Annotated in this window: 54 protein-coding genes; 23 read left to right on the top strand and 31 right to left on the bottom strand. The window is 72.8% G+C overall.

What is annotated here, in order from left to right; all coding sequences use genetic code 11:
- On the top strand, positions 1 to 2,949 hold a 2,949-nt coding region (locus tag GUY59_RS17415; RefSeq protein WP_161714581.1), incomplete at its 5' end, for an MGH1-like glycoside hydrolase domain-containing protein.
- A 36-nt stretch (positions 2,950 to 2,985) separates the two neighbouring features.
- Here the strand turns inward: GUY59_RS17415 and GUY59_RS17410 are convergent.
- Together GUY59_RS17410 and GUY59_RS17405 are read right to left on the bottom strand one after the other, a co-directional pair.
- On the bottom strand, positions 2,986 to 4,119 hold the full coding sequence (locus GUY59_RS17410; RefSeq protein ID WP_138200777.1) for a sensor histidine kinase: 1,134 nt from the start codon (positions 4,117 to 4,119) through the stop codon (positions 2,986 to 2,988).
- Positions 4,116 to 4,781, bottom strand: a complete 666-nt coding sequence (locus GUY59_RS17405; RefSeq protein WP_138200778.1) for a response regulator transcription factor — start codon at positions 4,779 to 4,781, stop codon at positions 4,116 to 4,118. Before GUY59_RS17405 ends, GUY59_RS17410 begins: the two co-directional genes overlap by 4 nt.
- Positions 4,782 to 4,922: 141 nt before the next feature.
- Between GUY59_RS17405 and GUY59_RS17400 the strand changes: the two genes are divergently transcribed.
- Positions 4,923 to 6,164: a serine hydrolase domain-containing protein gene (locus tag GUY59_RS17400; protein ID WP_138200779.1), complete on the top strand. Its 1,242-nt coding sequence runs from the start codon at positions 4,923 to 4,925 to the stop codon at positions 6,162 to 6,164.
- A 41-nt stretch (positions 6,165 to 6,205) separates the two neighbouring features.
- Here the strand turns inward: GUY59_RS17400 and GUY59_RS17395 are convergent, their stop codons facing one another.
- From GUY59_RS17395 to GUY59_RS17350, 10 genes are all read right to left on the bottom strand, one after another.
- Positions 6,206 to 7,390, bottom strand: a complete 1,185-nt coding sequence (locus GUY59_RS17395) for a phospholipase D-like domain-containing protein (RefSeq protein ID WP_138200780.1) — start codon at positions 7,388 to 7,390, stop codon at positions 6,206 to 6,208.
- Positions 7,391 to 7,393: 3 nt separating this feature from the next.
- A complete protein-coding gene (locus GUY59_RS17390) occupies positions 7,394 to 8,428 on the bottom strand; it encodes an ABC transporter ATP-binding protein (RefSeq protein WP_132332651.1) in 1,035 nt (344 codons plus the stop codon).
- Positions 8,415 to 9,416: an ABC transporter ATP-binding protein gene (locus tag GUY59_RS17385; protein WP_138200781.1), complete on the bottom strand. Its 1,002-nt coding sequence runs from the start codon at positions 9,414 to 9,416 to the stop codon at positions 8,415 to 8,417. The genes GUY59_RS17390 and GUY59_RS17385 overlap by 14 nt, the downstream gene beginning before the upstream one ends.
- Before the next feature lie 2 nt (positions 9,417 to 9,418).
- A complete protein-coding gene (locus tag GUY59_RS17380; RefSeq protein WP_132332653.1) occupies positions 9,419 to 10,288 on the bottom strand; it encodes an ABC transporter permease in 870 nt (289 codons plus the stop codon).
- Complete coding sequence (locus tag GUY59_RS17375) at positions 10,288 to 11,214, bottom strand: ABC transporter permease (protein ID WP_138200782.1); 927 nt, start codon at positions 11,212 to 11,214, stop codon at positions 10,288 to 10,290. The genes GUY59_RS17380 and GUY59_RS17375 overlap by 1 nt, the downstream gene beginning before the upstream one ends.
- Complete coding sequence (locus tag GUY59_RS17370) at positions 11,211 to 12,266, bottom strand: LacI family DNA-binding transcriptional regulator (protein ID WP_138200783.1); 1,056 nt, start codon at positions 12,264 to 12,266, stop codon at positions 11,211 to 11,213. Before GUY59_RS17370 ends, GUY59_RS17375 begins: the two co-directional genes overlap by 4 nt.
- Before the next feature lie 33 nt (positions 12,267 to 12,299).
- The gene (locus GUY59_RS17365) at positions 12,300 to 13,847 is read right to left on the bottom strand and encodes an ABC transporter substrate-binding protein (protein ID WP_138200784.1); all 1,548 of its coding nucleotides are present in this window, start codon (positions 13,845 to 13,847) and stop codon (positions 12,300 to 12,302) included.
- A gap of 12 nt (positions 13,848 to 13,859) precedes the next feature.
- Positions 13,860 to 14,198 carry a hypothetical protein gene (locus GUY59_RS17360; protein WP_138200785.1) on the bottom strand — a complete coding sequence of 113 codons (339 nt, stop codon included), beginning with the start codon at positions 14,196 to 14,198 and terminating at the stop codon, positions 13,860 to 13,862.
- Between the two features lie 8 nt (positions 14,199 to 14,206).
- Positions 14,207 to 15,223: a DUF6772 family protein gene (locus GUY59_RS17355; RefSeq protein WP_201760984.1), complete on the bottom strand. Its 1,017-nt coding sequence runs from the start codon at positions 15,221 to 15,223 to the stop codon at positions 14,207 to 14,209.
- A 136-nt stretch (positions 15,224 to 15,359) separates the two neighbouring features.
- Complete coding sequence (locus tag GUY59_RS17350; RefSeq protein WP_138200786.1) at positions 15,360 to 15,830, bottom strand: PPOX class F420-dependent oxidoreductase; 471 nt, start codon at positions 15,828 to 15,830, stop codon at positions 15,360 to 15,362.
- 114 nt (positions 15,831 to 15,944) lie between these two features.
- On the opposite strand from GUY59_RS17350, the gene GUY59_RS48750 reads away from it, so the two are divergent.
- Both GUY59_RS48750 and GUY59_RS17340 read left to right on the top strand, forming a co-directional pair.
- A complete protein-coding gene (locus GUY59_RS48750) occupies positions 15,945 to 16,652 on the top strand; it encodes a ThuA domain-containing protein (protein ID WP_138200787.1) in 708 nt (235 codons plus the stop codon).
- On the top strand, positions 16,637 to 17,740 hold the full coding sequence (locus GUY59_RS17340) for a Gfo/Idh/MocA family protein (RefSeq protein WP_171055373.1): 1,104 nt from the start codon (positions 16,637 to 16,639) through the stop codon (positions 17,738 to 17,740). Before GUY59_RS48750 ends, GUY59_RS17340 begins: the two co-directional genes overlap by 16 nt.
- 12 nt (positions 17,741 to 17,752) lie before the next feature.
- Here the strand turns inward: GUY59_RS17340 and GUY59_RS17335 are convergent, their stop codons facing one another.
- Entirely contained in the window at positions 17,753 to 18,652 is a 900-nt protein-coding gene (locus tag GUY59_RS17335) for a class I SAM-dependent methyltransferase (RefSeq protein ID WP_138200789.1), read from the bottom strand.
- A gap of 237 nt (positions 18,653 to 18,889) precedes the next feature.
- Here GUY59_RS17335 and GUY59_RS17330 point away from each other — a divergent pair, with 237 nt between their 5' ends.
- The gene (locus tag GUY59_RS17330) at positions 18,890 to 19,513 is read left to right on the top strand and encodes a class I SAM-dependent methyltransferase (protein WP_138200790.1); all 624 of its coding nucleotides are present in this window, start codon (positions 18,890 to 18,892) and stop codon (positions 19,511 to 19,513) included.
- A gap of 18 nt (positions 19,514 to 19,531) precedes the next feature.
- Here the strand turns inward: GUY59_RS17330 and GUY59_RS17325 are convergent, their stop codons facing one another.
- The 4 genes from GUY59_RS17325 to GUY59_RS17310 all read right to left on the bottom strand — a co-directional run bounded on the left by GUY59_RS17325 (position 19,532) and on the right by GUY59_RS17310 (position 22,894).
- Entirely contained in the window at positions 19,532 to 20,548 is a 1,017-nt protein-coding gene (locus tag GUY59_RS17325; RefSeq protein ID WP_252374924.1) for an NAD-dependent epimerase/dehydratase family protein, read from the bottom strand.
- Entirely contained in the window at positions 20,545 to 21,183 is a 639-nt protein-coding gene (locus GUY59_RS17320; protein ID WP_201760989.1) for a TIGR04282 family arsenosugar biosynthesis glycosyltransferase, read from the bottom strand. The genes GUY59_RS17325 and GUY59_RS17320 overlap by 4 nt, the downstream gene beginning before the upstream one ends.
- Entirely contained in the window at positions 21,180 to 21,857 is a 678-nt protein-coding gene (locus tag GUY59_RS17315; RefSeq protein ID WP_138200791.1) for a glycosyltransferase family 2 protein, read from the bottom strand. The genes GUY59_RS17320 and GUY59_RS17315 overlap by 4 nt, the downstream gene beginning before the upstream one ends.
- Positions 21,858 to 22,003: 146 nt before the next feature.
- Positions 22,004 to 22,894, bottom strand: coding sequence for a sigma-70 family RNA polymerase sigma factor (locus tag GUY59_RS17310; protein ID WP_138200792.1), 891 nt, complete (start codon positions 22,892 to 22,894; stop codon positions 22,004 to 22,006).
- 116 nt (positions 22,895 to 23,010) lie between these two features.
- On the opposite strand from GUY59_RS17310, the gene GUY59_RS17305 reads away from it, so the two are divergent.
- The 13 genes from GUY59_RS17305 to GUY59_RS17250 all read left to right on the top strand — a co-directional run bounded on the left by GUY59_RS17305 (position 23,011) and on the right by GUY59_RS17250 (position 34,512).
- Positions 23,011 to 23,313, top strand: coding sequence for an antibiotic biosynthesis monooxygenase family protein (locus GUY59_RS17305; RefSeq protein ID WP_138200793.1), 303 nt, complete (start codon positions 23,011 to 23,013; stop codon positions 23,311 to 23,313).
- Positions 23,314 to 23,359: 46 nt separating this feature from the next.
- Entirely contained in the window at positions 23,360 to 23,482 is a 123-nt protein-coding gene (locus GUY59_RS50035) for a hypothetical protein (RefSeq protein WP_269128819.1), read from the top strand.
- A 98-nt stretch (positions 23,483 to 23,580) separates the two neighbouring features.
- Positions 23,581 to 23,721 (top strand): hypothetical protein, encoded by a 141-nt coding sequence (locus GUY59_RS17300; RefSeq protein WP_161714580.1) that lies wholly within the window; start codon positions 23,581 to 23,583, stop codon positions 23,719 to 23,721.
- A gap of 197 nt (positions 23,722 to 23,918) precedes the next feature.
- Complete coding sequence (locus GUY59_RS17295; RefSeq protein ID WP_138200794.1) at positions 23,919 to 24,893, top strand: substrate-binding domain-containing protein; 975 nt, start codon at positions 23,919 to 23,921, stop codon at positions 24,891 to 24,893.
- A gap of 29 nt (positions 24,894 to 24,922) precedes the next feature.
- Positions 24,923 to 25,969 (top strand): galactitol-1-phosphate 5-dehydrogenase, encoded by a 1,047-nt coding sequence (locus GUY59_RS17290; RefSeq protein WP_201760983.1) that lies wholly within the window; start codon positions 24,923 to 24,925, stop codon positions 25,967 to 25,969.
- 2 nt (positions 25,970 to 25,971) lie between these two features.
- Entirely contained in the window at positions 25,972 to 27,486 is a 1,515-nt protein-coding gene (locus GUY59_RS17285; RefSeq protein ID WP_138200795.1) for an FGGY-family carbohydrate kinase, read from the top strand.
- Entirely contained in the window at positions 27,483 to 28,448 is a 966-nt protein-coding gene (locus tag GUY59_RS17280) for a sugar-binding transcriptional regulator (RefSeq protein WP_138200796.1), read from the top strand. Before GUY59_RS17285 ends, GUY59_RS17280 begins: the two co-directional genes overlap by 4 nt.
- Positions 28,445 to 29,935: a sugar ABC transporter ATP-binding protein gene (locus GUY59_RS17275; RefSeq protein WP_138200797.1), complete on the top strand. Its 1,491-nt coding sequence runs from the start codon at positions 28,445 to 28,447 to the stop codon at positions 29,933 to 29,935. Before GUY59_RS17280 ends, GUY59_RS17275 begins: the two co-directional genes overlap by 4 nt.
- Entirely contained in the window at positions 29,932 to 30,939 is a 1,008-nt protein-coding gene (locus GUY59_RS17270; protein ID WP_138200798.1) for an ABC transporter permease, read from the top strand. Before GUY59_RS17275 ends, GUY59_RS17270 begins: the two co-directional genes overlap by 4 nt.
- Positions 30,932 to 31,855, top strand: a complete 924-nt coding sequence (gene deoC, locus GUY59_RS17265) for a deoxyribose-phosphate aldolase (RefSeq protein WP_252374925.1) — start codon at positions 30,932 to 30,934, stop codon at positions 31,853 to 31,855. The genes GUY59_RS17270 and deoC overlap by 8 nt, the downstream gene beginning before the upstream one ends.
- 14 nt (positions 31,856 to 31,869) lie before the next feature.
- On the top strand, positions 31,870 to 33,297 hold the full coding sequence (locus GUY59_RS17260; protein WP_212746178.1) for an aldehyde dehydrogenase family protein: 1,428 nt from the start codon (positions 31,870 to 31,872) through the stop codon (positions 33,295 to 33,297).
- Positions 33,290 to 34,174 carry an aldehyde dehydrogenase family protein gene (locus GUY59_RS17255; RefSeq protein ID WP_171055375.1) on the top strand — a complete coding sequence of 295 codons (885 nt, stop codon included), beginning with the start codon at positions 33,290 to 33,292 and terminating at the stop codon, positions 34,172 to 34,174. The genes GUY59_RS17260 and GUY59_RS17255 overlap by 8 nt, the downstream gene beginning before the upstream one ends.
- Positions 34,175 to 34,290: 116 nt before the next feature.
- Positions 34,291 to 34,512, top strand: a complete 222-nt coding sequence (locus GUY59_RS17250; RefSeq protein ID WP_138200801.1) for an alcohol dehydrogenase catalytic domain-containing protein — start codon at positions 34,291 to 34,293, stop codon at positions 34,510 to 34,512.
- Here the strand turns inward: GUY59_RS17250 and GUY59_RS17245 are convergent.
- Positions 34,481 to 35,350 carry an aldo/keto reductase gene (locus tag GUY59_RS17245; protein WP_236667228.1) on the bottom strand — a complete coding sequence of 290 codons (870 nt, stop codon included), beginning with the start codon at positions 35,348 to 35,350 and terminating at the stop codon, positions 34,481 to 34,483. The two genes, GUY59_RS17250 and GUY59_RS17245, sit on opposite strands and share 32 nt — an antisense overlap.
- 53 nt (positions 35,351 to 35,403) lie before the next feature.
- The gene (locus GUY59_RS17240; RefSeq protein ID WP_138200802.1) at positions 35,404 to 36,519 is read right to left on the bottom strand and encodes an acyltransferase family protein; all 1,116 of its coding nucleotides are present in this window, start codon (positions 36,517 to 36,519) and stop codon (positions 35,404 to 35,406) included.
- Positions 36,520 to 36,727: 208 nt separating this feature from the next.
- Between GUY59_RS17240 and GUY59_RS17235 the strand changes: the two genes are divergently transcribed.
- Positions 36,728 to 38,575 carry a cytochrome c oxidase assembly protein gene (locus GUY59_RS17235; protein ID WP_138200803.1) on the top strand — a complete coding sequence of 616 codons (1,848 nt, stop codon included), beginning with the start codon at positions 36,728 to 36,730 and terminating at the stop codon, positions 38,573 to 38,575.
- Positions 38,576 to 38,578: 3 nt separating this feature from the next.
- Here the strand turns inward: GUY59_RS17235 and GUY59_RS17230 are convergent, their stop codons facing one another.
- The 3 genes from GUY59_RS17230 to GUY59_RS17220 all read right to left on the bottom strand — a co-directional run bounded on the left by GUY59_RS17230 (position 38,579) and on the right by GUY59_RS17220 (position 40,779).
- Complete coding sequence (locus GUY59_RS17230) at positions 38,579 to 38,857, bottom strand: GrpB family protein (protein WP_161714579.1); 279 nt, start codon at positions 38,855 to 38,857, stop codon at positions 38,579 to 38,581.
- A 124-nt stretch (positions 38,858 to 38,981) separates the two neighbouring features.
- Positions 38,982 to 39,890, bottom strand: coding sequence for an aldo/keto reductase (locus GUY59_RS17225; RefSeq protein ID WP_201760982.1), 909 nt, complete (start codon positions 39,888 to 39,890; stop codon positions 38,982 to 38,984).
- 64 nt (positions 39,891 to 39,954) lie between these two features.
- Complete coding sequence (locus tag GUY59_RS17220) at positions 39,955 to 40,779, bottom strand: isocitrate lyase/PEP mutase family protein (RefSeq protein ID WP_138200805.1); 825 nt, start codon at positions 40,777 to 40,779, stop codon at positions 39,955 to 39,957.
- Positions 40,780 to 40,879: 100 nt separating this feature from the next.
- On the opposite strand from GUY59_RS17220, the gene GUY59_RS17215 reads away from it, so the two are divergent.
- Complete coding sequence (locus tag GUY59_RS17215) at positions 40,880 to 41,800, top strand: LysR family transcriptional regulator (protein ID WP_138200806.1); 921 nt, start codon at positions 40,880 to 40,882, stop codon at positions 41,798 to 41,800.
- 47 nt (positions 41,801 to 41,847) lie between these two features.
- On the opposite strand, the gene GUY59_RS17210 is transcribed toward GUY59_RS17215, so the two are convergent.
- On the bottom strand, positions 41,848 to 42,258 hold the full coding sequence (locus GUY59_RS17210; RefSeq protein WP_138200807.1) for a hypothetical protein: 411 nt from the start codon (positions 42,256 to 42,258) through the stop codon (positions 41,848 to 41,850).
- A gap of 72 nt (positions 42,259 to 42,330) precedes the next feature.
- Positions 42,331 to 44,463, bottom strand: coding sequence for a PP2C family protein-serine/threonine phosphatase (locus GUY59_RS48745; RefSeq protein ID WP_138200808.1), 2,133 nt, complete (start codon positions 44,461 to 44,463; stop codon positions 42,331 to 42,333).
- Positions 44,464 to 44,783: 320 nt separating this feature from the next.
- On the opposite strand from GUY59_RS48745, the gene GUY59_RS17200 reads away from it, so the two are divergent.
- A complete protein-coding gene (locus GUY59_RS17200) occupies positions 44,784 to 45,710 on the top strand; it encodes a TIGR03619 family F420-dependent LLM class oxidoreductase (protein WP_138200809.1) in 927 nt (308 codons plus the stop codon).
- 24 nt (positions 45,711 to 45,734) lie between these two features.
- On the opposite strand, the gene GUY59_RS17195 is transcribed toward GUY59_RS17200, so the two are convergent.
- From GUY59_RS17195 to GUY59_RS17185, 3 genes are all read right to left on the bottom strand, one after another.
- A complete protein-coding gene (locus GUY59_RS17195; protein WP_138200810.1) occupies positions 45,735 to 46,136 on the bottom strand; it encodes a winged helix-turn-helix transcriptional regulator in 402 nt (133 codons plus the stop codon).
- 529 nt (positions 46,137 to 46,665) lie between these two features.
- A complete protein-coding gene (locus tag GUY59_RS17190; protein WP_138200811.1) occupies positions 46,666 to 47,085 on the bottom strand; it encodes a hypothetical protein in 420 nt (139 codons plus the stop codon).
- A gap of 225 nt (positions 47,086 to 47,310) precedes the next feature.
- On the bottom strand, positions 47,311 to 47,589 hold the full coding sequence (locus GUY59_RS17185) for a muconolactone Delta-isomerase family protein (RefSeq protein WP_132332683.1): 279 nt from the start codon (positions 47,587 to 47,589) through the stop codon (positions 47,311 to 47,313).
- A gap of 261 nt (positions 47,590 to 47,850) precedes the next feature.
- Here GUY59_RS17185 and GUY59_RS17180 point away from each other — a divergent pair, with 261 nt between their 5' ends.
- Positions 47,851 to 48,570, top strand: coding sequence for a PIG-L deacetylase family protein (locus tag GUY59_RS17180; protein WP_138200812.1), 720 nt, complete (start codon positions 47,851 to 47,853; stop codon positions 48,568 to 48,570).
- Positions 48,567 to 48,917, top strand: coding sequence for a hypothetical protein (locus tag GUY59_RS50745; RefSeq protein WP_138200813.1), 351 nt, complete (start codon positions 48,567 to 48,569; stop codon positions 48,915 to 48,917). Before GUY59_RS17180 ends, GUY59_RS50745 begins: the two co-directional genes overlap by 4 nt.
- Before the next feature lie 29 nt (positions 48,918 to 48,946).
- On the opposite strand, the gene GUY59_RS17170 is transcribed toward GUY59_RS50745, so the two are convergent.
- The 4 genes from GUY59_RS17170 to GUY59_RS17155 all read right to left on the bottom strand — a co-directional run.
- Positions 48,947 to 49,993 (bottom strand): SAM-dependent methyltransferase, encoded by a 1,047-nt coding sequence (locus GUY59_RS17170; RefSeq protein WP_138200814.1) that lies wholly within the window; start codon positions 49,991 to 49,993, stop codon positions 48,947 to 48,949.
- 110 nt (positions 49,994 to 50,103) lie between these two features.
- The gene (locus tag GUY59_RS17165; RefSeq protein ID WP_138200815.1) at positions 50,104 to 51,156 is read right to left on the bottom strand and encodes an aldo/keto reductase; all 1,053 of its coding nucleotides are present in this window, start codon (positions 51,154 to 51,156) and stop codon (positions 50,104 to 50,106) included.
- A gap of 72 nt (positions 51,157 to 51,228) precedes the next feature.
- Positions 51,229 to 52,971, bottom strand: coding sequence for a DJ-1/PfpI family protein (locus tag GUY59_RS17160; protein ID WP_138200816.1), 1,743 nt, complete (start codon positions 52,969 to 52,971; stop codon positions 51,229 to 51,231).
- A 119-nt stretch (positions 52,972 to 53,090) separates the two neighbouring features.
- On the bottom strand, positions 53,091 to 55,245 hold a 2,155-nt coding region (locus tag GUY59_RS17155), incomplete at its 5' end, for a helix-turn-helix transcriptional regulator (protein WP_161714578.1).

The following is a 55,245-nucleotide window of genomic DNA, read 5'->3' as shown; positions in this document are numbered from 1 at the left end:
CCGGCGGCCGCCGCCCCCGCGCCCCCGCCCGTCTACCCGGAGGTCGGCAGTGGCACGGACTTCCTCGACCACCGAGCGCTGCTGGCCGGCCTCGCCGAACCGGCGTGGTACGAAGCCAACATCCCCTTCCTCGACGTGCCCGACCAGCAGATCCAGGACGTCTACTACTACCGCTGGAGTACCTTCAAGCGGCACATCCGCTACACCGACGCCGCGACCGGCCACATCATCACCGAGTTCCACAACGCCCCCGGATACGCCGCGCCGCTCGGCGGCATCGTCGCCGCCGCGGGTCACCACGTGTACGAGGGCCGCTGGCTGCGCGACCGCCGCCCCGTCGACGACTACCTCACGTACTGGCTGCAGGGCCCCGGCGCCGGGCCCAAGCCGAAGGAGGACTTCGTCAACGAGGACACCGACGACTGGGCCCACCAGTACGCGTGGTGGGCGGCCGACGCCGTCTACCAGCGCTACCTCGTCACCGGCGACGCGGCCTTCGTCGAGAACCTGCTGCCCGACCTGGTCCGCCAGTACGACAAGTGGGGCGGCCAGTACGACGAGCGGCTCGGGCTCTACTGGTCGGTTCCGGTGTGGGACGCGATGGAGTACACCGCCTCCGCCTACGAGACCGACCCCGACGACCCCTACCACGGCGGCGCGGGCTACCGGCCGACGCTCAACGCCTACCAGTACGGCGACGCCAGGGCCATCGCGGCGATCGCCGAGATGCGCGGCGACAGGGCGCTGGCCAGGACGTTCGGGCGGCGGGCCGACGCGCTGCGCGAAGCCCTGCACCGCCACCTGTGGGACGGCGAGCGGGGCTTCTTCTACCACAGGGCCCGCGGCGACCTGGACCCGGAGCAGAAGCTCGTCTCCACCAGGGAGCAGATCGGTTTCGTGCCGTGGGCGTTCGGCATGGCCCGGCCCGGCACCGAGCGGGCGTGGGAGCAACTGCTCGACCCGCAGGGGTTCGCCGCGCCGTACGGGCCGGCCACCGCCGAGCGGCGCAGCCCGCTGTTCATGAAGGACGCGCTGAGCGGCTGCTGCCGGTGGAACGGGCCGAGCTGGCCGTACTCGACCTCGACCACGCTGACCGCGCTGGCCAACCTGCTCAACGAACGCGACCAGGACGTGGTGAGCGCCGCCGACTACTACCGGCTGCTGCGCGGCTACGCGCTCACCCAGTACAAGGACGGCCGCCCGTACGTCGCCGAGGCTCACCACCCCGACGAGCCGCGCTGGATCTACGACGGCAAGGGCCACAGCGAGCACTACAACCACTCCACCTTCAACGACCTGGTGATCAGCGGCCTGATCGGGCTGCGTCCCCAGCCCGGTGGCAAGGTCGTGGTCAACCCGCTGGTCCCCGCCGCGTGGAGCCACTTCGCGCTGGAGAACGTGCCCTACCACGGGCACAACGTGACGGTCCTGTGGGACCGCGACGGCACCAGGTACGGCCAGGGCAAGGGCCTGCGCCTCTACGTGGACGGCAGGATCGCGGCCGCGCGGCCCGGGCTCGGCGAGCTGGCCGCCCGCGTGCCGGGCCGCGCTCCGGACCGCGCCGCGCGCCCGAGCAACGACGCCGCGAACCCGCACGGCACCGGCCACCCCAAGCCGTTCGCCTCGTACACGGGCGGCATCGACAGCGTGTGGGACGCCGTGGACGGGCGGATCTTCTACGACGACATCCCGCACAGCCGGTGGACGAACTACCGCTCGCCGAACGCCGAGGACCATCTCGGCGTCGACTTCGGCGTGCCGACCCGGGTGAGCGACGTGCGGTTCCACACCTACGACGACGGCGGCGCGGTGCGGGCGCCGGCGTCGTACCGGCTGGAGTTCCTGGACGGTGAGGTGTGGCGCGAGGTGCCCGGCCAGACGCGCACGCCGGAGCGGCCCGCCGGCGCGGCGCTGAACCGGGTCACGTTCCCCGAGCTGACGACGACCGCGATCCGGCTGGTGTTCGTGCCGAGGCCGGGCGCGTACGTCGGCGTCACCGAGCTGCAGGCGTGGTCGCCCGCCGCCGGCGACACCGGCCTCGACGTGTCCGTCACCGAGCAGGGCGCACCCGCCGCCGTCACCACGACGTTCGCCAACCACGGCCGCAGGCCGGCCACGAGGGTGAAGGTCGAGCTGGCCGTGCCGCCCGGCTGGTCCGCCGAGCCGCGCGGCAGGACCGGGACGCCCGTGGTGCGGCCGGGCGGCGAGTTCACGGTGCGCTGGCGCGTGTCGCCGCCGGACGGCGACGGGCCGCGCCCCGACGTGCACCCGGTGCGCGCCTTCGCCGCCTACGACGGGCGGGCGCGGGCGGTGAGCGCGTACGCGCACGTGGAGCGGGAGCTCGACCCGGCCGCGTACGCGCGGGTCGAGGTGGAGGACACGTTCGCCACCGACACCTCCGCGGGCTACACCGTGCACCGGCCGGAGGGCGGCGAGGCCGAGCCGGAGATCACGGTCGGCGGCGGCAGGTTCGCGGGCAGCGGCGCGCGGCCGTTCTTCGGCGTGGTCGCGGGTCCGGCGGGGCCGTCGTCGGCCGACGCGATCAGCATGGTGACGGCCGGGAGCTTCGCCGGCACCGGCAGCGCCGAGGACAGCGTGTTCGTCGGCTGGGTCAAGGACCAGGACAACTACGTGACCGCCTGGTACAACCACACCCGCGAGCGGTCGGGCATCAACGTGCGGGTCGGCGGCCGGTTCCTCGACACGCCCGGCGACGCCGCGCTGACCCTGGAGCCCGGCGACCGGTTCGCGCTGGTGTTGGCCGGCGACACCATCACCTCCTTCGCCCGGACGGCCGGGACGGGTGGCGAGTGGCGGCGGCTGCGCACGGTCTCGATCGGCGACACGCTGGCCACCCCGCAGGCCCGCGAGGGCTTCCGCCACGGATTCGGCCTGCGCGGCACGTCCGGCACGATCGCGATCGCGGGACTGGAGGGCCGCAGCGGCTGAGAGCTGTCTCTTGGGATGCGCCTGCCTGATCCCTCGTCAATGGTCGCCCGGGAAGCCGGCCCGCACCTCGAGGCCGCCGCCGGGAAGCGCGCGGGCGGTGAGCTCGGCGTGGTGGGCGGCGGCGACGGCGGCCACGATGGACAGCCCGAGTCCCAGGCCGTGCCCGTCCCCGGTCCGGTCGCCCGCGAGCCTCCTGAAGGGCTGGAACAGGGCGTCGACCTGGTCGGCGGGGATGACCGGCCCGCTGTTGCGCACGCGCAGCGTCGGCCGTCCCGCCTCGATCCCGGTCCAGACGTGTGCCCAGCCGCCGGCGACGTTGTGGCGCACGGCGTTGTGCACCAGGTTGGCCGCCAGCCGTTCGACCAGCCGCGGATCGCCCGCTGTGCGGGCGACTGTCAAAGCCGCCTCGACCCGCACCCCGCGCGCGGCGGCTTCGGCGCGGGCGGAGCCGAGCGTGGCCTCGGCCGCCTCCGCCAGGTCCAGATCCTGGTGCCGGTCCAGCCCGCCCTGGCTGCGGGAGAGGGTGAGCAGCGCCTCGATGAGCCGTTCCTGGCCCTGGTTGCTGGCCAGGACGCGTCCGCAGGCGACCCGCAGGTCCCGCACGTCGGCGTCGGGATCGGCCAGCGCGATCTCCAGCAGGCTCCGTTCGAAGGTCAGCGGGGTACGCAGCTCGTGGGAGGCGTTGGCGACGAACGCCCGCTGCGCCTCGAACGCCGCCTCCAACCGCCCGAGCAGCCCGTCGAAGGTGTCCGCCAGGTCCCTGATCTCGTCTTCGGGTCCTTGAGAGCCGAGCCGCTGGTGCAGATCGCGTGCGGAGATCTCCCGCACGGTCGCCGTGATCGTCCGCAACGGACGCAGCACGCGCCCCGCCACCACCCAGCCCAGCCCGACCGCGGCGAACGTCATCAGCACCAGGGCCAGCACCGACGCCACGAGGAACCGCGACAGGTACACGGCCCGCCGCTGCACCGGTGACTCCACCACCGGCACCGGCCGCTCGAACACGTCCCGCAGGCCGGGCGCGGCCGGCGGCTCCACCTTCACGAACGGCGGCCCGTGGACGACGAGCACGTACGTGACGGCGAGCAGCACCGCGCCCGCCCCGAGGAACAGCACCCCGTACAGCAGCGTGAGCCGCAACCGGACCGTCCACCGGGCGAACGGCCTCATGCTGACCACGGGAGCCGATACCCCGCCTGAGGGACCGTTTCGATCAGCGGCGGGTCGCCGAGCTTGCGACGCAGGCGGCTGACGGTCACCTTGACGGTGGCGGTGAAGGGGTCGGCGGCTTCGTCCCAGGCACGTTCGAGCAGCTCCTCGGCGGAGATCGCGCGGCCCTGGGCGGCCAGGAGGAGCTCCAGCACGGCGAACTCCTTGGGGCTCAGGTCGAGCCGGCGACCTGCCCGCGTGGCGACGCGGCGGCCGGGATCCACGCGGAGTTCGCCGTGTGCCAGGATCGGCGGCACCGCGGGCTGCGCCCGCCGCGCCAGCGCCCGGACGCGGGCCACGAGCTCGGCGAAGGCGAAGGGCTTGGGCAGGTAGTCGTCCGCCCCGACGCTCAACCCGTCCACCCGGTCATCGATCGTGGCGGCCGCGGTGAGCATCAGTATCCGTGCCGGATAGCGCTCGCGGACCAGCGCGCGGCACACCTGATCGCCGTGCAGGCCGGGCAGGTCACGGTCCAGCACCACGACGTCGTAGCGGTTGACGGAGCTGCGCTCCAGCGCTCCCGCCCCGTCGTACGCCACGTCGACCGCCAGGCCCTCCCGGCGCAGCCCGCCCGCCAACGTCTCGGCGAGCTCCCGGTGATCCTCCACCACTAACACCCGCATCGCGCATCCCCCAGATCACTCGCATGCGAGTATCACCGGCGAGGGGTTACGGCGCGGTAAAAGCCGCCGTTCCCTCCTGGTAACCGGCGTTCCGCTGGGATTGCCTCCCGGCAGTCCACCAGCGATTCCCAGGAGGGACTCATGCTCGTCCACAGCAGCCGACCGCTCTTCCGCCGGTTCGGCACGCGCGTCCTGACCGTCGTCTCGGCCGCCGGAATCGTCGTGACGGCGACCGCGGCGGCGCCCCCCAAGCCGTACGCACCGCCGGCCGTCGCCGCCCCCGCCGCGCCTCGGCCGGACAGCGCAGCCCAGGAGCGGCTGCGGTACGACGTGCGGGCCGTCCACGAGACCGGCGTGGTTGGCGTCCTCGCCGAGGCCCGGACCGGTGCGGGACGGTCGTCCGCCCGCTCCGGGGCCGCCGACCGCAGAACCGGGACGGCCATGCCGCGCGACGGCTACTTCCGGATCGGCAGCACCACCAAGACCTTCGTCGCCACGGTCGTGCTCCAACTGGTCGGCGAGGGCAGGCTGTCACTGGACGACACCATCGACACGTGGCTGCCGGGCGTCGTCAGCGGCCACGGCAACGACGGGCGCGAGGTCACCGTACGCCAGCTCCTGCAGCACACCAGCGGCATCTCCGAATACCTCCGGCCCGCCACCTCGCCGGAGCAGTGGCGCCGCGAGCGGCTGCGGCGCTGGCGGCCCGAGCAGCTCGTCGCCCTGGCCATGGAGAAGCGGCCGGCCTTCGCCCCCGGCGCGGAGTGGGGCTACTCCAACACCAACTACGTCCTTCTCGGCATGATCATCCATAAGGTCACCGGCCGCACCTGGCACCGGGAGGTCGAGCGGCGCATCCTCACCCCGCTGGACCTGCGGCGCACGCTCGTCCCGCGTCTCGACCCGCGCCTCCCCGACCCGCACGCCAAGGCCTACGCGCGGTTCACCCCGGACGGCCCGCTGACGGACGTCACCGTGCACGACCCGAGCCAGGGCGACGCGGCCGGGGCGATGATCAGCACCACGGGCGACCTCAACCGGTTCTTCCGCGCGCTGCTGGGCGGGAAACTCCTCGCCCCGGCACAGCTGGCGCAGATGCGGCAGACCGTCCCCGCCACGGCGCTTCGGCACATGGGCCTCACCGGGGCCGCTTACGGCCTCGGCCTGATGTACCTCCCGCTGACCTGCGGCGGCGGCTACTGGGGTCACGGCGGCGACGAAGCCGGCTTCTCCACCCGGGCGGGCGTGACCGAGGACGCGGAGCACAGCGTGGCGGTGGAGACGACCTCCCGCTCCCTCGGCGACCTCGACGCCCTGCTGCGCACCAGCCGCGCTCTCTCCACGCTGGTCGACCACGCGCTCTGCGGCACCGCCCGGCCATAGCGAGGCCGCCTGGGCGTCCTACGCCGGCAGCGCCATGAACGCTACGGCTGCGTCGCGGGCGATGCCACCTCGCGCATGCGCTCGAAGTTGGCCACGTACTGCTCGTAGACGGCCCGGTTGTTCAGCCGCAGCAGCACCTCGTCGTTGCGGCGCAGCGACGTCTCGTTGTAGTTGTGGCTGCCCGTGAACACCCGGCGGGCGTGGCGGTCCCCGTCGTAGGAGCCCTCGATGAGCAGGTATTTCGAGTGAACGCGGCCGGGCAGCGCGTCGCCGTCGCCGAGGGCTCGCAGCTCGACCCGCGGCTCGGCCAGCAGCAGCTCCTTGACCTCGTCGTCCATGATCCCGTAGACGATCCGTACGGTGCAGCCCCGCGCCGCCAGGTCACGCAGCCGCTGCGGGATGGCGACACGGTAGGCGTCCCACTCCGACATGCCGACCCTGATCGTCGTCCCGCCCCGGCAGGACACCTTGCCGAGGTGGTCGACGATGGGGTCGCCGTCCGCCTTGGGGAAGAAGTGGGCCCGCACCGAGCCGCCGGGCCCGCCCGTCTGGACGACGCGGTAGTAGTCGAGGTTCTTGCGCTCGGCGGCCAGGTCGGCGAAGTAGCCGGCGTAGGCGGCGTACAGGCGCCGGTTGCCGGGCAGGACGACCACGTTGTTCCAGTACGTCGTGGAGTTGAGGTCGGTCAGGTTGGCCGACGACTGCACCACCACGTCGGAGGCGCGGCCGGTGCGCGAGAACAGGTAGAACTTGTTGTGCTGGCCCTTGTCGCCGATGCACGCGGCGGTGCCGCCGGAAGGCGGCCCGGTGCACACGTGCAGCCAGGAGCGCGCCGAGGTGTCCGTGCCGAGGGCCGCCGCCAGTTCGCCCGCGACGGCCGCGCCGCGCTTGTCGCCGTCGAGGACGACCTGCACGTCCACGTCGCGCTGGTGCGCCTTGATGAGCTCGCCGGCGAACTCCTTGCCCGCGGCGCCCGACATGACGAAGTGGGCGACCTGGATGCGGGCGCCCGGGGGCGTCTGCCGGACGAGGCCGCAGAGCCTGCGTACGAGCGCCGCCCCATCGCCGCTCACCGGGTCGTTGAAGACGGCCTCCGTCCTCACCGGCGCGGTGGGCGCGTCCGCGCAGGTGCTCGCGGAGGCGGCGGCGGCGGGGCCCGCGCCCGCGAGCACGGCGGTGGCCAGCAGGGCGCCGGTGGCGAGCGCGGGCAGGAACGTGCCTGGCATGGATCACTCCTTCGTGAGGCGGCCGCTGTCGGGCGCCGTCGTGGTGGGGGGCGGAAGCGCTCCGGGGAAGTGGCAGGCGACCGGGTGACCCGTGTCCCGTTCGGCCGGCGCCGGTTCCTCGTCGCGGCACCGATCCTGGGCCCGCCAGCAGCGCGTACGGAAACGGCAGCCTGTCGGCGGGCTCAACGGCGAGGGAACATCTCCGGTCAGGACGATCTCGTCGCTTTCGTCGGTCCGCCAGTCGTCCAGGCTGGGCGCCGCCGACAGCAGCGCCTGCGTGTACGGGTGGGCGGGGCTGCGGTAGATCTCCTCCTTGGAACCGGTCTCGACGATCTTGCCGAGGTACATCACCGCCACCCGGTCGCACAGGTGCCGGACGACGCCCAGGTCGTGCGAGATGAACAGGTACGACACGCCCAAATCGCGCTGCAACTCCTGCAGCAGGTTGAGGATCTGCGCCCGCACCGAGACGTCGAGCGCGGACACGGCCTCGTCGCAGACGATCAGCCGGGGCCGCACGGCCAGCGCCCTGGCGATGCTGATGCGCTGGCGCTGCCCGCCCGAGAACTGGTGGGGATAGCGGCCGGCGTGCTCGGAGCGCAGGCCGACCCGCTCCAGCAGGGCGTCCACCTCGTCGTCCCACCGCTCGCGCGGCACCAGCCCCGGGTGGATGCGCCACGCCTCCTTGATGAGGTTGGCGACGGTCATGCGGGGGTTCAGCGAGGCGTACGGGTCCTGGAAGACGATCTGGATGTCCCGGCGCAGCCTGCGCAGCTCCTTGGCGGGCAGGGCGCCGAGGTCGCGGCCGTCGAACAGGACCTTGCCGCCGGACGGGCGCACCAGGCCGACGATGGTCCGCGCGATCGTGGACTTGCCGCACCCGGACTCGCCGACCAGGCCGACGGTCTCGCCCGCGTGGACGGTCAGGCTCACGCCGGCCACGGCCCGCACCTCGCCTCCCGGCCGGCCGATCCCCGGCCGCAGGCGGTAGCTCGTCACCAGGTCGGACAGCTCCAGCAGGGGCTCAGTTCCCGCCATGCGCGATCACCTCCTCGGCGAAGTGGCAGGCGCTGGCCCGCGCGGCGTGGAACTCGTGCGGGGCGGGGTCGTCGGTGCGGCAGACGTCCCTGGCGAAAGGGCAGCGCGGGTGGAAGGCGCAGCCGGCGGGCCGCGCGGCCAGGTCGGGCGGCCGGCCCTCGATCGCCTCCAGCGGGGCGCCGATGTCGCGCGGGTCGGGCACCGCCCGCATCAGGCCCAGCGTGTACGGGTGGGCGGGCCGCTCGTACACCTCGGCCACGGTGCCGGTCTCGACGATGCGGCCCGCGTACATGACGGCCACCCGGTCGGCCGCCCGCGCGACCACGCCGAGGTCGTGGCTGATGAGGATCATGCCGAGCCGCTCGGCCTGCTGCCGCTGCCGCAGCAGCCGCAGGATCTGGGCCTGCACGGTCACGTCCAGCGCGGTGGTGGGTTCGTCGGCGATGAGCAGCCGCGGGTCGAGCGCCAGCGCCATCGCGATCATCACCCGCTGCCGCATGCCGCCGGAGAAGCGGTGCGGATGGTCGTCCAGCCGCCGTTCGGCGTCGGGGATGCCCACCAGCGCCATCAGCTCCGCCGCCCGGCGGCGGGCCTCGGCCCGGCCGGCGCCGCGGTGCCTGCGGAACATCTCCCCGATCTGGTAGCCCACCGTGAGCGACGGGTTCAGCGCGCTCAGCGGATCCTGGAAGATCATGGAGATGCGTTCGCCCCGCAGCGCCTGCCACTCGCGGTCGGACAGCCCGGCGACGTCGCGGCCCTCGATCGAGACGCGCCCTCCCGCGATGCGCGCCGCCTGCGGCGCCAGCCCCATCAGCGCCTGCGCGGTCACGCTCTTGCCGCTGCCGGACTCGCCGACGATCGCGAGCGTCTCGCACTCGCCGACCTCGAAGGACACCCCGCGCACGGCCCGCAGCGGCCCGGCAGGCGTGTCGAACTCCACGGCCAGGTTCTCGACCTCCAGCAGCGGGGTCGCGGATTCGTTGGCCATCGTCACAGCTCCGTCATCGGGTCGGAGACGTCGCGCAGCAGGTCGCCGAGCACGCCGATGCTGACCACGACGAGTGCCAGGGCGGCGCCGGGCACGGCGGCGATCCACCAGGCCGAGGCGAGGTAGTCGCGGCCCTCGGCGATCGTCGAGCCCCACGACGCCTGGGAGGCCGGCACGCCGAGGCCGAGGAAGCTCAGCGACGCCTCGGCGACCATGGTCAGGCCGACCTGCACGGTGGCGGCGACCATCAGCGGTGGCAGGCACGACGGCAGGATGTAGCCGGCGAGGATGCGCGCGTGGGAGGCGCCCATCACCCGCGCCGAGTCCACGAACTCCCGGTCGCGCACGGCCAGCGCCGAGCCGCGCACCACTCTGGCGAAGATCACCCATCGGGTGACCGCCAGCGCGATGATCACGTTCACCATGCTCGGGCCCAGGACACCGGCCAGCAGGATGGCCAGCAGCAGGCTGGGGAAGGCGAGCTGGATGTCGCCGACCCTGGAGATGATGCCGTCGGCCCAGCCGCCGAAATAGCCCGCGAGCAGGCCCAGCAGCAGCCCGGCCGACCCGCCGACGACCACGGTCACCAGCGCCACCGTCAGCGAGGTGCGCATCCCGGCCAGCACCTCGGCCAGGATGTCCTGCCCCACCTGGTCGGTGCCGAGCCAGGCCATCGCGCCGTCGGACAACCGGGTCCCCGGAGGCAGCAGCCGGTCGACCGGGCTGGTGCGCGCGGCGTCGTACGGCGCCAGCAGCGGCCCGAGCAGGCCGGCCAGCACGAACAGCAGCACGGTCCCGAGCGCCAGGTGCGCGCGCAGGGGCAGCCCGGCCAGCCGGCCGGCGAGCGTCGCGCCTCGCACGTTCACTGTCATCAGGCGTTCTCCAACTGGATCCTGGGGTCGAGGTACACGTAGAGCACGTCGACCAGCAGGTTGAGCAGGATGTAGCAGACCGTGATCACGGTCAGGACGGCCTCGACAACGGCGTAGTCGCGGAACGTGATCGAGTCGATGAGCAGCGACCCGATCCCCGGCCAGGCGAAGATCACCTCGACGATGACGCCGTTCGCGATGAAGTACCCCATGAGCAGGCCCAGCATGGTCACCACCGGGACCAGGGTGTTGCGCAGCACGTGGATGTAGAACACCACCCGGTGGCTCATGCCCTTGGCGTGGGCCGTGCGGACGTAGTCCTGGTTCATCTCCTCGAGGATCCCGGTGCGTACGAGCCGGCCCAGCCACCCCACGAACGGCAGCGCCAGCGTGAACGCGGGCAGCAGCAGGCTGCCCAGGGTGCCGTCGGCCGTGCTGGGCAGGATCTGCAGCCAGCGCGCGAAGATGAGCGAGAGCATGATGCCGATCCAGAACGGCGGGAGCGCCTGGCCGACCAGCGAGGACACCGAGACCAGGTGGTCGGCCCAGGTGTTCGCGCGGCGGGCGGCGAACGAACCGGCCACGAAGCCCAGCACGATGGTGATCACCATCGCCCACGCCGACAGGGAGAGGGTCGGGCCGAGACGTTCCAGGCAGGCGTCGAGGGCGCTGACGTTCTGCCGCCAGGAGTGGCCGAAGTCGAGGGCGACGACGTCCCGCATGTGGGTGGCGTACTGCACGAGCAGGGGCTCGTCGAGCCCGAGGGTGCCGCGAAGCTCGTCCAGCGCCTCCGGGGTGGCGTGGCTGCCGAGGATCAGCTCGGCCGGATCGCCGGGCAGCACGCGCAGGGCGACGAAGACGATCGTGATGGCGCCCCAGATCTGCAGCAGCGCCTGGGCGAGCCGTCGCCCGAGGTAGGCGGTCATGTGCCGCCCCCGCCGCTCGACGCCCGGACGACCAGCCGGGGCGGGAACAGGACCTGTTCCGGAGCGCCCGCGGCGTCCTGCCTGCCCAGCCGGCGCAGCATGCGGTCCACGGCCGACACGGCGATGTCCGCGGCGGGCAGTTCCACGGTGGTGAGCGAGGGGATCACGTAGGGGGCGAACGGGTGCCCGCCGTAGCCGACGACCAGGACGTCGTCGGGGATCCGCAGCCCCGCCTCGTCGGCGACCCGGTAGACGCCGAGCGCGAAATAGTCGTTGCCCGCCACGAACGCCATCGGCCGCTGCGCGGTCCGTACGACCTCCCGGGCCAGCCGGTACGCCTCGCTCGGGTCCCACGGCATCGCGCTCTGCTCCAGCCGCCGGGTCGGCACCTTGATCATGGTGTCGGGCTCGACGGGCAGGCCGCTGTCGGCCATGGCCCGCCGGTACCCCTCGACGCGGTCGGCGATCGCCGAGACGCCGAGGTCCTCCTCCAGGAAGTAGATCTTCCTGGCGCCCTGGGTGACGGCGTGTCTGGCCGCCTCGTAGCCGCCCTTGACGTGGTCGACGCCCACCAGGTCGGCGTTCAGCTCGGGCACGTCACGGTTGATGAGGATCAGCGGCACCCCCGCGGCCCGGAAGCGCCGCCAGTGCTCGGCGCCCTCCTGCACCGCCACCACGAGCACCCCGTCCACGCCGCGGCGCAGCAGCTCCTCGGCCGCGCGCCGCTCGTTGGCCAGGCTCTCCTCCGTCGCCATCAGCAGTAAGGAGTAGCCGTGCCGCCGGCAATGCTGCTCCATCCCGCTGATGAGCTGGGCGTAGAACGGGTTGGACGGGTTGGTGATCACCATGCCGAGGGTGCTCGCGGAGCCGAGCACCAGCGACCTGGCCGTGGAGTTGGGCACGTAGCCCAGCCGCTCGGCCTCGGCCTTCACCCGCTTGCGCGTCTCCAGGCCGACGCTGTCCTTGTCCGCGAGCGCCCTGGAGACGGTGTTCACGGACACGCCGAGGCTCTCGGCGATGTCCTTCAGTGTCGTACGGCGTGCCTCACGCAATGGTGCTCCCGGGCTGATCTGGTCTCGCACGGATCACCCGGTGGCCGACACCGTGCGGAACTCGGGCTGGCTGTTGGCCGCGGGGACGAACCCCGCGACGGTGGAGCGCAGCCCGTAGGTGGCGGCCAGCGCCGCGGGGAAGACGCCGACCGCGTCGCGCCAGATGATCTCGCATGCCCGGCCGTACAGCGACTTGCGCTCGTCCTGGTCGGAGGTCGCCTTGGCCTTGGCGAGGATGCCGTCGAGCTCCTTGTTGGCGTAGCCCATGCGGTTGGCCTCGCTGGTGTAGAGCCGGCCGAGCGTGTAGTCGGCGTCGCCGGTGGTCACGGTGTTGACCTGGAGCTCGATGTCCCAGTCGAGGGCCGTGAGCCGCTTGAGCCAGGCCGCCTTCTCGATCTGCTGCGGCTCGACGACCACGCCGACCTTGCCCCAGGCCGAGATGATCGACTGGGCCAGCTCGGTGGCCAGGGGGCCGGTGTCCTTGAACCACATCATCGAGGTGCGGATCCCCGAACCGTGACCGGCCTCGGCCAGTTCGCGCCTGGCCAGCTCGGGATCGTACTCGTAGGGCTTCTGCGGGGCGTGGCCGAAGACGGCGGACGGGATCGGGGCGTCCATGACGGCGGCGGCGTCGCCGTACAGGCTGGAGACGATCGTCCTGACGTCGAGCGCGTGCAGCAGCGCGCGGCGCACGCGCGGGTCGGAGAAGGGCTTCTTGCCGCAGTTGAACCAGGTGAGGAAGTAGTTCACGCCCGGTTTGCTCTCGATCTTCACGCCGTCGACGCCGCGCAGCCGTTCGAGCTCGTCGGGCGGGATGATCCAGGTGACGTCCACCTCGCCGTTCTGCAGCGACGTCATGCGCGTGGAGGACTCCGGGATGTACGGCAGGCGCAGGCCGGCCAGCTTGGGCGCCCCGCCCCAGTAGCCGGGAGCGGGCTTGAGCAGCAGCTCCGACGACGGCGTGAACGACTCGACGGCGAAGGGGCCGCTGCCGACGGCCTTGCGTGACAGGTCGCCCTTGCCGAGCCGGGCGGCGGGCAGGATGAAGGCGAGGGTCAGGTTCACCAGCAGGGTGCCCACGGGCTCCTTCGTGGTGATCGTGAGGGTGCGTGCGTCGGGGGCCTTGATCGTGTCCACCGTGGACCACAGCGGCTTCTGCGGGCCGTCGGAGGCGGCCAGCCGCTCCAGCGACGCCTTGACGTCGGCCGCAGTGAGCTTGCCGCCGTCGTGGAAGACGACGTCGTCGCGGAGTGTGAACTCCCACGTCGTCTCGTCGGGCTGGCGCCACGACGTGGCCAGGCTCGGCGCCGCCTTCTCGCCGTCCCAGGAGACGAGCGTGTCGTAGATCTGCCGGTTGGCGAGCAGCGACGCCTCGTCCACGGCGCTCGGGCCGTGCGGGTCGAGGTCGTTGATCGCCTGGTAGAACGCGGCGCTGAGCGGCCGGTTCCCTCCGGCGGCCGGTCCCGTCCCCTTGCCGCCGGGCGCGCACCCGGTGACGAGGGCGGGGAGGGAGGCGCCGGCGGCGCCGGCTCCCAGGAGGGCCAGGAACCGCCGCCTGCCCACCCCCTCCGTTGCCGTCATGTCGAGCTCCTCTCAGCTCTTGAGCGCCAGGTAGATCAGGACCTTGGCCTTCGGGTCGCCGCCGGTCAGCGTGGCCCGCAGGCGCAACCAGTGGCCGAACTCGCGCACCCGCATGGACACCATCCCGGGCTCCGTGGCGATCTGCTCGGTGCTCCCGTCGTCGTCGCACCAGTGCAGCCCGTCGGGGGAGATCTGGGCGTTCAGCCGCAGGGAGGGGGCGTCGCCCTCCAGCGCCAGCGTGCGTACGAACCAGCGCGCCTCCGCGGCCCACCCGGCTTCGTACGGCTCGGTCACGAAATCGGCGGTGAAGGTGGTGTTGCGCTCAAGAACGGCGGTAAGAGCATGCCTCATGCCGGTGTTCACCAATCCACGGAAATCAGTGCGGAATCAAGGAAAAGAAAGTTGCGTACCGGAGAATGGGTGCGCACGCTCACATAGAAATTGAGCAGGTTCTCCAGGCCGTCGTACTTGTCGGGATAGGCGGGCACCGGCACCTGGCGCATGTCCATGATCCGGTCATTGACCTGCAACTCGATGTTCGTGCGCGTCCTGGTGTCGAACTGCCAGCGCAGATAGTGCCAGTTGACCTTGGTCGGCACCTCGTTGTAGCAGAGGAACTGCGGCTCCTCGCCGAGCGGGCGCCAGTCCTCGGGGTTCGGCGCGGTGAAGTCCTCCGTGGGCGAGAGGTTCTCCTGGTTGTGCAGGTTCTCCCTGGGCGTCGGCTCGGGCACCACGGGATACATCCAGCGCCTGGTGAGATTGTGGTCGAGGTCGGTGTTCTGGTAGCGGGCGACGCAGTGATAGCGCACGCCCTCGCCGTCGCACAGGTCCGTGGCCACGGTGAACGCCCCGAACTGGGCCTCCGACGGGTGCAGGTTGCCGTCCCACTCGATGTCGCCGAAGCTGTTGCCGAGCGAGGACTCGGCGGTCGCCGCCTCGCTCTTGTACGTGAAGTACGTCTCGAACTGCACCACCCCGCGCCTGGCCATGGTCAGCCGGCGGATCGCCACCGCGGTGTGGCCGGTCACCGGCCGGGTGGCGACCTTGAGCGCGTAGTTCCCGCTCATCGCGGCGTGCGTGCCGATGTCGAAGAAATCGCACGAGCTGAGCTGCGGTGGGCGGAAGTCGCGCATGTGAACGTCGACCGTGTCGAGATTCCCGTGGCCGTCGTGGTTCCCGATGAGTTCGCACCAGCCGTGCGTGCCCGTATCGAACTCGTCGAAGGCGAGTATGCGGGGGAGCGGATTGAACTTCGACAGTTTGGGGTTGGTTGCGATCAGCGCGCGCCGGAGGTCGTCGGCCGCAGGATGGGTGGCGTCCACGGTCAAGGGGGCGTCCTTCTCGTCGACAATTGCCTGGGGAGGATGAACGTTCACGTGAACGTTAATTCCAAGTTTCGAGGACGCTAACTCGCACGATTGCGGATGTCAAGGGACCTACGCGGACATACCCGACGACGGCCGGGGTCGCCCCGGGCGGACGCCGCCCGGGGACGCCGCCCGCCCGATGACCTCAGTCGCCGGACGCCAGGCGCGCGGGGAACCCGCCGGTCGCGATGGGGCCCCAGCGCTCGATGTGCAGGCGGATCAGCGACTTGTCCTGGCGTCGCATGGCCGCTCTGTACTCGTCCCAGTCGGGGTGCTCGCCGGCGATGCACCGGTAGTACTCCACCAGCGCCTCCAGGGCCTGCGGCATGTCGAGCACCTCGGCGCGGCCGTCCACCTGCACGTACGGGCCGTTCCAGTCGTCGGACAGCACGCAGATCGACGCCCGCTCGTCACGGCGGGCGTTGCGCGCCTTGGCCCGGTCGGGATAGGTGGAGACCACGATCCTGCCGCCCTCGTCCACGCCGCACGAGACCGGCGAGAGCTGCGGCCGCCCGTCGGCGCGGGTGGTGGACAGCAGGCCGTGATGCCGGGGACGGAGGAAGCCGAGCAGTTCGGGGAGCTCGACACGGCGTGCGGTCGCGATGTTCGGAGCCATCTGTTGCGCCTTTCGCTCAGGTGAGGACCCGATCCTTTCACCGGCCCGCCCTCCTCGAACGCGGGCCGGGATGCGACCATCAGAGTCGTTGACCATAGAGCGACAGGTGATGACATGACAGGCGAGAACAGCAGGAAAGCCCTTGTGGTACGGGGAGGCTGGGAGGGACACGCCCCCGTCGAGGCCACGGAACTCTTCGTGCCTTTCCTGGAGAAGCAGGGGTTCGAGGTGGTCAGGGCGGAGTCCCCCGCTCCGTACGCGGACGCCGCGTTCATGGCCGGCGTCGACCTCATCGTGCAGTGCTACACCATGGGCACGATCGAGCGCGCCGAGCTGCAGGGACTTGAGGCCGCGATCCGCGCGGGCACCGGGATGGCGGGCTGGCACGGCGGCATCGCCGACTCCTTCCGCAACTCCTCCGACTACCTGCACCTCATCGGCGGCCAGTTCGCCTGCCACCCGGGCAAGCAGCCGGACGCGCCGGACGCGGGCACACAGGAGCACTACTTCGTCCCCTACACCGTGAACATGTCGCCCGAGGCGGCCGGCCACCCCATCACCGAGGGCGTTCCCGACTTCGACCTCCTCACCGAGCAGTACTGGGTGCTGACGGACGACTACATCGACGTGCTGGCCACGACCACGCAGCGGGTGCGCCCATGGGACCCGTGGCACCGCGAGGTGACCTCGCCGGCCATCTGGACCCGGCGTTGGGGCAAGGGACGGATCTTCGTCGCCACCCCCGGGCACAGCGTCGACGTGCTCCAGCACGACAGCGTGCGCGCCGTCATCGAAAGGGGCATGGTGTGGGCGAGCCGGTGAACGTGGGCGTCGTCGGCTGCGGCGCGATCTCCGCCCAGTATTTCCGCACCATCGAACGGCTGCCGCAGGTGCGCCTGGCCGCCGTGGCCGACCTCGACCTCGACAGGGCGCGGGAAGCGGTGCGGCCCTACCCCGGCACCGACGTGCTCGGCGTGGCCGAGCTGATGGCCGACCCGCGCATCGACGTCCTGCTCAACCTGACCGTCCCGGCCGCGCACGCCGAGATCGCGTTACAGGCCATCGCCGCCGGCAAGGACGTCTACTGCGAGAAGCCCCTCGCCACGAACGTGGCCGACGCCGCCCGCGTGCTGCGCGCGGCCGGCGAGGCAGGAGTGCGCGTGGGATGCGCGCCCGACACGGTGCTGGGCACGGGCACCCAGACCGCCCGCATGGCGATCGACCACGGCCTGATCGGCAGGCCGGTCGCGGCCACCGCGACGATGCTGACGCCGGGCCACGAACGCTGGCACCCCAACCCCGACTTCTACTACGCCCCCGGCGGCGGCCCTCTGCTCGACATGGGCCCCTACTACGTCACCTGCCTGGTGACGCTGCTCGGGCCGGTGGCGAGCGTCGTCGGCGCCTCGGGGCGTACGCGGCCCAAGCGCACGATCGGCTCCGGCCCTCGCCAGGGTGAGGAGGTCCCGGTCAGCGTCGACACCCACGTCACCGGGGTGCTCGTGCACGCGTCGGGGGCGCTGTCCACGCTCGTGATGAGCTTCGACGGGGTCGCGACCAGGTCGCCCAACATCGAGGTGCACGGCGAGAAGGGCTCGCTCGTCGTACCCGACCCGAACCACTTCGACGGCGCCGTCCTGGCGTCGGTGCTGGGGGAGGAAGGCTGGCGGGAACTGCCGGTGTCGGCCGGCTACGTCGAGGCCGGGCGCGGCGTGGGCCTGGCGGACTTCGCCTCGGCACACTCCGGCGCGGAACCGCGCGCGGGCGGCTCGCTGGCCTTCCACGTGCTCGACGTCATGGAGTCGCTGCTGGACGCGGCACGTTCCGGCACGGCGGTGACCCTCGCCAGCACGTGCGAACGCCCCCTTCCCGTGGCCCTGCGTCCCCTCGCCGGCGAGCTCGATCGCTGAACCCGTCCAGGATCAGGCCGTTGGGCGCTGGAGGTGCCAGACGACAATGGCGGGGACACCGGCGACGGCCGCCCGCGCCGCCTCGGGCGCATGGTCGACCAGCACCCACGGCCACAGATCCCACGGCCCGGGGGATCCGGGCTCGCGCGGCGGATCCTGCGGCTCGGGAACCTCGGCACCCGGCTCCCGAGGCTCCTCGCAACGGCGCACCTCCAGCCCGGCCCGCAGCGCGGCGCGCACGTAGTCGCCGATCCTGTGGTGGTAGGTGGCCACGCGGGCGGGCCGGCCGTCGGGCAGGCGCAACGACGGGATGATGCCGCGAGCCACCCCCTCGGGGTGAATGTCGGAGATCACCACGTGCCCGCCCGGACGCAGCACCCTGGCGAACTCGGCCAGCACCGGATCCAGCGAAGGCACATGGGTGAGCGCCAGGCAACAGACGATCAGGTCGACGGCGGCGTCGTCGACCGGCAACCGGTCGAGCGCGCCGGAACGGAAGTCGCCCTCGGGCACCCGCTCGCGGGCCCGGGCCAGCATGTCGGGCGAGCTGTCGACCCCGACGATCTTGTGGCCGCGCCTGGCCAGGGCCGCGGCCAGCCTGCCCGTGCCGCACGCGGCGTCCAGGGCGAGGCCCACCGGCAACGTGCCGACGATCACCTCGATGATCGGCTCGTCGTAGGAGAACGCCGAGTTGGGGTCGTCGTACGTCCGCGACCAGACGCGATAGCCCTCCACGGTGTCGACGCGGGCGACCTCGACGCCCGCGCCGGCCAGCGCGGGATCGTCCAGGAGCCTCCGGATCTCGGCGATGCGCGCCTCGGCGAACGCGCGGTCGTGGTCCCCGGTGAAGGAACGCATCAAGGCCATGCCTTCGAGGCCGAGCACGTAGGCCAGGGGGTTCTCGTACGTCACCGGCGACACGGTAGCGACGGGGCGTACCCGCGTGCCAATGCTTTCCCCGGGCGCGTGAATGCACAGTGTGACGAGGAATAACAGACGGTATATCCGGTAAGGACACCAGCATCCGACAGGGGATTCGGGGGGATGAGTGCCGGCTACGCCGCCCGGCCGCGCGCGCGACGCGGTCGCGGCACCACGTCACGGGGCCGCGCGACCGGGAACGTGCACCGGCCCGGGAGTCGTGGCGCCATGATCGGCGCCTTCTACGAGCACAACCTGCGAGGGCGGTACGTCGAGGTCGAGTACGCCGACGGACGCGTACGCCCGCTCGCCGCCGAACGCTGGCTGCGGCCCATCGACGGCGACGAGCACGTGCTGGACCGGTGCGGAGGACCCACCCTGGACGTCGGCTCGGGAGCCGGCCGGCTGACCGCGGCGCTCGCCCGCAGGGGCATCTTCGCCCTGGGCATCGACATCACACCACTGGCGGTCGAGCTGACCCGGCGCGCGGGCGGCCTGGCCCTGCTCCGGTGCGTGTTCGAACCGCTCCCCGGCACGGGGCTGTGGGCCGAGGCGCTGCTGACCGACGGCAACATCGGGATCGGCGGCGACCCCGAGGCGCTGCTGCGCCGCGTGCGGCAACTGGTCAGGCCGGGCGGATCCGTGTTCGCCGAGGTCCGGCCTCCCGGCTCGGGGAGCACGGTGGACCGCGTACGCCTGCGCCACGGCGGCCGCACCGGCGACTGGTTCCCCTGGGCGACCGTCTGCGCCGACGACATCGGCCTGCTCGCCGTACGCTGCGGTTTCCCCGCCGTCGAGCTGTGGACCGCCGCCGGCCGCTGGTTCGCCACCTGCACCGGCCCGGCACCGTAACGGGCCCCGTGGGCGGGTTCAGGCGAGTGGCGCGGTGGCGAACTCCTTCATGCCCTCCCCGAAGCGGATCCGCGCCCGGAAGCCCAGCTCGGCGGTGGCCCGGTGAGGTGAGGCCACGATGTGGCGCACGTCGCCCAGCCGGTACTCCCCGGTGGTGACCGGCTCGGGCCCGCCGCGCTGTGCGGCCAGTTCCCTGGCCATCTCGCCGACGGTGTGCGGCTCGCCGCTGGCGACGTTGTACGCCGCCAGGCACCCCGCCCGGCCACCGGCGAGGGCGGCGACGTTGGCGCCGGCGACGTCGCGGACGTGTACGAAGTCGCGCGTCTGCCCGCCGTCCTCGAACACCCGGGGCGCGCGGCCCGCCTCCAGCGCCGACCGGAAGATCGCCGCGACCCCCGAGTAGGGGGTGTCCCTGGGCATTCCAGGGCCGTACACGTTGTGGTAGCGGAGGGCGACCGCGGTGCCGCCGGTCTCGCGTGCCCAGTTGGCGGCGAGGTGTTCCTGGGCGAGCTTCGTGGTGGCGTAGGCGTTGCGCGGATCGACGGGCGCGTCCTCGTCGATGGCGGCGTAGCGCACGTCGTCGCCGCAGCGGGGGCAGGACGGCTCGAACGAGCCCCGCGCCAGGTCGCCGGCGGAGCGCGGGCCGGGCCGCACCCGGCCGTGCCGCGCGCAGTCGTAGGCGCCCTCGCCGTAGACCACCATGGAGGAGGCCAGCACCAGCCGCCCGACGTCGCGGGCGGCCATCGCGGCCAGCAGCACCGCCGTGCCGTACACGTTGACCGAGGCGTAGCCGGGCATGTCGGCCACGTTCACGCCGAGGCCGACCCTGGCCGCCTGGTGCACGACCGCGTCCGCGCCCGCCAGCAGCCGGCCGAGCAGATCAGGGTCGCGTACGTCGCCGCCGCGGCGCAGGTCGAGCGGTACGACGTGATGGCCGGCCGCCTCCAGCGCCTCCGCCACGTGGCCGCCGATGAACCCGGCGGCGCCCGTCACCAGCACCGTGCCTCCGCGCGTGCCTCCGCGCGTGCCGGTCACAGCCGCGTCCCGGTGCCGGCGAGCGCGGCGGCGTAGCGGGAGCGCGGAGCCAGCGCCGCCACCTCGATCGCGTCCGCCATGGTGTCCACGTCGGTCAGGCACGGCAACGACGCGACGCTCAGCCCCGCCTCCTCCATCCGCCGCCGCTGGAACTCTCCGGTGCCCGGTTCCGACATGGGCACCCCGAGCAGCAGCGCGGGCTCGGGCTCGCGCAGCCCGAGCAGCCAGAAACCGCCGTCGTTCGCGGGACCGAACACCGCGTCGCGCCCGTCGAGCAGCGCCACGGCGTCGGCCAGCAGGTCAGGGGTGACCTGCGGGGTGTCCATGCCGATCAGCACGACGGGCACGGGCAGCAGCGTGTACGCGTCCTCGAAGGCCGCCGCCAGCCGCTCGTCCAGACCGCGACCCCGCTGCGGCAGCACGGTGAACCCGGCGGGCAGCCACGCGCCGGGGGCGCCGTCGAGCACCAGCACCCGGCGGACGACCGGCACCCGGGCGACGGTCCGCAGCGTGTCCTCCAACGCGGCGCCGGCCACGGCGGCCGCCTCCTCCGGGGTGAGCGGCGGGACCAGCCGGGTCTTGACCTTCCCCGGCACGGGCTCCTTGGCGATCACCACGATCTGGGCCCGGTTCACGTGCTCACGTCCGGGGTCCCGTCCTCGCGGGCCATGACCCGCCGCATGTCGTGGACGGCCCGCAGCGTGCCGCGTACCGTACCGGTCACCTTCGAGCGGCCGTCGCGGGGCAGGTAGTCGACGTCGACCTCGGCGATGCGCCAGCGCGCCGCCGCGGCGCGCAGGACCATCTCCAGCGGGTAGCCGAAGCGCCGGTCGACGATCCCCAGCCGGAGCAGCGCGACCCGCCGGCAGGCCCGCATCGGCCCAAGGTCGCGCAGCCGGGCACCGGTACGCCGCCGCAACCGCCTGGCCAGCACGGCGTTGCCGAGCCGGGCATGCGCCGGCCACGACGCGCCCGGCCGGCGGACCCGGCGGCCCAGCACGAGATCGGCCTCGCCGGCCATGACGGGGCGGCTCACCCGGGGCAACTGCTCGGGGTCCAGCGACGCGTCCGCGTCCATGAAGCACACGACGTCCGAGGTCGCGGCGGCCAGCCCGGCATGGCAGGCGGCGCCGAACCCGATCCGCGGCTCGCTCACCACCGTCGCGCCGAGCTCGGCGGCGATCTTCGCGGAACCGTCGGCCGAGCCGTTGTCGACCACGATCGGATGGAAACCGTGCGGCATCCGCCCGAGCACCCACGGGAGGGCCGCCGCCTCGTTCAGGCACGGCAGCACCACGTCGATTCTCATGCCAACGACGCTACGGCGATGCCCCGGTTCGCACCCTTGCGCCGGGTCCCGCCTTTCCGAGAAATGACCAGCTCAGAGCCGTCAGGAGAACTCGACGACGCCCACCCCGCCCCCGCGGGCGGCGGGTGTGCCCGGACCACCGACCGTCAGCCCTGTGGCCAGGTCAGCGTGAGCCGTGCGACACGGTCCGGGTCGGACAGGATGTCGATCGCGGCGATCCTGCCCTCCGCGATGGTGAAGCCGAGGACCGAGCGCGGCCGGCCGTCCTCGCTGCTGATCAGCCCGGCCGCCCCGTTCACCAGTACGGGCTCCAGCGTGCGGGTGGTCGTGAAGCGCTGGAAGTCCGGGGCCCTCCCGGCCACGGCCGCCGCGCCGCTGATCGTCCACGAGCCGCCCTCAGCGAAGGCGCCCGCGTCGATGCGCAGGACGACGTCGGGGTCGAGGACGGTGAGCAGCGCGGCGAAGTCCCCGTCGCGAGCGGCCGACAGGAAGGCGTCGACCACCCGGCGCTGGCGTGCGGGGTCGGGGTCGGGTGAGGGGATGGTTCCCCGTACGCGCCGCCTGGCCCGGCTGGCGAGTTTCCTGGCCGTGTCGGGGGAGCGGTCCACGACCGTGGCGATCTGCTCGTACGGCACCGCGAACATGTCGTGCAGCACGAAGGCCAGCCGTTCGGCGGGACGCAGCGAGTCCAGCACGACGAGCAGCGCCAGGCCGACGGCGTCGGCGGTCAGCGCCTCCCGCTCGGGGTCGCCGCCGTCCTCCGGGCTGACGACCGGATCGGGCAACCGCTGCTCCAGCGGCGCCTCGCGCCGCGCGGCGCGGGCGCGCAGCATGTCCAGGCAGACCCGGCCGACCACGGTGGTGAGCCAGCCGCCCAGGTTGCCGATCGCGCCGGAGTCCGTACGGCTGAGCCGCAGCCACGCCTCCTGCACCGCGTCGTCGGCCTCGGTGAGTGAGCCGAGCATCCGGTACGCCACCGCCTTCATATGGTCGCGGTGTTCGGCGAATCGTCCGGCCAGGAACTCGTCAGCGTCCACGATCACATCATCCTTCGATCAGGGTCCTCTCCTTCTTGACGGAACGGGACCGGCGAAGGTGACGGATACCGGCGAACCCTAATCTGTACCCGTACGGAAGGAAGGAAGCGAAGCCCATGATCGCCCGCAGTTGGCATGGCCGGACCCCGGCCGGGAAGTCCGGCGCCTACCTGGAGCTGATGAGGGAGGTGGCGCTTCCCGACTACCGGTCGACGCCCGGCAACCGGGGCGCGTACGTGCTGCATCGTCTGGACGGCGAGGTCGCGCACTTCGAGATGCTGACGTTCTGGGAGTCGGAGGAGGCGATCAAGGCCTTCGCCGGCGACGACGTCACTGTCGCGAAGTATTACGACTTCGATGACGACTTCCTGCTGGAGAAGGAACCCCGGGCCGTCCACCACGACGTGTACGACACGTGACCCGGCGTGCGCCGTCGCCCTCTCAGGCCGCCTTCGCGGCGGTGAAGTGCTGCAGCAGCAGGCCGCTCCCGACCACACCGGGATGGCGGAGGCCGACCCGGCGGTGATCTCACCCCGGGTGGCGGCCTGGCGCGGCAACTCCAGCATGGCCCGCTGCCGGGGCGGATGAGCCTGAGCTCGACCTGGCCAGGCGGGACGACCCGCACCTGGGGTTCGGGCACGGTGTGCCCTTCTGTCTCGGCACGCCGCTGGCCAGGCTGCAAGGGCATGGTGGCCTTCGCGTCCCTGCTGGGGCGCTTCCCCGGGATCCGGCTGGCGTGCCCGGCAGAGCAGCTCCGGTTGCGTTACGAGAGCCCGCTGGTGATGGCCCGCGGGCTGGAGGCGCTGCCCGTCGTGCTCGAACACTGACCGGCCCACGGCTCCTCCCGCCCGAGGGGCGGTGGCGGCAGGGACCTCTGTGCAGGCAGTTTGTCCTGTGACGGGCACCGCGTGCTCATATGAGCAAATTTCGGCTCATGTGTTGCCGTGAGGTGAACGGGCGACCTACCGTGCGTTACCTACGTCACATGCGGAGGTCCCTATGCGTGGATTCCGGCTGTTCAAAAATGCCTGTCCTCCTTCTTTCCACCGTCGCTCTGGCGGCGTGCTCGGTGTCGACCACCCCCGGCGGGTCCACCGCCGACACCGGTCCGGAGGCCGGCGACGGCCCGCTCGTCATCGGCTTCAGCCAGGCGACCCAGCAGTCCCCGTTCTACGTGCAACTGCGCGAAGGAGCCGAGGCCGCCGCCAAGAAGGCCGGCGCCACGCTCTACTTCGCCGACGCGGGCGGGGACGTCACCAAGCAGAACAACGACGTCCAGGACCTCATCACCCGGCAGATCGACGTCCTGCTCATCAACCCGGTCGACCCGCAGGGCGTGCAGCCCGGACTCGCCGCCGCCAAGGCGGCAGGGGTGTCCGTGGTGACCGTGGACCGGCCGGTGCCCGAGGGTGCGGTCTCGCACGTCGGGCGCGACAACAAGGCCATGGGCGAGCTCGTCGGCAAGCGGCTCAGCGAGCAGCTCGGCGCCAAGGGCGGCACCGTCATCGAGATCAGGGGAGACGCCGGCGGCGCCGTGGCTCGCGACCGCAGCGCCGGCTTCCACCAGGCCGTCAAGGCCAACCCGAAGATCAAGATCGTGGAGGGGCCGTACTCCGACTACGTACGGTCCAAGGCCGTCACGGCGATGCAGGACCTGCTCCAGGTCAACCCCGGCGTGGCCGCCGTCTACGCGCACAACGACGACATGGCTCTCGGCGCGCTGAAGGTGCTCAACGAGAGCGGTAAGGGCAAGGTCCTCGTCTCCGGCGTGGACGGGCTCATGGAAGCGGTCAAGGAGATCGCCAAGGGCGGCCAGTACGTCGCCACGGCACTCAACGACCCCATCTCGCTCGGCTCGAAGGCCGTGGAGACCGTGCTCAAGGTCGGCAAGGGCGAGAAGGTCGAGCCCTCCATCGACGCGGGCACCGAGCTGATCGACCAGGACAACGCGGCCCAGTACACCGGGTCCGGCGAGTTCGCCCAGGCGCGCGAGCAGTGACCAGCGGCGACCATCAGGAAGGCGGAAACATGACCATGCAGGCCGCAGTGCTCCACGCGCCCGGGGACATCCGGGTGGAGCAGGTGCCCGTGCCCGAGCCAGGTCCCGGCGAGGCGCTCGTCCGCGTCGCCGCCTGCGGGGTGTGCGGATCGGACATCCCGCGCATGTTGTCCGCGGGGGCGTACCACTTCCCGATCATCTGCGGTCACGAGTTCTCCGGGCACGTGGTCCGGATGGGCGAGCGCCTGGCCGCGACGGGCCGCGTACGCGAGGGCGACCTCGTGACCGTGCCCCCGCTCATCCCCTGCCACGCCTGCCCTCCCTGCAGCCAGGGCCACTTCAGCCTGTGCCGCAACTACGGCTACTTCGGCAGCCGCAGGGACGGCGCGTACGCCCAGTACGTCACCGTCCCCGACGAGAACCTCATGGTGCTTCCCGCCGACCTCGACCCGAGGGCGGCGGCCATGCTGGACCCGGCGGCGATCGCCCTGCACGCCCTGTGGCGCACGAAGATGCGCGGCGGCCACCGGGTCGCGGTCGTCGGCGCCGGCCCCATCGGGCTGTTCGCCGTGCAGTGGGCGCGCATCGCCGGCGCCGCCGAGGTGCTCGTGATCGAACTGAACGAGCAGAAGGCCGCCATGGCGACGGAGGCGGGCGCCACGCACACCGCCACCAGCGCCGAGGCCGCCGCCGACCTGGTGGGCGAGGGGTACGACGTGGTCGTCGAGTCCGCCGGCGTACCCGCCACCGTCGACCAGGCCGTGACGCTGACGGCCAGACGCGGCGAGGCGGTGTTCATCGGCATCCCGCACGAGCCGGTGGTGCTGCCCAAGGCCACCTTCGGCTCCTTCCTGCGCCGCGAGGTCACGCTGCACGGCGCCTGGAACTCCTTCTCGGCGCCGTTCCCCGGAGAGGAGTGGCGGGAGTCGGCCAGGATGCTCGCCTCCGGCGGGCTGGCCTGGAAGTTCATGATCACGCACGAGCTGGGCCTGGACGCGCTGCCCGAGACCATGGCCGGCCTCGGGGAACGTTCCATCTTCAGCTCCAAGGTGCTCTTCCTGCCGAACGAGGAGTGACGATGTCCGCTTTCCTCGCCCTTGACCTCGGCACGGAGGGCGCTCGCGCGGCGGTCTACACGGCGGACGGCACGCAGGCCGGGACGGGCGACGACACCTACCCGACCAGCTTCCCGCGGCCCGGCTGGGCCGAGCAGGACCCGGAGCACTGGTGGCGGGCGAGCGTGCACGCCGCGCGGGCGGCGCTCGCCGAGGCGGGGAACCCGGAGATCGCCGGGGTCGCGGTGGCCACCACGGCCTCGACGGTGGCCGTGCTCGACGGTGACGGGCGCCCCCTGCGGCCCGCCCTGCTCTGGATGGACGGCCGGGCCGGCGAGGAGTCGGCGCTGACCGCCCGCAGCGGCCACCCGGTGCTGCGCTACTCCGGTGGCTCGGACGCGGTGGAATGGCTGGTGCCGAAGGCCATGTGGCTGGCCCGCCACGAGCCCGCGATCTACCGCAGGGCCGCCCGCATCACCGAGGCGGTCGACTACATGGTGTGGCGGCTCACCGGGCGGTGGGCGGGATCGCGGATGAACGCCGTCTGCAAGAGCAACTACGACCCGCACGGCGCGGGATTCCCGAACGACCTGTACGAGCGGCTCGGCGTCGGCGACCTGGCCGCCAAGCTGCCCGACGAGATCGTCCCCGTCGGCGACCCGATCGCCCCCGTCGGGGCCGCCGCCCGCGAGGAGCTGGGCATCACCGGCCCTGCCGTCGTCGCGTCCGGCGGCATCGACGCGCACCTGTCGCTGCTGGCCATCGGCGGCGCTCCCGAAGGCCGGGTGTCGATCGTGTGCGGCACGTCCAACGCGTTCGTCACGGAAATCGCCGAGCCGGTCTTCCCGCCCACCGTGTGGGGGCCGTACCCGGACGCGCTGCGCACCGGGCGCTGGCTCGTCGAGGGCGGCCAGGTGAGCGCGGGCTCGGTGCTGGCCTGGGCGGGGGAGCGGCTCATGGGTCGGCCGAGGGCGGAGATCGGCCGGCTCATCAAGGCCGCGTCGGCGCTGCCGCCGGTCGACCACGGCCTGATCGTGCTCGACTACTTCATGGGCAACCGCACGCCCCTGCGCGACCCACTGCTGCGCGGGGCGGTGCTCGGGCTGACCCTGGCCAGCTCGCCCGAGCAGGTCTACCGGGCCGCCGTGGAAGGCGTCGCGTACGGCACGAGCCAGGTCATCGACTCGTTCACCGAGGGTGGGATCGCAGTGGAGGAGATCTTCCTGTCCGGCGGCATCCGGCACAACGAGTTGTGGCTCCAGACCACCGCCGACGTGCTCGGCCGGCCGGTCAGCCTGGTCGCGGGCGACAACCTGACGCTGCGCGCCTGCTCGGTGATCGCCTCGGTGGGCGCGGGGCGGCACGCCTCGCTCGCCGAGGCGGCGGCCGAGTACGCCCCGCGCACCCGCACCATCGAGCCGGTCCCCGCCCACCGGGACGCCTACCGGCAGGGCTACGCCGACTACCGGGCGGCCACCGAGGCCACGACGCCGCTCGCGCACCGCCTCAACGCGCCGGAACGGAGGCAGGACCCATGACCGTCCCTGCCGGCTACGACGACCAGCTCTACGAGGTCGCCATCCGCTACTACGAGGGCGGGGAGACCCAGGAGCAGATCGCCAATGCCCTGCACCTGACCCGCTGGAAGGTGGGCAGGATGCTGGCCGAGGCCCGCCAGGCCGGGATCGTCCGGATCGAGGTGCTGCACCCGAGGTCCCGGGTGCGAGCCCTGGAACAGTCGCTCAAGGAACGCTGCGGGTTGCGCGACGCGGTCGTGGTGGCCGGGGGCGACCCGAACGGCGTCGAGCACCTGCGCGACCGGGTCGCGGCGGCGGGAGCCGACCACCTGATGGCGATGCGGCCCGCGCCCCGGCTGATCGGCGTCTCCTGGGGGCGCACTCTCGACCGGCTGGCCGGCGGGCTCAAGCCCGGATGGGCCGGCGGCGTCAACGTGGTGCAGATCAACGGCGCGCTCAGCCGGTCACGGCAGCCGACCAGCGCGCACAGCATGGCGAGCCTGATCGCCCACCACGGCGGCGGCACCGCCACGCTGCTGCCCGCCCCGGCGATCCTGGAGCAGCAGAGCACCAGGGCCGTGCTGGAGAGCGACCGGGCCGTCTCCGACGTGCTAGCCCTCGCCACCCGGGCCGACCTGTTCCTGTTCAGCCCCGGGGGCATGGGCAGCGACTCCGTGCTGGTCGACTCCGGCCAGATCGACGCCGGCCACCTGTCGAGGCTCGCGGAGGCCGGCGCGGTGGGCGACGTGCTGGGCCGCTTCATCGACCGCGACGGCCGCATCGTGGACCCCGCCCTGGACGGGCGCACCCTCGGCCTGTCGCTGGACGTCCTGCGCGCGTCCACCGCCTCGGTCGCGCTGGTCAGCGGCGAGGCCAAGCACGCGGTGTGCCGGGCCGTCGTGGCCAGCCGCCTCTGCGACGTGCTGATCACCGACGACCAGAGCGCGACGTACCTGCTGGACACGTGGAAGGAGGAGGCATGACGGACGAGCGGCTGCGGATGTCGGGGATCGTCAAGCGGTTCCCCGGCACGGTCGCCCTGGACGGCGTGGAGCTGACCGTACGCGCCGGCGAGGTGCATTGTCTGCTGGGCGAGAACGGCGCGGGCAAGAGCACGCTGATGAAGATCCTGGCCGGCTCCTACCGGCCGGACCAGGGGACGATCCTGCTGGACGGCGAGCCGTTCAGCCCTTCCACCCCGCACGCCGGGCTGGCCGCCGGCATCGCCGTCATCTACCAGGAGCTCGACCTGCTGCCCGACCTCACCGTGGCACAGAACCTGCTGCTGGGTCGCTCGCCCCGGTTCGGCCCGTTCGTACGCAGGGCGCGGCGCGCGGGCCTGGCCCGCCAGGCGCTCGACCGGGTCGGCGCGCGTTTCCCCGTGACCACCCGTGTCAGGGACCTGCCCATCGCGGCGCAGCAGCTCACCGCCATCGCCAAGGCGCTCACCGCCGACGCGCGGGTGATCGTCATGGACGAGCCGTCCGCCACGCTCGGCGAGAGCGAGCTGGAGACGGTGTTCGGCGTCATCCGGTCGCTCACGGAGGAAGGGCGCTCGGTCATCTTCATCTCGCACCGGCTCGACGAGGTCAAGGCGATCGGCGACCGCGCCACGGTGCTGCGCGACGGCCGCACGGCCGGCGTCTACGACGTGGCCTCGACCACGCCGGACGAGATCGTGGCGGCGATGATCGGCGAGGCCAAGGAACTCGTGCGTCCCGCCGGCCACCCAGCGCCCGAGGGGGAGCCGCTGCTGACCGTCGAGCGGGTGCACGTCCCCGGGCTGATCGACGTGCGCGACATCGAGGTGCGGCCGGGCGAGGTCGTCGGGCTGGCCGGACTGGGCGGCGCTGGACGTACCACACTGCTGCGGGCGCTCTTCGGCGACCTCAAGGCGCACGTCACCGCCCGGCTGGACGGCCGCCCGTTGCGGGCCGGCAGCCCCGCCGCGGCCGTGCGCGCCGGACTCGCGCTGGTGCCGGAGAGCCGCAAGGAACAGGGCCTGATGCTCGGCCTGTCAGTGGGCCGAAACGCGGCGATCGCGGCACTCGACCGGCCCCCGTGGCTGCTGCCGGGCCGGCTCGGACGGCGCCTGGCCGCGCCCGCGCTGGCCGGGCTCGGCGTCAGATCCGTCGGCCAGAGCCAGCTCGTCGGCCAGCTTTCCGGCGGCAACCAGCAGAAGGTCGTGCTGGCCAAGTGGATCGCCAGGGGCGGGATCAAGGTCCTGCTGCTCGACGAGCCCACCCGCGGGCTCGACGTCGGCGCCAAGGCCGACCTCTACCGCCAGGTGCGCGACCTCGCCGGCCAGGGCGTGGCGGTCCTGCTCGCCAGCAGCGAGCTCAACGAGCTGACCGCCAACGCCGACCGTATCCAGGTCCTGTACGAGGGTCGCAACATCGCCCGTTTCGACCCGAGGGTCAGCCCGGAGAGCGCCATCGCGCACGCCGTCATCACAGGAGCGACACCATGACCACCTCGATCGGATCCTCGGTGGCCGCGTCCGCCGAGCAGGCCGGCGGCGCCCGGCCGCGGCGCGGCGCCGACCTGATCGTCAAGTTCAACCTGCTGCTGGTCTTCCTCGCGTTGTGCGTCGTCGCGACGCTGCTGGCCCCGCAGTTCCTCACCGGCCGCAACATCGCCAACCTGCTGCAACAGTCGTCGCTGACCGGGATCGTCGCCATCGGCATGACCATGGTGGTGCTGACCGCGGGCATCGACCTGTCGGTCGGCAGCGTGGCCGCCTTCGGCGGGATGACGGTCGCCATCCTCATGACCGCGGGCGTGCCCGTGCTGCCGGCCATCCTGCTGAGCGTCCTGGCCGGCGCCGTGTTCGGCGCCATCATGGGCGGCCTGTCGGCGTACCTGGCGTTGCCGGCCTTCATGACCACGCTGGCCGGGCTCACCGCGATCCGCGGGCTCACGTACCTGCTGACCGACGGCAAGCCCGCGGAGGCGGCGGGGGCGGAGTCGTTCCAGCTGCTCGGTGGCGGGTTCATCGGCTACGTCCCGATCGTCGGGATCATCTTCGTGGTGATCACGATCCTCGCCGCTGTGGTGCTGCGCGGCACCACCTTCGGTGAGTACGTCTACGCGGTCGGCAGCAACAAGGAGGCGGCGCGGCTGTCGGGACTGCCGGTGCGCGGCGTCATCACCACCGTGTTCGCGGTGTCCGGCGCGCTCGCGGCGCTGGCGGGCGTGCTGCTCACCTCGCGGCTGACCGTGGGCCAGCCGACCGCGTTCAACGGGCTGGAGCTGGACGCCATCGCGGCCGTCGTCCTCGGCGGCACCAACCTGTTCGGCGGCCGGGGCGGGGTGTTCGGCACCTTCGTGGCGGTGCTGCTGCTGTCGGTGCTGCGCAACCTGTGCAACCTGCTCGGTCTGGGCTCCTTCTTCCAGATGGTGGTGACCGGCCTGATCCTGCTGGTCGCGCTCGTCCTCAACATGCTGATCGAAAGGCGTGGCGCCCGTGCCTGACACCCTTCCATCCGGCTCGCTGCGGGCCTGCCTGCACGGGCTGCCCGGCGTCGACGAGGTGGGCGTACGCCGTCGCGCCGCCGACCTGGCCACCCGGTCGATCAAGACCACGGCCAAACGCCAGGCGATCGACCTGGCCATCCGCATGGTCGACCTGACCACGCTCGAAGGGGCGGACACCCCGGGCAAGGTCCGCGCCCTGGCGGCCAAGGCCATGCGGCCCGACCCCGCCGACCCCACCGCGCCCGCGGTCGCCGCCGTCTGCGTCTATCCCGACATGATCCCCGTGGCCGCGCCCGTCCTCGCGGGCAGCGGGGTGGGGCTCGCCTCGGTCGCCACCGGCTTCCCCGCCGGGCGCACGTCGCTGGAGGTGAAGCTGGCCGACACGCGTACGGCGGTCGCCGCCGGAGCCACCGAGATCGACATGGTGATCGACAGAGGCGCGTTCCTCGCCGGCGACTACCGCAAGGTCTTCGACGAGATCGCCGCGGTCAAGGAGTGCTGCGGCCCCGCGCACCTGAAGGTCATCCTGGAGACCGGCGAGCTCGTCACCTACGACAACGTACGGCGGGCGTCCTGGCTCGCGCTGCACGCCGGGGCCGACTTCATCAAGACCTCCACCGGCAAGGTCGCGCCCGCCGCCACCCTGCCCGTCACCCTCGTCATGCTGGAGGCGGTCAGGGACTACCACGCCGCCGGAGGGCGGCAGGCCGGGGTGAAGCCGGCCGGCGGCATCCGCACCACCAAGGACGCGATCCGCTACCTGGTGCTGGTCAAGGAGGTGGCCGGCGAGAGCTGGCTGGACCCGGCGCGGTTCCGGCTCGGCGCCTCGACGCTGCTGAACGACCTGCTCATGCAGCGCACCAAGCTCGGCACCGGGCACTACGCGGGGCCCGACTACTACACGCTCGACTGAGGGGAACCGTGGAGATCTTCGACTACGCGCCCGCGCCGGAGTCACGGTCGATCGTGACCATTCTGCCGGCGTACGACCTGTTCATCGACGGCGAGTTCACCGAGGCCAAGAGCGACGAGCGCATCGTCACGGTCAACCCGGCCGACGAGGAGCCGCTCTCCGAGGTGGCCGCCGCGTCCGACGCCGACGTGGACCGGGCCTTCGCCGCCGCCCGCCGGGCCTTCGCGCGGGTGTGGTCGCCGCTGCCCGGCGCCGAGCGCGGCAAATACCTGTTCAGGATCGCGCGCATCATCCAGGAACGTGCCCGCGAGCTGGCCGTGCTCGAATCGCTCGACAACGGCAAGCCCATCAAGGAGACCCGCGACATCGACCTTCCCCTGGTCGCGGCGCACTTCTTCTACCACGCGGGCTGGGCGGACAAGCTCGCCCACGCCGGGGTCGGCCCGTCACCGCGCCCGCTCGGCGTGGCCGCGCAGGTCATCCCGTGGAACTTCCCGCTGCTGATGCTCGCCTGGAAGGTCGCGCCCGCGCTGGCGACCGGCAACACGGTGGTGCTCAAGCCCGCCGAGACCACCCCGCTGACCGCACTGGCGTTCGCGGAGATCTGCCAGGAGGCGGAACTGCCACCCGGCGTGGTCAACATCGTGACCGGCGCGGGCGGCACCGGCCGGGCCGTGGTCGCCCACCCGGACGCGGACAAGGTCGCCTTCACCGGCTCGACCGGCGTCGGCAAGGAGATCGCCCGCGCCGTGGCCGGGACGTCCAAGCGGCTCACCCTGGAGCTGGGCGGCAAGGGCGCCAACATCGTGTACGACGACGCGGCCGTCGACCAGGCCGTGGAGGGCATCGTCTCCGGGATCTTCTTCAACCAGGGCCACGTGTGCTGCGCCGGCTCCCGCCTGCTGGTCCAGGAGTCGATCGCCGAGGAGCTGCTGACCAGGCTGCGGGCCAGGATCGAGCGGTTGCGGCTCGGCGACCCGCTGGACAAGAACACCGACATCGGCGCCATCAACTCGGCCGCGCAGCTCGCCAGGATCCGCGAACTGGCCGCCGCCGGCGAGGCGGAGGGCGCGAGCGGCTGGTCGCCCGCGTGCCCGGTACCGGAACGCGGCTACTGGTTCCCGCCCACCGTGTTCACCGGCGTCACGCAGGCGCACAGGATCGCCCGCGAGGAGATCTTCGGGCCGGTCCTGTCGGTGCTCACCTTCCGCACCCCTGAGGAGGCCGTCGCCAAGGCGAACAACACGCCGTACGGGCTGTCCGCCGGAGTGTGGACGGAGAAGGGTTCCCGCATGTTGTGGACCGCGAGCCGGCTGCGTGCCGGCGTCGTGTGGTCCAACACCTTCAACGTGTTCGATCCCGCCAGCCCGTTCGGCGGCTACAAGGAGTCCGGTTACGGCCGCGAGGGCGGCCGCCACGGGCTGGAGGCATACCTTGGCTGACAGGACCCCGTCCGCGCCGGCTCGCGTGGCCGTGCGCAGGACGTACAAGCTCTACCTCGGCGGGGCTTTCCCGCGTTCGGAGTCAGGCAGGTCGTACCCGGTGACATCCTCCCGCGGAGTCCACCTCGCCAACGCGGCCCTGGCGTCGCGCAAGGACGTGCGCGACGCCGTCGTGGCCGCGCGCAAGGCCTTTCCCGGCTGGTCGGGCCGCACCGCCTACAACCGCGGCCAGATCCTCTACCGGATCGCCGAGATGATGGAGGGCCGGCGGGCGCAGTTCGCGGGGGAGGTGGCCGCCGCCCAGGGCATGAGCGAGGCGCGCGCCCAGGGTGTGGTGTCCGCCGCGATCGACCGCTGGGTCTACTACGCCGGCTGGGCCGACAAGCTCGGCCAGGTGCTCGGGGCGGCCAACCCGGTGTCGGGCCCTTACTTCAACCACTCCCAGCCCGAGCCGACCGGGGTCGCCGGCATCCTCGCGCCCGCCGGCTCCCCGCTGCTCGGCCTGGTCGCGGTGCTCGCGCCCGTCATCACCGCGGGCAACACGGCGGTGCTGGTGGCCGGCGAGCGGGCGCCGCTGCCCGCCGTCACCCTCGCCGAGGCGCTGGCCACCTCCGACCTGCCCGGCGGCGTCGTCAACGTCCTGACCGGCCGCCTGCGCGAGCTGGCGCCGCCGCTGGCCGGGCACGCCGACGTGAACGCCCTGGACCTGGCCGGGGCGGGCGAGCTCGCCGGTGAGCTGGAGGAGTTGGCCGCGGGCACGCTCAAACGGGTCGTACGGCCGGGCCTTCACGACGACTGGTCGGCCGCCGACCCCGGCGTGGCCCGCATCCGGCCCTTTGTGGAGACGAAGACGGTCTGGCACCCGATGGGCGTGTGACGGCTCCGGCCGGGTGCGCGCCGAGCCCGGCCGGGTGGTCGTCGCTCAGCCGGAGTGGTCGGCGGTGATCACGACGTTGCCGATCTTCTGGCCGGAGTCGACGTAGGCTCGTCAAGGTGCACGCGACCACGGTCAACCGCACCGACTGCGCCCTGCGCGCCGCCACGCCGTTCCTGTGGAGGTTCTTCACGGGTTTCTTCCGGCCACGGGTGCGCGTGCTCGGCAACGAGTTCGCCGGGGAGATCGAGGCGGTGGGCGGCGAGGTCACCGCCCACAAGGTGTGCGAGTTCAGGCCGGTCATCGAGCTCAGCCGAGGCGGGCCAGCTCCTCCGCGCTGAGCTCCAGGTCCACGGCCGCGAGCGAGTCGAGAATGGTCTCGGGGCGGCTCGCGCCCGGGATGGGGATGACCAAGGGGCTGCGGGCGAGCTCCCAGGCCAGGCAGACCTGGTGCGGGGAGACGCCGCGCTCCTTCGCGATCTCGGAGAAGGCGGCGTGCCGCTCGCTCAGCTCCCCGGTGCGCCCGATGCCGCCCAGCGGCGACCAGGGCAGGAAGGCCAGGCCCAGCTCGGCGCAGAGGTCGATCTCGGGCTCGCTGGAGCGGAAGCGCGGCGAGTACTCGTTCTGCACGCTCACCAGGCACTCGCCCAGGATGTCGTGGGCGATCCTGATCTGCTCCGGGCCGGCGTTGGAGATGCCCGCCATCCGGATCTTGCCGGCGTCGTGGAGGTCCCCCAACGCGCCCATGGTCTCCTCGTACGGCACCTCCGGGTCGGGCCGGTGGTGCTGGTAGAGGCCGATGCTGTCCACGCCGAGCGCCTTGAGCGAGCGGTCGCAGGCCTGCTTGAGGTACGACGGGCGCCCGTCCTTGGACCAGCCGCCGCCTGGCGTGCGGGTGTGCCCGCCCTTGGTGGCGACGAGCACGCTGCCGGCGTCGCCCCGCCACTGGGCCAGCGCCTTGGCGACCAGGCGTTCGTTGTGGCCGACGTCGTCGTGCGAAGGCGTGTACGCGTCCGCCGTGTCGATCAACGTGACACCGGCGTCCAGGGCGGCCAGCAGGGTCCGGATCGACTGGTCCTCGTCGGCCATGTGCCCGGCCACCGACATGGGCATGGCGCCGAGCCCGATGGCGGAGACGCGGCGGTCGCCGATGGCGCGTGTCGTCAACGATGTGCTCATGAGTCCAGCTTGTCGGCTGGAGTGCGCTCCAGGTCAATCCGGGCGGGGCGGGGTCACGCGCGGGCGGCGGTCAGGCGTCTGCCGAGGCGCTGGGCGGGAGCCTCGACAAGACGGTGGCTCGCGAGGCTGAGCGGGATCAGGACGAGGTAGTACAGCGTGAGGTCCGGGATCGCGTGCAGCAGGACCGGATGCAACAGGTAGAGGGAGAAGCTGATCACGCCGAGCTCCGGCAGCCAGCGGGGGAACGCCCGGCCGCGCAGCGCGAGCCCCAGGGCGAAGACGCCGAAGGCGAGCACGAGCGCCGGAGCCCAGGCGGGGTCGTCCTTGGCGGGGATCCCGCACGCCAGCACCGCCAAGGCGGCGAGCGCGGCCGTACGCCAGGAGGTCGTGCCCCGCTCGGCCCGGTAGACCGCCGTGCCGGCGAACATCGACGCCAGGATGATCACGCCCTGCCAGGTGCCGCCCCGGCTGCCGAGGATCACCAGCGCCAGCCCGAGCAGACCGCCCGCGACCGCGGCCACGGTACGCGTCCCGCCCCGGCCGAGCGCGGTCACCGCGATGGCGGCGACGACCGCGAGGCCGAGCAGCGCGGCCATGAGGTCGGCGCCGCCCTTGATCGACGTTCCCGGCAGCAGCAGCCCCAGCGGCACGGCCAGCAGCGCCAGACCGCCGGCGATCCAGGCCGACCGGTGTGCCCGCCCGACCGCGAACAGCGCGACGCACATCAGGTAGAACGCCATCTCGTACGAGAGCGTCCACATCACGCCGATGACGGCGGGCAGGTTGAGCAGTTCCTGCACCATGGTCAGGTTGCCCAGCACGACCACGGCGAAGGGGCGCTGTCCGAGCCCGGGGTCGAGGACGGGCAGGCCGGCGCAGGCGAGCAGGACGGCCAGGGCGCAGGCGGCCAGCAGCAGCGGGAGGAGGCGGAAGGCCCGGCCGGTCCAGAAGGCGCGCAGGTCGCCTCGCCGCTCCAGGGAGGCGGGGATGATGTACCCGCTGACCAGGAAGAACACGAACACGCCCCACGTGCCGAGGTCGATCCGGCGGTCCACTTCCGCCCAGACGGCGGGCAGGTACGTCCAGCCGGCGTGGTGCATGGTGACGGCCAGCGCGGCCGGCCCCCGGAGGGCGTCCAGCCAGGCCAGCCGGTGGGGGGCCGCGAACATCTGACGGATTCTAGGTCATTAATGACTATTTGCCGCCTTTGGTATGGGTGGCTGTTGAACCGCCCGGCCTGATGCCGCGTACCTCAGACGTGCGCTGCCGCATGGTCACGGTCCGGCCGCTGTGGGATCATGTGGGCCACGCACCACGGTCACCGGGACCGCAGGCGTCCGGGGGCCGGCCGGTCCAGACGGACGTTGCGGGGTGGCCATGAGAGCTTCCGCGCCGGTTCACGTCGGCGCCGTGGTCGGCGTGGTCGGCGTGGGCGTCGTGGTGCTGGTTTCCGTCCTGTGGTTCGGCGGCGGCGCGGGCACGCCGGAGATCGCCGGGCTGCCCTCCGCGGGACCGCTCGCCGAGTGGGGCCTGCCGCTGGTGCGGCTGGGGCACGACCTGTGCGCCGTGGCGTGCGTCGGCGCCCTGCTGGCCGCCGGCGTGCTGGCCCCGGCGGGCTCCCCCGAGGCGGCGCGGTGCGTGCGGGCGGCCGGGTGGTGGGCGCTCGGCTGGGCGTTCGCCTCCCTCACCGGGTACGTGCTGACCCTGTCGACGTTCTTCGCCCTGCCTCCCGCGCGGATCCTCGCCGCCTCACACCTCCTCGGCTACGGCACGTCGCTGCCCCAGACCCGGGCGCTGCTGGTGGTGGTGGCGGCGACGTTCGTGGTGGCGCTGGCCACGCTCGTGCCGCGCCTGCCCCGGTGGATGCCGCTGGCGCCGGCCGTGGGCGCGCTGCTGCCGCCCGCGTACGTCGGCCACGCCGCCTCCGCGGCCGACCACGACGTCGCGATCTCCGCGCTGATGGCGCACCTGGTGGGTGTGTCGGTGTGGGTGGGCGGCCTGTACGCGGTGCTCGTGCACTTCCGCCGCTCCGCCGACCTGGCCGTCGTGTTGGCGAGGTTCAGCACGATCGCGCTGTGCTGCTTCGCCGCGGTGGCCTTCTCCGGGCTGGCCGGCGGCTGGGTGCGGCTGGAGACGCCGTCCGGCCTGTGGCAGAGCAGCTACGGCCTGCTCCTGCTCGGCAAGGTCGCCGTGCTGGCGGTCCTCGGCTGGTTCGGCTGGAGCCACCGCCGCCGCACCGTCATGGGCGTGACGGATCGCGGGGTGCGGCGTACGTTCGTCCGGCTGGCGGCGGGCGAGGTGGCCGTGATGGCGGCGGCGATGGGCCTGGCCGTCGGCCTGTCCCGCACCCCGCCGCCCGCGGGCGGCGACGGCGGCGGTCACACGGCTCACGGCGTGCTGGAGTACGAGCTCGCGCCGTTCACCCCTGCCGCGCTGATCACCGAGGCGCGGCTGGACCCGCTGGTCCTGCTGCTGCTCGCGCTGCCCGCCGCCGGTTATCTCGTGGGCGTGCGCAGGGCGGCCGGATGGCCGCCGGCCCGGTCGTTCGCCTGGCACGCCGGGCTGGCCCTGGTCGCGCTGGTGCTGGTCGGCGGAGTCGGCGGGTACGCGCGGGCGATGGCGTCCGCGTACGCGCTGCAGCACGTCACGCTCACCGTCGTCGCTCCGCTGCTGCTCTGCCTGGGGGCTCCCGCCACCCTGGCGGCCCGGGCCACCACCCCCTCCTCCCAGTACGGCGACCTCGGCTCGCGCGCCTTCGGCCGCCGGATCATCCGGCCCGGCCTGCTGCTGACCGCGTACCCGGTGCTGTTCCTGCTGCTGTACGGGACCGCGTGGTTCCCCTGGTCCCTGTCCGCCTACGGCTCCCACCTGGCCACCGCGGCGTTGTTCCTCGGGCTCGGGCTGGCCGTGTCGTGGGTGCTGGCGGGCGCCGACCCGCTGCCCCGGCCGTTCCCGTGGGCCGCGCGGGCCCGGCTGCTGGCGGTGGCCGCCGCGGTGCACCTGGCGCTCGGCGCGTACCTGCTGACCGGGCCCCGCGTCGCGGCCGGCTGGTTCCTGCAGGCGGCCCCGGCGGGCGTGCCGGCGGCCGACCAGCGCCTGGCCGGCGCCGTCCACCTGATCGTGCCGCTGCTCGCCTTCGCGCCGCTCGCCGTCAGGCTGGCCCTGGAACGGCAGGCGGCGCGCGTGCGAGCCCGGGAGCGCGTCACGGAGCCGCGCGGGCGCTGACGGTCACTCCTCCCACACCGGGACGCGGGGGAGGCCGCGCGCCTGACGGGCCTCGTCGACGAGCGGCTGGATCAGGTCGGTCCTGGCCCGGGTGTAGGCCGCGGCGTCCATGTCGCAGGCCGCGAGGTGGCGCTTGAGTGCGGCGTACTCGGAGGCCGCACGGGGATCGCTCCTCGGATGGTCGCGCAGCAGCCGCTCGTTACGGGTCTCCCACGTGTCGGCCCGCACCACGTGCACGTGGTGACCGCGCTGGCCCGAGGCGCAGCGACGGCCATGCCGCATCGTAGTCCACGATGACAATCGCCATGCCTGCCTCAGCTCCTCAGCAGTCTCCGGTTCGCGTGACCGGTGGATCATGCCGGGAGATTCTCGGCCATCGGGAGGCGGGTGGCCGGCCCGGCGGGCGTCAGTCGATCGGTGAGGGAGGCGGGTCCCCGAGCGCCGCCAGGTCCTCCCAGAACCCGCCGGGGATCACCGTGTCGGCGATGATCCCCAGCTCGGCCAGCCGTTCGGCCGAGGTGACGCCGACGACCGTGGAGTGGATGCGTGGTTCGGCGAGGGAGAAGTGCAGCGCAGCCGCGGCGAGCGGGACGCCCCACCGCTCGCACAGCGCCTTGAGCCGCTCGACGTGCGCGGCGAACTCGGGGGAGACCCGCCGGTAGCCGTAGCGGGTGGCGTGCCGTGGCGAGCCGCCCAGGATGCCGCCGCCGAAGGGAGCGGCGTTGAAGACCGTCATGTCCCTTTCCGTGGCGAGCCGAAGGATCTCCTCCGCGCGCCGGTCGACCAGGGTGTAGCGGTTGTGGGTGAGCACCGCGTCGAACGCGTCGGTGCGGATGTAGTCCTCCACCATGGTGCCGCCGCCGACGGCGATGCCGATCGCGCCGACGAGCCCCTGCTCGCGCAGCGCCACCAGGGCGGGCACGGCGCCGCCGCGGGCCATCGCCTCGCCGACCGTGATGGTCATCGGGTCGTGCAGGTGGTAGATCGGCAACGTCTCGACGCCGAGGCGGGAGGTCGTCTCCTCCCAGGACCGCATGACCCGGTCACCGTCGAACACGCCGGTGGCGGGGTCGCGGTCGGCCTTGGAGAAGATCGTCACGCCGTCGGGCGCCTGCTTGAGCGCGGCGCCGATCAGCGTCTCCGAGCGCCCGCCCGCGTAGTTGTTGGAGGTGTCGAGCTGGCGGAAACGGCCCGCCACCATCATCTCGGCCAGCGCATCGTCGCCGGGGCCCGCGCCGAGCGCCGACGTGCCGACGGTCAGCGGCTGGAGTGGCACGTCGCTGCCGGGCACGCGGCGGCCCTGCTGATCCGGCATGTCCCGCTCCTTCTCACGGTGATCCTGCCGACGATCATGTCATGCGCCGCCGGGGCGGCCCTCCTCAGGGGGTGGAGTACGGTCTGAACGCGCGGAGGAGCTCGCCCATCGGCGGCACGTCCGCGACGAACCCGAACCGGCCGTCGCGCATCTGCTTGGCCGCGTCGAGGAACGCGCCGAGCGCGTACCGGGACAGCGCGCCGCCGATGCTCACCCGGCGCACCCCGATCCCGGCGAGCTGCTCCAGCGTGATCGCCGGGTCGGCGAAGCCCATCACCACGTTCACCGGCCTGCCGACGGAGGAGACGACCGCCCGCATCTCGTCGAGCGTGCGCAGCCCCGGCGCGTACAGGACGTCGGCGCCCGCCTCCTCGAAGGCCTGGAGACGCCGGATGGTGTCGTCGAGCCCGCCCTCGTCGTACAGCAGGTTCTCGGCTCTGGCGGTCAGCACGAGCGGGACGGGCAGCCCGCGCGTGACCTCGACGGCGGCCCGCACGCGCTCGACGGCCAGCCCGAAGTCGTAGATCGGACTCCTGCGGTCGCCGGTGGCGTCCTCGATGGACGCGCCGGCCACGCCGCAGGCGCAGACGTCCGCGATCATCTTGGCCGCCTCGGCGGGGTCGTCGGCGAAGCCGTTCTCCAGATCGGCGTTGACGGGCAGCGGGGTCGCCTCGCTGATGACGCGGCAGTTGCCGAGGACGTCCTGCCGGGCGGCCCGGGTGCGGCCGGCCTGGTTGGCCACGCCGAGGCTGGTGGTGGCGAGGGCGTCGAAACCCAGCGAGGCCAGCAGCCTGGCCGTGCCGGCGTCCCACGGGTTGGGGAGCAGGAACGGCTCGGGGCCGTCGTGGAGCGCCCGGAAACGCGTCGCGCGGGCCGTCTGGTCGGTCATGGTGCTCTCCCGTCGTGAGCTGCGATGACGCCTTCACTCTGGCCGCCCGGCGACAGATCAGTCAAATGCATGGTGATGATGCTGCCCATCAGGAATACTGATGGATGTGACTGTCGAGGAGATCGAGGCGTTCACCGCCATCGCGGAGCTGGGCGGGTTCACGGACGCGTCCAGGAAGCTCAACCGGTCGCAGCCCGCGATCAGCCGCCGCATCCGCGAGCTGGAGCAGTCGCTGGGTGCCGCCCTGTTCGAGCGGACCGGCCGCAGCGTGGTGCTCACCGACGCGGGCCGGGCACTCCTGCCGTACGCGGAGGCCGCGCTTGCGGCGATCAGGGACGGCGAGCGGGCCGTGCGCGAGGCGGCCGAGCGGCCCGGCGGCACCCGGACCCTCAGCCTGGCCATCGTCGGCACCCTGGCCGACTCGCACATCGTCGAGGCGCTGCGCACGTTCGAGTCGCGGTTCCCCGAGGCCTCGGTCGAGCTGCGCACCGCCACGAGCCGCGAGGTGAGCGCCCTTGTCCGCGGCGGCGAGGCCACCCTGGGCCTGCGCTACTTCCCCGACGCCGACCCCAAGCTGGAGTCGATCCCGCTCGGCGTCGAGAAACTCCTGGTCGTCGTGCCCGCCGCGCATCCCGTCACCGCCCGCCGCCTGCCGGATCTGCGGGCCTTCGAGGGCGAGCGGTGGCTGGGCTTCCCTCCCGAGCGGGGCCAGCCCGACTCCTTCGGCCACCTGCTCGACCGCCGGTTGCCCGCGATGGGGCTGGCCGACGCCCCGATCACCAGGGTCGACAGCCTCACCGCTCAGAAGCGGCTGGTGCAGGCCGGCCTCGGCGTCGCCCTCATGCCGGTCAGCAGCGTGAGGGAGGAGTTGCGGATCGGCAGCCTGCGGGCGGTCGAGGTGGACGACCTGGACGCCGCCCTGCCCGTGGTCGTCGTGCGCAGGCGGCGCGGCCACTGGAGCAGGCCGGCGGCGGCGTTCCTGGAGGTGCTGCGGGAGCGCACGCCCGGCGTGCTGGACTGACCGCCCGCGGGTCCGTCCCAGGAGCGGCTAAGGGGCCCGGCCCGCCGTCAGCCGACGGTGCGGGTCCTGACGCGGAGCGTACGCGCGTCGCCCGGCTGCGGTTCGGCCGACATGCCGGCCCGGACCAGCGCTCTCACGCAGGCCGCCATCCCGTCCGCGGGGGGCGGGCGCCGCTCGGCGAAGGTCACCAGGAAGACGCCGTCGTGCCCGCCCTCGACGGCGAACCCGTCGTCGCCCGTCGCGGCGCACCCCGACCGGCGCAGGACCGCGCCGATGCGTTCGGCGTCGCGGTCGCGTTCGCTCCAGAGGGGCCGCCCGCCGGATCCCCGCCCGTACGTGGGCCCCTCGTCCGGCTTCGGGGTGCCCGGTGACCGGCTGCCGGTCGTGTGCGGTGCACCGTGGACGGCGGACCGGTCGTCGCCGCCGGCCGCGGGGCGGTCGCGCCAGATCTTCGCCATGGGTCACCTCCTCGGTCCGCCTCAAGGGCTCAAGGGGGTCGCTCTGCCCCGTACGGCGGGGCCGAAACGGGGTCAGCCCGGGGGCGCGCGGTGCTCCACGAGGAGGAGCGCGATGTCGTCGGCGCGCTGGCTGGTGTGGGGGGCGTGGTTGAGCAGCGTGTCGCAGAGCTGGTGGACGGGCTCGCCGGCGGCGCGGCCGAAGTGCTCGGCGAGCTCGCCGATGGCCTCGCCCAGGTCGACGCCGGGCGTCTCGACGAGGCCGTCGGTGTAGAGGAGGAGGACGGCGTCCGGCGGGAACGGCACCTGGACGGTGGGGTATTCGGCGTCGCCCTGGACGCCGAGCAGGATGCCGGCGGGCACGTCGATGACCTCGGCGGGCTGGCCGGGCGGGCGCAGCAGCGGCGGCGGATGCCCGGCGCTGGCCGCCCAGAGCGTACGCAGCCGCAGGTCGAAGTAGACGAGCAGGCAGCTGGTGAACAGGTCGGGGTCCAGGTCCATGAGCAGGCGGTTGGTGAGCTTGAGCACGTCGCCAGGGCTCGCCCCCGCCGCCGCGTAGGCGTGGATGGCGGTCCTGACCTGCCCCATGAGCGCGGCGGCCGTGACGTTGTGGCCCTGCACGTCCCCGATGATCGCCGCGGCCTTGGTGTGGCCCAGGCGGATCATGTCGTAGAAGTCGCCGCCGATCCCCACGCCACGGGTGGCGGCCACGTACCGGGCGGCCACGTCCAGCCCGGCGATCTCGGGCAGGCTGCGGGGCAGCAGCGAGGTCTGGAGGGTGTGGGCGAGCCGGTCCTTGGCGTCGTAGAGCAGCGCACGGTCGAGGGCCTGCGCGATGAGCCCGGCCATCGCGGTGAGGCTGGCCCGCGTTTCGTCGGTGAACGGGTAGGGCTCGCCGAAGGCCAGCACGCACGCGCCGGCCACGGTGTCGGAGGTGCGCAGCGGCAGGAACGCCCAGGCGGCCATCCCGTCACGGACCTCGGCCCCCGGATACATCCGGTGCAACTCCTCGATGTCGGAGAAGAAGGCGGGCTCGCCGGTGCGCACGACGTGCTGGGCGGGGGCGCCGGCGGCCAGCGGAAGGCGGTCGAACCGCTCGACGAGGCCCGGCTCGTAGCCGTGCGAGCCGATGACGTTCAGCCTGCCGCCTTCGGCCGTCATGATCGTCAGCGCCTGTGCGTCGAACACCGGCATGACATGGCCGGCGACCATGTCGACGATCTCCTGCACGTTCAGTGCCCGGCTCAGCGTCGCCGCGAGGTGGAGCAGGTTGTAGAAGACGTCCGCCCGGGGCTGGCTGACGATGCCGGCCACGGGCTCGCCGGGGCGCGGGCCCGGTCGATCGGCTGCCGCCTCCGTGATGTACAGACTGATGCCGGACGAATCCGGATGCAGGCTGATGTGCAGGGCGCGGCCATCGGGATGCCGTACGACGCAGGACGTGGGCTCCTGGCTGACGGCCGCGGCACGGAAACGGTCCTCGAACAGCGGATCCTTCAGCCACGCCACCGCCCTCCAGAACAACTCGCCCAGTCTGTCGGTGAGGTCGACGCCGAGCACGCCGGCCGTCCCCGCGCTGACGAAGGTCAGTCGTCCTTCCAGATCCAGGCCCACGCAGCCGTGGCGCAGCCGGTCGAGATAGCCGGTCGAGGCCAGGGCGCGGTGCACGTCCGGCATCAAGGCCCACGAAGGGCGGAGGACACGCGGCTCGCCCCCGGCCCGCGGCGGGAGCCCCGCGCGGGTGGCCTCCTCCATGATGCCGCCGAGCGCGCGGGTGGCGCGCTCGATGGTCCCCCGCTCGTGGAGGGTGAGCTCCTCGGGATGCGACGGCGGCCACAGCAGGACCATGGAGCCCCACACCTCCCCGTCCGACTGGATCGGCGCGGCGGCCGCGGCGAACGGGTACGGCAGCGCGATCGCCGTCGCCGGATAGCGACAGGCGAGCTTCTGGTAGTCGGGCACCCAGATGAGCCGGCCCTCGCGTACGGCGCCCGACGCCGGGACGTCCGCGCTCACCCATATCCGCGTCCACGGTTTGACGATCTGGGCGGGCAGCCCGGTCTCCGTCTCCATGAGCAGCACCTGGCCGTCATCGGCCAGCAGGTAGACCACGCCGATGTGCGCTCCCGTGTCGCGTACGGCCTGGGTCAGCACCTCGTCCACCTCAAGGGCAGGGTGCGCGGCAGCGCCGACGACGCCGTCCTGCACGGCCTACCTCGCTCCGGCCCGCGGTGACGACGGTGCTGCGCTGCCCTGACCAGCCATAGGCCCAACGGTAAGTGCCCCTGCTCGAGATCTAGAACCGGCATTACCGGGTTCTGGTGGCAAGCTTGTAGAAACTTGGGCGTTCCGGACAGTGACCACTCCATGACCAGCGGCTGAGGTTCACCTCCGCCAGCGGCTGGAGCCTGATGCTCAAACCGGTGATCGGCAACGCCAGGACGCGCTCGGCGAACCCGGTGGACTTCCCGGCCTGACGGCGCTTTGTTTTTCATAGTGCGCTATGAAAAAGGTAGTAGGGTGTGGGCATGGAACTTGGTGTCGCCCTGCCCACGTCCGGTCCGCTGGCCACACCGGCCGGCATCGCCCGCGTCGCCCGCGAAGCCGAACGGCTCGGATACGACTCGGTGTGGACCTACGAACGCCTGCTCCGGCCGACCGCCCCCGTGTCGATGGGCGGCGGCGAGCCGCAGCCCGTGCCGGAGATCTACCGCAGCGTCTACGAGCCGCTGGAGACGCTGAGCTACGTCGCCGCGCTCACCGAGCGCGTCAAGCTCGGCACCAGCATCATCGACGCGCTGCTGCACCCTGCCGTCGTGCTGGCCAAGCGCTTCGCCACGCTCGACCAGCTCAGCGGCGGCCGGGTCGTCGCCGGCCTCGGCCAGGGCTGGATGCCGCAGGAGTTCGCCGCGGCGAACGTGCCGATGAGCCGGATCGGGCCGGGCATGGACGAGGTGATCGCCGCCATGCGGGCCTGCTGGGGGCCCGACCCCGTCGCGTACGACGGGACGTTCACCCAGATCGCCGAGTCGGAGATCAACCCCAAGCCGGTGCAGGCTCACGTGCCGATCCTGCTCGGCGCCATGACGCCGGCCGGCGTGCGCCGGGCCGCTCGCGTCGCCGACGGGCTCAACCCGGTGGCGCTCTCCCACGACATGGTGACCGGTCTGGCCAAGGCGTTCAGGTCGGCCGTCGCGGAGGGCGGCCGCGACCCGGAGTCGGTCACCGTCGTCGCACGGGCCAATGTGCCGCTCACCGCCGCGCCGCTGGGCGACGACCGGCCGTTCCTCGGCGGCTCACCGCGGCAGATCGCCGCCGACCTCGAAGGGCTGGAGGGCACCGGCATCGACCACGTGCTCTTCTCCACCATCGACCCCGACGCGCCGGGCGAGCTGACTGGGCTGGACGAGATGATCGATCTCTACGCCGAGCTCATCGGCCTCGTCAGAGGCTGACACCCGCGCCGGCGCGAAGCGGCCTCAGCACCCGTCGCCAGGGCGTTCCTGCGCGCACAACTCGTTGATCTTGTTGCGATCGGCCCAGGCGCACAGCTCCTGGAAGGCGTCGCGCAGGTCCTCGCCGGCGGGGGTGAGGCGGTAGAAGACCGCGCCGGCCGCATGGCCCGCGCCGCCCGCCAGGCTCCGCTCCACGAGCCGCACCGCCATCAGCTCGCGCAGGCGGTCGGTGAGCAGGCCGTCGGTGATCCCGGGGACCGCCCTGGCCAGCTCGCTGAAGCGGGCGGGCCGCTGCAGCAGCGCGACGATGATCATGCCGTTCCACCGCTTGCCGAGCACCCGGAACACGTCGGTGAACTGCGCGCCGCAGGTGATGCCCTCGCCGCTCCCGGCGGGGGCGGGGCGCTCGGAGACGTGTCCGGACATGGCCACCAGCGTACCTGCCGGATACGCACGGACACGGTGCCCCCGCGGCGGCGGGCGTTCACGGCCCGGCCTCCACCGGCTCCACGGCCCGCCACATCAGCCGCTGCCCCCACCTCAGGGCGGCCTCGCCGCCCCTAGGTGGGCGCGACCGACAGGCAGCCCAGCAACGGGTGGATCAGCTCCTCCTGCGCGCGGCGTGCCAGCACGTCGGGGAGCGCCAGCCCGGGGCCGTGCGTCGTCGAAGTCCACCCGTCCCTTCGACGACACGTACAGCGCCGAGTAGGGGTTGCGGCGGCTCAGCGCGTCGGTGGCGGTCGCGAAGGCGGCGGCGACCAGCCGTCACTCGCCCGGGGAGAGACCCGTGCCGCGCGCCGGGGGCAGATCGCCGGCGGGCCGTGCTTCGAGGGAACCCGGTGGTGTAATCCTGGGCCGGAACAGTGCCGTAGGAGTTGCCGTAGAAGGTCACCGACGGCACGCCGAGCGCCCGGCGTACGGCGCCGCGACGCCGCCACCACAGGGGGATCCGGGCCTAGGACCGTGCTCCTACCGCGCCGAACGGCCGGTGGTGCCTCGCCCTTCTCGAGTCGGGGGTCTTGACGCGGTGGCGGCAGCCGTCCCACGCGATGCGGCCCAGGTTGAGGTGGCCGGTGCAGAGCCGGAAGCCGGTGATCCTGGTGAGCCACGTGCGGCGGGTACGGCAGCCGCCCTGCGGCGCCTGGGCGGTCCACGCCTGGTCGCGGGTGGTGGTGTACTCGGCCCTGACGGCGGTGCCGTCGCGCAGCTTGTCGCACACGGTGATCCGTTTGCGGTCGGCGTCCACGAGGACGGAGCCTTCGCGCGCGTCGTACCTGGCCTTCTCCCATGGCCCGTCGCCCGCCCGTGCGGGGGCGGCGGCCAGAGCGAGTGTCGCCGCGGTCGCCACGGTCATGGTGAGGACGCGCTCGAGCATGTCTGACTCCTTGTCCGCAAGAGCCCGGAGCGCTCACCGTGTCGTGGGTGTTGGTTCCGCTCCGGGAAGAAAGGCGTGAACTCACCCACTGTGATCGGCCATAGGGGGAGAAGTCCCGCAGGCCGGCGCCATCCCGGCAGGGCTTGGCCAAGACTTGGCCGGTCCGGCGGACGGCCCCGGGCGCTCTATGCCCGGAGCAGGACGGCCCGTGTCACATTCGAGAAGCTACGCCCGTTCCTGCGGGTGGGTGGCCAGCGCCTCGACGGTCACGTCCATCCACTTCCACATCGGCAGCGACGTCAGCGCGTCGTGCAACTCGGCGGGGTCGCCCGCCTCGTAGAGACCGACGGTGGCGTTGCGGCCGGGGACCCGCCACAACCGCTTGAGAATGCCGGCGTCTCGCAGCTCCTGGGCCCGCTCGCGCTCCGCCCTGCGCAGGCGGTCACGGGTGTGGTCGGGCGTGTCGGGCGGCAGCAGGTTCTCCGTGCGTACCAGGAATTCCATGGCGCTCCTGTTGAGGGGACGTCCTGGCCCACCAGTAGAACCGGACGCGGGAGTGGGTGTCGCCGGGCATCCGCACGGACTTCGCCGCGACAAATGTCCGATGTGAAGGTGGCCGTCCATGCGGTAGGCGGCGGGCTCTAGGTCGAATGACGTAGAGCATGCCGGACGTCACGACGTTCCGGCGCGGGACGGGCGCTCCTACTGTCCTTCGTGACGGACAACGGATTCTCGTGACGAATGACGACCGAAGGAGAGGCCGCGATGGCTCTGCTGGTGATCAGCGCGCATGCGGGCGACTTCGTCTGGCGCGCCGCCGGAGCGATCGCGCTGGCCACGTCCCGAGGCGAGCGCGCGAAGGTGCTGTGCCTGACGTACGGGGAACGCGGCGAGTCGGCGAAGGCCTGGCGTGAGGGCAGGACGCTGGAGGAGATCAAGGAGCTCCGCCGCAAGGAGGCGACCGGCGCGGCCGAGGTGCTGGGGGCCGAGATCGAGTTCCTCGACGCCGGCGACTACCCGCTGCTGGAGACGACGGAACTGGTCGACCGGATGGTCCGCGTCTACCGCGAGGTCACCCCGACGGTCGTGCTGACCCACCCGCTGGCCGACCCGTACAACCAGGACCACCCCGCCGCCGCCCGCATGGCGCTGCAGGCCCGGATCCTCGCGCAGGCCGTCGGCTACGACGCGCCCGGCGAGCCGCTGGGAGCGCCGCCGGTGTTCTTCTTCGAGCCGCACCAGCCCGAGCAGTGCGGGTTCAAGCCCGACGTGCTGCTCGACATCACCCCCGTCTTCGACACCAAGCGCAAGGCCATGGAGTGCCTGCCCGCGCAGCAGCACATGTGGGACTACTACACCGACCTCGCCCGGCGCCGCGGCGTGCAGGTCAAGCGCAACGCCGGCCCCAACCTGGGACTGCCGCACACCACCATGGGAGAGGCCTACATGCGTCTCTATCCGCAGGTCACGGACGTGCTGGCATGAGGACGGCCATCGTCACCGACCCGCCGCGCGCCGACGGCGGCCAGGTCGCCGAGCTCGCCGCGTACGGCGTGGCCACCGTCCACGAGGCGCTGGGCCGCACCGGCCACCTCGGCCCGCAACTGCGGCCCACGCACCTCGGCTCCCGCATCGGCGGCACCGCCGTCACCGTGCTGTGCTGGCCGGGCGACAACCTGACGCTCCACGCGGCGGTGGAGCAGTGCAGGCCGGGCGCCGGGTTCCGCGCCTGCGAGCCGCGCCCACGCAAAGGGCTCGACCGTTACGGGCTGCGGGCCAAGCTCACCGAGCTCGGCGTCACGTACGTCACCGCGGAGGAGTACGGCCTGTGACGGCCGCTCCGGGCGGTTGACGTGCCCGCCTAGGGGCGTACCTCGTACACGAGGTTGAACGGGGTCCGCGCCGCCTCGCGGAAGCGGGTGAAGCCCGCCTCCGTGACGACGTCGCGGATGGCGGCGCTCCCGGCCTGCGCGCCCAGCGCGTACCCGCCCGGCTGGGACAGGGCGCTGGGCACGCAGAGGAACGTGGACGCGCTGTAGTACAGCCGTCCCAGCGGGTTGAGGTTCTCCTCGACCCGGTCCGAGGCCAGCGGCTCCACCAGGAGCCACGTACCGTCGGGAGCCAGCGCCCCCCGCACCCGCCTGGCCGCGCCCAGCGGGTCGCCCATGTCGTGCAGGCAGTCGAACATCGCCACCAGGTCGAAGTCCGTGCCGCTGAAGTCCTGCGCGCCGGCGACCTCGAAGCCGACCCGGTCGGCCAGCCCCGCCTCCGCCGCCCGCTTGCGCGCCAGCGCGATCGACTCGGTGTGGTAGTCCGAGCCGAGGACCGTGGTGCGCGGGTACGCCTCGGCGAGCAGCAGCGACGACGAGCCGAGGCCGCAGCCGACGTCGGCGACCCTGGCTCCGGCGGTGAGCTTCGCCTCGACCCCCTCCAGCGCCGGGATCCAGTGCGGGATCAGCTCGGCCGTGTACCCCGCCCGGAAGAACGCGTCGCACCCGACGAAGACGTCCTCGTGGTGCTCGTGCCAGCCGACGCCGGCGCCCGTGCGGAACGCCTCGGTGATGCGCGGCTCCGAGCGCAGCATGCCCAGAGCGATGAGGAACGCCGCCGGCACGTTGGGGCCCTCAGGGCTCGCCAGGCAGAACGCCTGCTCCTCGCTCAGCGAGAACCGGCCGGTCTCCGGCTCGTAGCCGACGTAGCCGCCGGCGGCCTGGCCCCGCAGCCACTCGGTCAGGTAGCGCGGGTGGCATCCGGTGCGTTCGGCGAACTCCTCGGGCGTCGCGGGCCCTTCTGCCAGCGCGCGGTAGAGGCCCAGCCGCTGGCCGACCACGACTGAGCCGGCGGCCTCGGTGGCCGCCATGTCGGCCACGACCCTGCCCAGGAACTCTTTGACCTTCTCGCCGTCCATTCCCCCGTCTCCTTTCCTGCTCAGGCCGGCTCCCACCGGCCTCGACCCCCAAGGTCGGCACATGCCCTGACACGGCGCGGGCACGCGCCCGCGAGACGGGTTCCTGGAGGTCAGCCCGCGCGGATCAGGGATTCGACCGGCGGATTGACGCGGGCGAAGCCCTCCTGACTGCGGTACGGGTAGTAGGGATAGGCGGCCGTGACGGTGCTGGCCGCGTCGAGCCTGGCCACCTGGTCGCCGGTGAGGCGCCAGCCGGTGGCGCCCAGGTTCTCCCGCAGTTGCTCCTCGTTGCGGGCGCCGACGATGACCGAGGCGACGGTCGGCCGCTGGAGCAGCCAGTTGAGAGCGATCTGCGGGACGGTCCTGCCGGTCTCGCCGGCCAGCTCGTCGAGGACGTCGACCACCGCGTAGAGGCGCTCGTCGTCCACCGGCGGGCCGTACGCGGCGGTCCTGTGCAGCCTGCTGACCTCGGGCAGCGGGACGCCGCGCCGGATCCTGCCGGTGAGGCGGCCCCAGCCGAGCGGGCTCCACACCAGGGCGCCGACGCCCTGGTCGAGGCCGAGGGGCATCAGCTCCCACTCGTAGTCGCGGCCCACCAGGGAGTAGTAGACCTGGTGGGCGACGTAGCGCGGGTAGCCGTAGCGGTCGGCCGTCGCGAGCGACTTCATGAGCTGCCAGCCGGAGAAGTTGGACACGCCGACGTACCGGAGTTTGCCGGCCCTGACGAGGTCGCCGAGAGTGGACAGCGCCTCCTCGACCGGCGTGGCGGCGTCGAAGGCGTGCAGTTGGAACAGGTCGATGCGGTCGGTGCCGAGGCGGCGCAGCGCGTCGTCCACCACCTTGATCAGTCGGGGGCGCGAGGTGCCCGCGCCGTCCGGCCCCTCGTGCGTGGGCAGGCCCGCCTTGGTCGAGATGAGCGCGCGGTCGCGGCGGCCTCTCAGCGCCTGCCCGAGCACCTCCTCCGAGGCGCCGTCGGAGTAGACGTCGGCGGTGTCGAACATGGTGACGCCCGCGTCGAGGGCGATGTCGACGAGCCGCCTGGCCTGCGCGACGCCGGTGTCTCCCCACGCGCCGAACAGCTCGCCCTTGCCGCCGAAGGTGCCGGCGCCGAAGCTCAGCGCGGGGACCTTGAGTCCGGAGGCGCCCAGTTGCCGATATTCCATGATTCACGTCCATTCTTGCTAATGGGATTGTTGTCCCGTTTAGGATAGCACGCTAACGGGACAACAATCCCATTAGTGGCGCGTACGGATGCGGCGGAACACCAGCGGAGCGACCACGGCGGCGACGCCACCCAGCAGCACCAGCACCAGCAGCACGATCGTCGCCGGCCACGGCCAGGCGCTGCCGCTCAGCCCGACGTGGGACACCGGATACTCCATCGTCTTCGCCGTCCACAGCGCCGTCTGCACGTCGTAGGTGCGGGCGATGTCGCGCAACACCGGATCGAACGCGAACTCCTCCTCGGTGTGGAGGAACTCAGGCCGCAGTCCCGCCACGCCGTCCGCCGCCTTCGCGCGTGCGGCGTTCACGCCGGGGACGAGCAGGCGGTCGAGCCCGTCCGCCGCGGCGGCGACCGTCGAGCGCGGCACGAAGGTCAGCCCGTGCCTGGAGCGGAACGGCCCGTCGCCCAGCGCGACGGTACGCCCGACCATGGCGTGCTCGGTGTACGAGATGAACACGGACGCGAGCTCCAACTCGCCGATTCCGCCGGCGACCCGGACGCCGATGGAGGACGGCCCGGGGTTGTAGGAGGCGTTGAGCGCGACCACCAGATCCGGCGGCTGGAGCCGGGACTCGGCGATCCGCACAGCAGCGCCGGGGGAGTAGTGGGGCCAGCGCACCTTCCGCGCCGCCTCCCGGGCGGAGCCGGGGTCGACCAGCCGCTCAAGCATGCGCAGGGCGCCTTCGACGCCGGACAACACGCCGGCCGTGCTGATGATGTCGCCGTCGTCGACGTAGCGCACGCCCGTGACCCAGCCGACGCGGGGGAAGTCGTCACGCAGCCCCGCCATCCGCAACCAGTGCGACGTCGCGGTCCTGCCGTCGAGCAGCCCGCTCGCCGCGAGCGTACGCGCCCCGGTGCAGACGCTCATCGTCAGCGCCCCGGCCGCCGACTGCTCACGCAGCCAGCGGGTGATCGAGCCGAGCTCCGCCGGCCCCGGGTCCTGCAGGGCGGGGACGATCACCGCGTCGAGCGTGTCGTCCTGCTCGTCCAGCAGCCGCGCGAGCTCGGGGAACGTCAGGTCGGGCACCAGGTCCAGGCCGCCGGTCAGGGGCGCCAGCCGGGCGCCGGAGGAGACGACGTAGGTGTTCACCCGGCCGGTGCCCGCCAGCACCTCGTACGGGCCCAGCAGGTCCGCCACGTTCGTGCCGCCGCCGCCGACCAGGAGGGCCACCGTCGGCTTGGCCGGATCGTGCGCCTTCGGCGCCGGCGCGGCGGTCGTCGCGTTCGCGGGAGCCGTGTACAGGTCGCCGAACTTGCCGGTGGTGTTCACCGCGGAGACCGCGCCGGGAAGCAGCAGCGCCGCCAGGACGATGGCCGTCCCGCGCCACCATCCGGACCGGAACCTGAACCGGTGCCGGGGGTCCGCGTACTCCGCGCGCCGCCAGATCATGGCCGCCGCCAGAAGCACCATCGGGATCACATGCCCGATGAGCGTCACCGAAGCGGCCGGTAATGCACCGAGCCAGAAAGGAACGAGCAGCACGGGGAACGGCAGGAACACCGCGAGGCTCATCTCGGCGATCCGCGGCCGGGCATGCCGGCGCACCAGCATCCAAAGCGCCACACCGGCGGCCATGCCGGCCGCCATGAGCAGGATGTAGAGGTCGAACCGGGCGACCTCCAGCACCGAGACCCACAGGGGGTCGAGCAGCATCATCCCGAGGCCCGCCGCGATGACCAGTTCGAAGTAGTGCCAGACGAGGCGGGCGGCGGTGCGTACCCCGCCGGGCCGCCGTTCATGGTTCGTCATGTCGGACTCCTGACGTGAAGGACGTTGAGGCCCCTCACGCTAGGAAGACCGGCCCCGCCACCGAATCAGTGATGTCGCCGGTCCGCACACCGGTCTCCCGCCAGGGCGGATCACCGGCACTACGCCGGGCGTTCCGCCAGGACCATGCGCATGAGCTCGGCCCGCGAGGTGATGCCGGCCTTCTGGAAGACCTTGCGCAGGTGGTAGTCCACCGTGCGCGGGCTGAGAAACAAACGGGCGGCGATCTCCCGGTTCGTCAGCCCCTCGCCGACGGCGAGCGCGATCCGCAGCTCCTGCGGGGTGAGCGTGCTCAGCGCCCCCGCCTCGGGCGCGCGTGCCGACTCGCCGGTGGCGCGCAGCTCGCCCAGCGCCCGATCGGCCCAGGCGAGCGCGCCGATGCGGCGGAAGGTCTCCGCCGCGCCACGCAGGTGCTGCTGCGCCAGCGAACGGCGGCGGTCCCGCCGCAACTGCTCGCCCAGCAGCAGCTCGGTACGGGCCTGCTCCAGCGGGGCGTCGGACAGCGCGTGCAGGCGCAGGCTCTCCGCGTAAGCGCCCGAACCGTCCTCGGCGACCAGCGCCCGGCAGCGCGCCGCGAGCGCGCCCAGCTCCGGCGACGCGGTGTGCTCCGTCCACCGCGCGTACCGGTCCGCGGCCACGGCCGCCCTGTCGTGCTCACCGGCCCTGACGAGGGCCTCGACCAGGTCGGGAACCAGCCCCATCGCCAGGTCGGAAGGCTGACCCGCGTCCCACCCGCCGACCGCCGCGAAGTGCCGCACGGCCTCGTCGTGCCGGCCCGCGACCAGCTCCACCAGCCCGAGCGCCCGCCTGGCGTACGCCGTCGCGTCGGCCAGCCGCCGCTCGCCCGCCTCGGCCAGCAGCCCGGCGGCCAGCTCGCCGGCCTCGGGACGGCCGCGAATCGCGGCACACAGGGCCAGCAGCCCGCGGTTGCGGCAGGCCGTGTTCGGCTGGCCGACCTCGGCGGCGAACGCACACCCCTCCTCGGCGTGCGCCTCCGCCAGCCCGAGCCGGCCGCGGGCGAGCTCGTCCGCGGCCTGGTACTCGAGGTTCCACGCGAGCGCGCCCAGCGAGCCGCCGGCGCGGGCCAGCCGCCCGGCGTCATGATATAGGCGCCTGCTCAGCTCACGGTCGCCGAGCCCACGGGCGATCGCCCCCGCCAGGGTCATCGTGATCGGATCGGTGAGCGCCCGCACCCCGGCGCCGTCCTGTACGGCCGGTCCCGGGTCGTCGCCCGCGCGCACCCGGCAGGCGGCGCGCAACAGTCGCAGCACCGCCTCCTCAGGACCGCCGTGGCCGTCGTCGTGGTCCTGCCCCTCCTGTTCCGGCTGGCACGCGTCGAGCCAGCCGGCGAGGTCGGACCAGACCCCTGGGCGGTTGGTACGGGTCCCGAGGTCGCCGTACATCGCGACCGTCGGGGTGAAGCGGCGCCGGTCGACCCGGAGCGCGCGCGGGATCCACGGCTTGATGAGGTCCATCGCGTCCTCGGGGGAGCCGATGAACTCCGCCACCACGGCGCGCATCGCGACCACGGAGATCCGGTCCACCTCGTCCAGGTGCGGCTCGCGCTCCGCCCGGTCCAGCAGGTCCCCGGCCGCGGCGGTGAACCCGCCGCGGACGGCGGCCCGCGCCGCGCTCCACAACCGCCGCCCCCGGTGCGGGCCCGCCGGGGTGAGCTCGGCGGCCCGCGACAGCGCGGCCATGGCCGCCGCCGGGCCACCCCGCAGCGCGGCCTGCTCGGCCGAGCGTTCGAGCAGCCCGGCGGCCTCCTCGTCGTGGCCCGCCGCGGCCTGACCTCGGTGCCAGGCGCGGCGGTGCTGGTCGGCCGGGGCGTCGAACGCCGACGCGAGGGCCCGGTGGATCGCCGCCCGCCGGCCCGCCGTCGCGCTGTGGTAGATCGCCGACCGCATCAGCGGATGCCGGAACACCAGCCGCGGCCCGTCGTACGTGAGCAACTCGTCCAGCTCGGCCCGGTGCAGCGGCCCGGCGTCGACGCACAGCTCGGCGGCGGCCTTCTCAATGGTTGCCACGCTGCCGGAACCGTCGGCGGCGACGAGCTGGAGCAGCGGCAACGCCTCCGCGTGCCGGGCGCGTACGCGGCTCAGGAACGAACGCCGCAGCTCGTCGGTCAACGCCGGCGGCTCCTGCGCTCCTTCCGGCGGCAGCTCCTTGCCCGCCAGCTCCAGCAGGGCCAGCGGGTTGCCGCCGGTGGCGGCCAGCAGGTGGCGGTGCTCGCCGTCGGTCAGCGGCCGCCCGCCC

The organism is Nonomuraea sp. K271, assembly GCF_009908215.1.
Classification (GTDB): Bacteria; Actinomycetota; Actinomycetes; order Streptosporangiales; family Streptosporangiaceae; genus Nonomuraea; species Nonomuraea longispora.
Note: the sequence above shows the minus strand (reverse complement) of the source record. Positions and strands in the feature narration are given on the sequence as shown.

Excerpts from the sequence above, each read along its gene's own strand:
- GUY59_RS17185 (WP_132332683.1), bottom strand. The coding sequence starts at position 47,589 with ATGGAATTCCTGGTACGCACGGAGAACCTGCTGCCGCCCGACACGCCC.
- GUY59_RS17290 (WP_201760983.1), top strand. The coding sequence starts at position 24,923 with ATGACCATGCAGGCCGCAGTGCTCCACGCGCCCGGGGACATCCGGGTG.
- GUY59_RS17350 (WP_138200786.1), bottom strand. The coding sequence starts at position 15,830 with ATGGCTCCGAACATCGCGACCGCACGCCGTGTCGAGCTCCCCGAACTG.
- GUY59_RS17210 (WP_138200807.1), bottom strand. The coding sequence starts at position 42,258 with ATGGCGAAGATCTGGCGCGACCGCCCCGCGGCCGGCGGCGACGACCGG.
- GUY59_RS17365 (WP_138200784.1), bottom strand. The coding sequence starts at position 13,847 with ATGACGGCAACGGAGGGGGTGGGCAGGCGGCGGTTCCTGGCCCTCCTG.
- GUY59_RS17200 (WP_138200809.1), top strand. The coding sequence starts at position 44,784 with ATGGAACTTGGTGTCGCCCTGCCCACGTCCGGTCCGCTGGCCACACCG.
- GUY59_RS17180 (WP_138200812.1), top strand. The coding sequence starts at position 47,851 with ATGGCTCTGCTGGTGATCAGCGCGCATGCGGGCGACTTCGTCTGGCGC.
- GUY59_RS17225 (WP_201760982.1), bottom strand. The coding sequence starts at position 39,890 with ATGCCGGATCAGCAGGGCCGCCGCGTGCCCGGCAGCGACGTGCCACTC.
- GUY59_RS17240 (WP_138200802.1), bottom strand. The coding sequence starts at position 36,519 with ATGTTCGCGGCCCCCCACCGGCTGGCCTGGCTGGACGCCCTCCGGGGG.
- GUY59_RS17230 (WP_161714579.1), bottom strand. The coding sequence starts at position 38,857 with ATGCGGCATGGCCGTCGCTGCGCCTCGGGCCAGCGCGGTCACCACGTG.
- GUY59_RS17330 (WP_138200790.1), top strand. The coding sequence starts at position 18,890 with ATGATCGGCGCCTTCTACGAGCACAACCTGCGAGGGCGGTACGTCGAG.
- GUY59_RS17385 (WP_138200781.1), bottom strand. The coding sequence starts at position 9,416 with ATGGCCAACGAATCCGCGACCCCGCTGCTGGAGGTCGAGAACCTGGCC.
- GUY59_RS17380 (WP_132332653.1), bottom strand. The coding sequence starts at position 10,288 with ATGACAGTGAACGTGCGAGGCGCGACGCTCGCCGGCCGGCTGGCCGGG.
- GUY59_RS17270 (WP_138200798.1), top strand. The coding sequence starts at position 29,932 with ATGACCACCTCGATCGGATCCTCGGTGGCCGCGTCCGCCGAGCAGGCC.
- GUY59_RS17165 (WP_138200815.1), bottom strand. The coding sequence starts at position 51,156 with ATGGAATATCGGCAACTGGGCGCCTCCGGACTCAAGGTCCCCGCGCTG.
- GUY59_RS17195 (WP_138200810.1), bottom strand. The coding sequence starts at position 46,136 with ATGTCCGGACACGTCTCCGAGCGCCCCGCCCCCGCCGGGAGCGGCGAG.
- GUY59_RS17300 (WP_161714580.1), top strand. The coding sequence starts at position 23,581 with ATGGTGGCCTTCGCGTCCCTGCTGGGGCGCTTCCCCGGGATCCGGCTG.
- GUY59_RS17160 (WP_138200816.1), bottom strand. The coding sequence starts at position 52,971 with ATGACGAACCATGAACGGCGGCCCGGCGGGGTACGCACCGCCGCCCGC.
- GUY59_RS48750 (WP_138200787.1), top strand. The coding sequence starts at position 15,945 with ATGACAGGCGAGAACAGCAGGAAAGCCCTTGTGGTACGGGGAGGCTGG.
- GUY59_RS17390 (WP_132332651.1), bottom strand. The coding sequence starts at position 8,428 with ATGGCGGGAACTGAGCCCCTGCTGGAGCTGTCCGACCTGGTGACGAGC.
- GUY59_RS17285 (WP_138200795.1), top strand. The coding sequence starts at position 25,972 with ATGTCCGCTTTCCTCGCCCTTGACCTCGGCACGGAGGGCGCTCGCGCG.
- GUY59_RS17245 (WP_236667228.1), bottom strand. The coding sequence starts at position 35,350 with ATGAGCACATCGTTGACGACACGCGCCATCGGCGACCGCCGCGTCTCC.
- GUY59_RS17235 (WP_138200803.1), top strand. The coding sequence starts at position 36,728 with ATGAGAGCTTCCGCGCCGGTTCACGTCGGCGCCGTGGTCGGCGTGGTC.
- GUY59_RS17215 (WP_138200806.1), top strand. The coding sequence starts at position 40,880 with ATGGATGTGACTGTCGAGGAGATCGAGGCGTTCACCGCCATCGCGGAG.
- GUY59_RS17170 (WP_138200814.1), bottom strand. The coding sequence starts at position 49,993 with ATGGACGGCGAGAAGGTCAAAGAGTTCCTGGGCAGGGTCGTGGCCGAC.
- GUY59_RS17295 (WP_138200794.1), top strand. The coding sequence starts at position 23,919 with ATGCCTGTCCTCCTTCTTTCCACCGTCGCTCTGGCGGCGTGCTCGGTG.
- GUY59_RS17220 (WP_138200805.1), bottom strand. The coding sequence starts at position 40,779 with ATGACCGACCAGACGGCCCGCGCGACGCGTTTCCGGGCGCTCCACGAC.
- GUY59_RS17275 (WP_138200797.1), top strand. The coding sequence starts at position 28,445 with ATGACGGACGAGCGGCTGCGGATGTCGGGGATCGTCAAGCGGTTCCCC.
- GUY59_RS17410 (WP_138200777.1), bottom strand. The coding sequence starts at position 4,119 with ATGAGGCCGTTCGCCCGGTGGACGGTCCGGTTGCGGCTCACGCTGCTG.
- GUY59_RS17315 (WP_138200791.1), bottom strand. The coding sequence starts at position 21,857 with ATGAGAATCGACGTGGTGCTGCCGTGCCTGAACGAGGCGGCGGCCCTC.
- GUY59_RS50745 (WP_138200813.1), top strand. The coding sequence starts at position 48,567 with ATGAGGACGGCCATCGTCACCGACCCGCCGCGCGCCGACGGCGGCCAG.
- GUY59_RS17395 (WP_138200780.1), bottom strand. The coding sequence starts at position 7,390 with ATGCCAGGCACGTTCCTGCCCGCGCTCGCCACCGGCGCCCTGCTGGCC.
- GUY59_RS17400 (WP_138200779.1), top strand. The coding sequence starts at position 4,923 with ATGCTCGTCCACAGCAGCCGACCGCTCTTCCGCCGGTTCGGCACGCGC.
- GUY59_RS17280 (WP_138200796.1), top strand. The coding sequence starts at position 27,483 with ATGACCGTCCCTGCCGGCTACGACGACCAGCTCTACGAGGTCGCCATC.
- GUY59_RS17405 (WP_138200778.1), bottom strand. The coding sequence starts at position 4,781 with ATGCGGGTGTTAGTGGTGGAGGATCACCGGGAGCTCGCCGAGACGTTG.
- GUY59_RS17305 (WP_138200793.1), top strand. The coding sequence starts at position 23,011 with ATGATCGCCCGCAGTTGGCATGGCCGGACCCCGGCCGGGAAGTCCGGC.
- GUY59_RS17360 (WP_138200785.1), bottom strand. The coding sequence starts at position 14,198 with ATGAGGCATGCTCTTACCGCCGTTCTTGAGCGCAACACCACCTTCACC.
- GUY59_RS17190 (WP_138200811.1), bottom strand. The coding sequence starts at position 47,085 with ATGCTCGAGCGCGTCCTCACCATGACCGTGGCGACCGCGGCGACACTC.
- GUY59_RS17375 (WP_138200782.1), bottom strand. The coding sequence starts at position 11,214 with ATGACCGCCTACCTCGGGCGACGGCTCGCCCAGGCGCTGCTGCAGATC.